This is a genomic window from Arthrobacter gandavensis, from assembly GCF_039528575.1.
GTDB lineage: Bacteria > Actinomycetota > Actinomycetes > Actinomycetales > Micrococcaceae > Arthrobacter_B > Arthrobacter_B citreus_B.
On record NZ_BAAALV010000005.1, the window covers coordinates 179,196 to 235,276 of the forward strand.

49 protein-coding genes, 2 tRNA genes and 1 riboswitch are annotated in these 56,081 nt (G+C 66.5%); of the genes, 26 read left to right on the forward strand and 25 right to left on the reverse strand.

Annotation, left to right across the window (positions count from 1 at the left end; all coding sequences use genetic code 11):
* Nucleotides 1-120 precede the first annotated feature (120 nt).
* On the forward strand, nucleotides 121-1,521 hold the full coding sequence (locus tag ABFX29_RS13020) for a hypothetical protein (RefSeq protein ID WP_152228915.1): 1,401 nt from the start codon (nucleotides 121-123) through the stop codon (nucleotides 1,519-1,521).
* 38 nt (nucleotides 1,522-1,559) lie between these two features.
* Here ABFX29_RS13020 and ABFX29_RS13025 read toward each other — a convergent pair whose 3' ends face one another.
* A complete protein-coding gene (locus tag ABFX29_RS13025) occupies nucleotides 1,560-2,231 on the reverse strand; it encodes a FadR/GntR family transcriptional regulator (RefSeq protein WP_152228914.1) in 672 nt (223 codons plus the stop codon).
* A 47-nt stretch (nucleotides 2,232-2,278) separates the two neighbouring features.
* Nucleotides 2,279-3,103: a crotonase/enoyl-CoA hydratase family protein gene (locus ABFX29_RS13030; protein ID WP_152228913.1), complete on the reverse strand. Its 825-nt coding sequence runs from the start codon at nucleotides 3,101-3,103 to the stop codon at nucleotides 2,279-2,281.
* 98 nt (nucleotides 3,104-3,201) lie between these two features.
* On the opposite strand from ABFX29_RS13030, the gene ABFX29_RS13035 reads away from it, so the two are divergent.
* Nucleotides 3,202-3,840, forward strand: coding sequence for a hypothetical protein (locus ABFX29_RS13035; RefSeq protein ID WP_152228912.1), 639 nt, complete (start codon nucleotides 3,202-3,204; stop codon nucleotides 3,838-3,840).
* Here ABFX29_RS13035 and ABFX29_RS13040 read toward each other — a convergent pair.
* The 6 genes from ABFX29_RS13040 to ABFX29_RS13065 form a co-directional block, all read right to left on the reverse strand.
* Nucleotides 3,837-4,859 carry an aldo/keto reductase gene (locus tag ABFX29_RS13040; protein WP_152228911.1) on the reverse strand — a complete coding sequence of 341 codons (1,023 nt, stop codon included), beginning with the start codon at nucleotides 4,857-4,859 and terminating at the stop codon, nucleotides 3,837-3,839. The two genes, ABFX29_RS13035 and ABFX29_RS13040, sit on opposite strands and share 4 nt — an antisense overlap.
* Nucleotides 4,860-4,962: 103 nt before the next feature.
* Entirely contained in the window at nucleotides 4,963-6,153 is a 1,191-nt protein-coding gene (gene lhgO / locus ABFX29_RS13045) for an L-2-hydroxyglutarate oxidase (RefSeq protein ID WP_246167646.1), read from the reverse strand.
* A 52-nt stretch (nucleotides 6,154-6,205) separates the two neighbouring features.
* The gene (gene mgtE / locus ABFX29_RS13050; protein WP_152228910.1) at nucleotides 6,206-7,564 is read right to left on the reverse strand and encodes a magnesium transporter; all 1,359 of its coding nucleotides are present in this window, start codon (nucleotides 7,562-7,564) and stop codon (nucleotides 6,206-6,208) included.
* A gap of 321 nt (nucleotides 7,565-7,885) precedes the next feature.
* A tRNA-Ser gene (locus tag ABFX29_RS13055) sits at nucleotides 7,886-7,976 on the reverse strand.
* A gap of 72 nt (nucleotides 7,977-8,048) precedes the next feature.
* Nucleotides 8,049-10,163 carry a prolyl oligopeptidase family serine peptidase gene (locus tag ABFX29_RS13060; RefSeq protein ID WP_152228909.1) on the reverse strand — a complete coding sequence of 705 codons (2,115 nt, stop codon included), beginning with the start codon at nucleotides 10,161-10,163 and terminating at the stop codon, nucleotides 8,049-8,051.
* Nucleotides 10,164-10,222: 59 nt separating this feature from the next.
* Nucleotides 10,223-11,245 carry an Lrp/AsnC family transcriptional regulator gene (locus ABFX29_RS13065; RefSeq protein ID WP_152228908.1) on the reverse strand — a complete coding sequence of 341 codons (1,023 nt, stop codon included), beginning with the start codon at nucleotides 11,243-11,245 and terminating at the stop codon, nucleotides 10,223-10,225.
* A 141-nt stretch (nucleotides 11,246-11,386) separates the two neighbouring features.
* On the opposite strand from ABFX29_RS13065, the gene ABFX29_RS13070 reads away from it, so the two are divergent.
* Genes ABFX29_RS13070 through ABFX29_RS13085 form a run of 4 tightly spaced genes read left to right on the forward strand, consistent with a single transcriptional unit; the run spans nucleotide 11,387 to nucleotide 14,810 of the window.
* The gene (locus ABFX29_RS13070; RefSeq protein ID WP_152228907.1) at nucleotides 11,387-12,139 is read left to right on the forward strand and encodes a DUF5058 family protein; all 753 of its coding nucleotides are present in this window, start codon (nucleotides 11,387-11,389) and stop codon (nucleotides 12,137-12,139) included.
* Between the two features lie 29 nt (nucleotides 12,140-12,168).
* Entirely contained in the window at nucleotides 12,169-12,909 is a 741-nt protein-coding gene (locus tag ABFX29_RS13075) for a hypothetical protein (RefSeq protein ID WP_152228906.1), read from the forward strand.
* A 13-nt stretch (nucleotides 12,910-12,922) separates the two neighbouring features.
* Complete coding sequence (locus tag ABFX29_RS13080; protein ID WP_152228905.1) at nucleotides 12,923-14,149, forward strand: amidohydrolase; 1,227 nt, start codon at nucleotides 12,923-12,925, stop codon at nucleotides 14,147-14,149.
* Nucleotides 14,150-14,171: 22 nt separating this feature from the next.
* On the forward strand, nucleotides 14,172-14,810 hold the full coding sequence (locus ABFX29_RS13085; protein WP_152228904.1) for a trimeric intracellular cation channel family protein: 639 nt from the start codon (nucleotides 14,172-14,174) through the stop codon (nucleotides 14,808-14,810).
* Here the strand turns inward: ABFX29_RS13085 and ABFX29_RS13090 are convergent.
* The 4 genes from ABFX29_RS13090 to ABFX29_RS13105 all read right to left on the reverse strand — a co-directional run bounded on the left by ABFX29_RS13090 (nucleotide 14,807) and on the right by ABFX29_RS13105 (nucleotide 18,459).
* On the reverse strand, nucleotides 14,807-16,366 hold the full coding sequence (locus ABFX29_RS13090; protein WP_152228903.1) for a bifunctional hydroxymethylpyrimidine kinase/phosphomethylpyrimidine kinase: 1,560 nt from the start codon (nucleotides 16,364-16,366) through the stop codon (nucleotides 14,807-14,809). The genes ABFX29_RS13085 and ABFX29_RS13090 overlap by 4 nt on opposite strands.
* Nucleotides 16,354-17,043, reverse strand: coding sequence for a thiamine phosphate synthase (gene thiE, locus ABFX29_RS13095; protein WP_152228902.1), 690 nt, complete (start codon nucleotides 17,041-17,043; stop codon nucleotides 16,354-16,356). Before thiE ends, ABFX29_RS13090 begins: the two co-directional genes overlap by 13 nt.
* Complete coding sequence (gene thiM, locus ABFX29_RS13100; protein ID WP_152228901.1) at nucleotides 17,040-17,849, reverse strand: hydroxyethylthiazole kinase; 810 nt, start codon at nucleotides 17,847-17,849, stop codon at nucleotides 17,040-17,042. The genes thiE and thiM overlap by 4 nt, the downstream gene beginning before the upstream one ends.
* A riboswitch (TPP riboswitch) is annotated at nucleotides 17,841-17,930 on the reverse strand. It overlaps the preceding gene by 9 nt.
* A 46-nt stretch (nucleotides 17,931-17,976) precedes the next feature.
* Nucleotides 17,977-18,459: a MarR family winged helix-turn-helix transcriptional regulator gene (locus ABFX29_RS13105; protein ID WP_152228900.1), complete on the reverse strand. Its 483-nt coding sequence runs from the start codon at nucleotides 18,457-18,459 to the stop codon at nucleotides 17,977-17,979.
* A gap of 189 nt (nucleotides 18,460-18,648) precedes the next feature.
* Here ABFX29_RS13105 and ABFX29_RS13110 point away from each other — a divergent pair, with 189 nt between their 5' ends.
* From ABFX29_RS13110 to ABFX29_RS13125, 4 genes are read left to right on the forward strand one after another with little or no spacing between them, the layout of a single operon-like run.
* Nucleotides 18,649-18,990, forward strand: a complete 342-nt coding sequence (locus ABFX29_RS13110; RefSeq protein ID WP_152228899.1) for a PadR family transcriptional regulator — start codon at nucleotides 18,649-18,651, stop codon at nucleotides 18,988-18,990.
* Complete coding sequence (locus tag ABFX29_RS13115) at nucleotides 18,980-19,360, forward strand: DUF1048 domain-containing protein (protein WP_152228898.1); 381 nt, start codon at nucleotides 18,980-18,982, stop codon at nucleotides 19,358-19,360. The genes ABFX29_RS13110 and ABFX29_RS13115 overlap by 11 nt, the downstream gene beginning before the upstream one ends.
* Nucleotides 19,357-20,151, forward strand: coding sequence for an ABC transporter ATP-binding protein (locus ABFX29_RS13120; protein WP_152228897.1), 795 nt, complete (start codon nucleotides 19,357-19,359; stop codon nucleotides 20,149-20,151). The genes ABFX29_RS13115 and ABFX29_RS13120 overlap by 4 nt, the downstream gene beginning before the upstream one ends.
* The gene (locus ABFX29_RS13125) at nucleotides 20,148-20,933 is read left to right on the forward strand and encodes an ABC transporter permease (protein WP_152228896.1); all 786 of its coding nucleotides are present in this window, start codon (nucleotides 20,148-20,150) and stop codon (nucleotides 20,931-20,933) included. Before ABFX29_RS13120 ends, ABFX29_RS13125 begins: the two co-directional genes overlap by 4 nt.
* A 17-nt stretch (nucleotides 20,934-20,950) precedes the next feature.
* On the opposite strand, the gene ABFX29_RS13130 is transcribed toward ABFX29_RS13125, so the two are convergent.
* From ABFX29_RS13130 to ABFX29_RS13155, 6 genes are read right to left on the reverse strand one after another with little or no spacing between them, the layout of a single operon-like run.
* The gene (locus ABFX29_RS13130; protein WP_275124645.1) at nucleotides 20,951-21,625 is read right to left on the reverse strand and encodes a response regulator; all 675 of its coding nucleotides are present in this window, start codon (nucleotides 21,623-21,625) and stop codon (nucleotides 20,951-20,953) included.
* Nucleotides 21,622-24,123, reverse strand: coding sequence for a DUF4118 domain-containing protein (locus ABFX29_RS13135; protein WP_152228894.1), 2,502 nt, complete (start codon nucleotides 24,121-24,123; stop codon nucleotides 21,622-21,624). Before ABFX29_RS13135 ends, ABFX29_RS13130 begins: the two co-directional genes overlap by 4 nt.
* A gap of 3 nt (nucleotides 24,124-24,126) precedes the next feature.
* Nucleotides 24,127-24,723, reverse strand: coding sequence for a potassium-transporting ATPase subunit KdpC (kdpC, locus tag ABFX29_RS13140; protein ID WP_152228893.1), 597 nt, complete (start codon nucleotides 24,721-24,723; stop codon nucleotides 24,127-24,129).
* A 16-nt stretch (nucleotides 24,724-24,739) separates the two neighbouring features.
* Nucleotides 24,740-26,899, reverse strand: a complete 2,160-nt coding sequence (gene kdpB / locus ABFX29_RS13145) for a potassium-transporting ATPase subunit KdpB (protein ID WP_152228892.1) — start codon at nucleotides 26,897-26,899, stop codon at nucleotides 24,740-24,742.
* Nucleotide 26,900: 1 nt separating this feature from the next.
* On the reverse strand, nucleotides 26,901-28,562 hold the full coding sequence (gene kdpA, locus ABFX29_RS13150) for a potassium-transporting ATPase subunit KdpA (RefSeq protein WP_152228891.1): 1,662 nt from the start codon (nucleotides 28,560-28,562) through the stop codon (nucleotides 26,901-26,903).
* Nucleotides 28,562-28,651: a potassium-transporting ATPase subunit F gene (locus ABFX29_RS13155; protein ID WP_152228890.1), complete on the reverse strand. Its 90-nt coding sequence runs from the start codon at nucleotides 28,649-28,651 to the stop codon at nucleotides 28,562-28,564. Before ABFX29_RS13155 ends, kdpA begins: the two co-directional genes overlap by 1 nt.
* Nucleotides 28,652-28,991: 340 nt before the next feature.
* On the opposite strand from ABFX29_RS13155, the gene ABFX29_RS13160 reads away from it, so the two are divergent.
* A complete protein-coding gene (locus tag ABFX29_RS13160; protein ID WP_055239846.1) occupies nucleotides 28,992-29,177 on the forward strand; it encodes a hypothetical protein in 186 nt (61 codons plus the stop codon).
* A 64-nt stretch (nucleotides 29,178-29,241) separates the two neighbouring features.
* Complete coding sequence (locus tag ABFX29_RS13165; protein WP_152228889.1) at nucleotides 29,242-31,242, forward strand: FAD/NAD(P)-binding protein; 2,001 nt, start codon at nucleotides 29,242-29,244, stop codon at nucleotides 31,240-31,242.
* Here ABFX29_RS13165 and ABFX29_RS13170 read toward each other — a convergent pair.
* Nucleotides 31,205-32,686, reverse strand: a complete 1,482-nt coding sequence (locus tag ABFX29_RS13170) for an aldehyde dehydrogenase family protein (protein WP_152228888.1) — start codon at nucleotides 32,684-32,686, stop codon at nucleotides 31,205-31,207. The two genes, ABFX29_RS13165 and ABFX29_RS13170, sit on opposite strands and share 38 nt — an antisense overlap.
* A gap of 609 nt (nucleotides 32,687-33,295) precedes the next feature.
* On the opposite strand from ABFX29_RS13170, the gene ABFX29_RS13175 reads away from it, so the two are divergent.
* Both ABFX29_RS13175 and ABFX29_RS13180 read left to right on the forward strand, forming a co-directional pair.
* Nucleotides 33,296-33,451, forward strand: coding sequence for a hypothetical protein (locus ABFX29_RS13175; RefSeq protein ID WP_170287787.1), 156 nt, complete (start codon nucleotides 33,296-33,298; stop codon nucleotides 33,449-33,451).
* A gap of 39 nt (nucleotides 33,452-33,490) precedes the next feature.
* The gene (locus ABFX29_RS13180; protein WP_152228887.1) at nucleotides 33,491-33,970 is read left to right on the forward strand and encodes a hypothetical protein; all 480 of its coding nucleotides are present in this window, start codon (nucleotides 33,491-33,493) and stop codon (nucleotides 33,968-33,970) included.
* Between the two features lie 74 nt (nucleotides 33,971-34,044).
* Here the strand turns inward: ABFX29_RS13180 and ABFX29_RS13185 are convergent, their stop codons facing one another.
* Nucleotides 34,045-34,689 carry an NADPH-dependent F420 reductase gene (locus ABFX29_RS13185; protein WP_152228886.1) on the reverse strand — a complete coding sequence of 215 codons (645 nt, stop codon included), beginning with the start codon at nucleotides 34,687-34,689 and terminating at the stop codon, nucleotides 34,045-34,047.
* A 201-nt stretch (nucleotides 34,690-34,890) separates the two neighbouring features.
* On the opposite strand from ABFX29_RS13185, the gene ABFX29_RS13190 reads away from it, so the two are divergent.
* From ABFX29_RS13190 to ctaD, 6 genes are all read left to right on the forward strand, one after another.
* On the forward strand, nucleotides 34,891-35,547 hold the full coding sequence (locus ABFX29_RS13190; protein WP_152228885.1) for an IclR family transcriptional regulator: 657 nt from the start codon (nucleotides 34,891-34,893) through the stop codon (nucleotides 35,545-35,547).
* Nucleotides 35,548-35,586: 39 nt separating this feature from the next.
* Nucleotides 35,587-37,260 (forward strand): urocanate hydratase, encoded by a 1,674-nt coding sequence (gene hutU, locus ABFX29_RS13195; RefSeq protein ID WP_152228884.1) that lies wholly within the window; start codon nucleotides 35,587-35,589, stop codon nucleotides 37,258-37,260.
* A gap of 67 nt (nucleotides 37,261-37,327) precedes the next feature.
* Nucleotides 37,328-38,527, forward strand: coding sequence for an allantoate amidohydrolase (locus ABFX29_RS13200; protein ID WP_152228883.1), 1,200 nt, complete (start codon nucleotides 37,328-37,330; stop codon nucleotides 38,525-38,527).
* Nucleotides 38,524-39,894 carry a formimidoylglutamate deiminase gene (locus ABFX29_RS13205; protein WP_246167644.1) on the forward strand — a complete coding sequence of 457 codons (1,371 nt, stop codon included), beginning with the start codon at nucleotides 38,524-38,526 and terminating at the stop codon, nucleotides 39,892-39,894. Before ABFX29_RS13200 ends, ABFX29_RS13205 begins: the two co-directional genes overlap by 4 nt.
* Before the next feature lie 38 nt (nucleotides 39,895-39,932).
* A complete protein-coding gene (locus ABFX29_RS13210; RefSeq protein ID WP_211372413.1) occupies nucleotides 39,933-41,132 on the forward strand; it encodes an amidohydrolase family protein in 1,200 nt (399 codons plus the stop codon).
* A gap of 139 nt (nucleotides 41,133-41,271) precedes the next feature.
* Nucleotides 41,272-43,023, forward strand: a complete 1,752-nt coding sequence (ctaD, locus tag ABFX29_RS13215) for an aa3-type cytochrome oxidase subunit I (RefSeq protein WP_055240704.1) — start codon at nucleotides 41,272-41,274, stop codon at nucleotides 43,021-43,023.
* 125 nt (nucleotides 43,024-43,148) lie between these two features.
* Here the strand turns inward: ctaD and ABFX29_RS13220 are convergent, their stop codons facing one another.
* The 5 genes from ABFX29_RS13220 to ABFX29_RS13240 form a co-directional block, all read right to left on the reverse strand.
* On the reverse strand, nucleotides 43,149-43,880 hold the full coding sequence (locus tag ABFX29_RS13220; RefSeq protein ID WP_346038496.1) for a chaplin family protein: 732 nt from the start codon (nucleotides 43,878-43,880) through the stop codon (nucleotides 43,149-43,151).
* An 84-nt stretch (nucleotides 43,881-43,964) separates the two neighbouring features.
* Nucleotides 43,965-44,996, reverse strand: coding sequence for a hypothetical protein (locus ABFX29_RS13225; RefSeq protein ID WP_346038497.1), 1,032 nt, complete (start codon nucleotides 44,994-44,996; stop codon nucleotides 43,965-43,967).
* 127 nt (nucleotides 44,997-45,123) lie between these two features.
* Entirely contained in the window at nucleotides 45,124-49,605 is a 4,482-nt protein-coding gene (locus tag ABFX29_RS13230) for an ExeM/NucH family extracellular endonuclease (RefSeq protein WP_152228879.1), read from the reverse strand.
* Nucleotides 49,606-49,824: 219 nt separating this feature from the next.
* Nucleotides 49,825-50,397 (reverse strand): septum formation family protein, encoded by a 573-nt coding sequence (locus ABFX29_RS13235; protein ID WP_152228878.1) that lies wholly within the window; start codon nucleotides 50,395-50,397, stop codon nucleotides 49,825-49,827.
* A 234-nt stretch (nucleotides 50,398-50,631) separates the two neighbouring features.
* A tRNA-Ser gene (locus ABFX29_RS13240) sits at nucleotides 50,632-50,719 on the reverse strand.
* Between the two features lie 66 nt (nucleotides 50,720-50,785).
* Between ABFX29_RS13240 and ABFX29_RS13245 the strand changes: the two genes are divergently transcribed.
* The 6 genes from ABFX29_RS13245 (at nucleotide 50,786) to ABFX29_RS13270 (ending at nucleotide 56,063) form a co-directional block, all read left to right on the forward strand.
* A complete protein-coding gene (locus ABFX29_RS13245) occupies nucleotides 50,786-51,763 on the forward strand; it encodes an NAD(P)H-quinone oxidoreductase (RefSeq protein WP_152228877.1) in 978 nt (325 codons plus the stop codon).
* A 180-nt stretch (nucleotides 51,764-51,943) separates the two neighbouring features.
* The gene (locus tag ABFX29_RS13250) at nucleotides 51,944-54,241 is read left to right on the forward strand and encodes a carbon starvation CstA family protein (RefSeq protein WP_152228876.1); all 2,298 of its coding nucleotides are present in this window, start codon (nucleotides 51,944-51,946) and stop codon (nucleotides 54,239-54,241) included.
* Nucleotides 54,241-54,432 (forward strand): YbdD/YjiX family protein, encoded by a 192-nt coding sequence (locus ABFX29_RS13255; RefSeq protein WP_152228936.1) that lies wholly within the window; start codon nucleotides 54,241-54,243, stop codon nucleotides 54,430-54,432. The genes ABFX29_RS13250 and ABFX29_RS13255 overlap by 1 nt, the downstream gene beginning before the upstream one ends.
* Before the next feature lie 132 nt (nucleotides 54,433-54,564).
* On the forward strand, nucleotides 54,565-54,816 hold the full coding sequence (locus ABFX29_RS13260; RefSeq protein WP_152228875.1) for a hypothetical protein: 252 nt from the start codon (nucleotides 54,565-54,567) through the stop codon (nucleotides 54,814-54,816).
* A 41-nt stretch (nucleotides 54,817-54,857) separates the two neighbouring features.
* Complete coding sequence (locus tag ABFX29_RS13265) at nucleotides 54,858-55,580, forward strand: bacterial proteasome activator family protein (RefSeq protein WP_152228874.1); 723 nt, start codon at nucleotides 54,858-54,860, stop codon at nucleotides 55,578-55,580.
* A 24-nt stretch (nucleotides 55,581-55,604) separates the two neighbouring features.
* Nucleotides 55,605-56,063 (forward strand): hypothetical protein, encoded by a 459-nt coding sequence (locus ABFX29_RS13270; RefSeq protein ID WP_152228873.1) that lies wholly within the window; start codon nucleotides 55,605-55,607, stop codon nucleotides 56,061-56,063.
* Nucleotides 56,064-56,081: the final 18 nt, after the last annotated feature.

The following is a 56,081-nucleotide window of genomic DNA, read 5'->3' on the forward strand; positions in this document are numbered from 1 at the left end:
CCGGCGGGGGTTCTTTATTGATCCCACGAAGCAGGAAACTTGGGGCGGATAATCTGGACGAATGCGTGAAATGTGTGAGTGTTCTCACTTGTCAGAGCGCTAACACGGTATAAATGGACTATGTCCAATTTTAAGTCTTCCACGGCTCGCATCCTTCGTCGCCTCGGCGCTGTTGCGATGGTCAGCGCCCTCTTTGCCGGAGGCACGGTGCTCACAGCACCTGCCGCCCAAGCTGCGCCTCTGTCCCAGCATGTATTCACTTTCAGCCAGCCCAAGGGCGAGGACTGGGTCGTGCCATACGGTGTCACCGAGGTCCTCGTCGGTCTGCGCGGCGGCGACGGAGGGTACATCAACACCTCGAGCCCTGGCGGCAGGGGCCAGACGTACCTGCTGCAGCTCGACGTGACGCCCGGAGACACCCTGACGCTCTACGCCGGGAAATCGGGCGAGGGGTTCGGCCGAGCGGCCGGCCTCGGATTCATCGACGGCGGCAAGGGCGGCGACAAGAGCAGGAGCGGAACTGTAGGAAACGGCGGCGGCGGCGCTTCCGCGCTTAAGCTCAACGGCGAGCTGCTCGCTGTGGCGGGCGGTGGTGGTGGTGCCGGCGGAGACGGCGGAGACCGTGATTTCCGGCTAGACGTCTACGATTTCGACCGCGGCGGCACGGGCGGCGACGCGGTCTCGGGTGAGCAACCGGGCTGGGGCCAGGGCAAGCACGCCGGCAACCCCGGCAAGAACGGCGTGGACGATCCCGCGTTCGCGCGCTACGGCAAGGCGGGCGAGGACGGCAAGAGCGCCGGCTTTCTGACCTCGGGCGGCGGCGGTGGAGCCGGCGGCGGAGGGTGGCCGGCCAGCGGCACCGCGGGCGGCGCAGGCAAGAAGCGCCTGGGCTTCGGCGCGGGCAGCGGCGGCGGCGCCGGTATGAGCTGGGTCGCAGACGTCCCGCAGCTCACTGTGCTGGAGCAGGGCACCCGGCCTTACTACGACTGGACTGGCCGCGGCCCGATGGCCGGCGAAGGCGCCGTGAAGGTGACCATCCCGCTGCAGGCTGACACTGAGCTGTATGGGCCAACCGAGGTTGCCCCCGGCGAGGCTTTTGATTTGCGGGCGGTGGGCAGGGACCTGGGCTTGGGCCAGACTCCTGTTGACGGCACCTACACTCTCGAGCGGGACGGTACGGTCATTGCCTCCGGGGACACCGACGGCGATATCACCATCCCTATTGAGGGGCTCAGTGAAGGCGAGCATACCTTCGCTTTTAACTTCACGGCCAAGCACCGCATGGGCGTGTACTGGGAGGAGCGCGCCCAGGCTCGTTCAGAGCTCACAGTAGTCGTCACGCCGGCGCCGTCTGGGGTCTCCGAGCGCGGCCACGATCATTTGCCCTACGACAAGCAGAATGACGATGACGGTGTAGCCGACGCGAAGGGCGCCGACTCGAAGGGTGCAGATAAGCGCAAGGCGGATGCGGATGAAGCAGATGCCGAGGCGCCGCTGGAGGATTCAATCGAGCGGCCGTAGGCTCGGTATCACCAGGTCGATGGCGTGCGCGGCTTAGGTCAGAGGGACTGTCGAAGCCAGTTCTCCACGCCGCTGACGTGGACGGTCATGAGCGCCCGCGCCAGGTCGGCGTCACCGCGGGAGAGTGCCGCTGCAATCGCGTTATGTTCGGCGAGGGTAGCCGTGACCGCCTTGTCCTGGGTCAGCCCCCGCCACACGCGGGCACGGACGGTACTGCTGGAAAGCCCGTGCAGGAGGCTCTCGAGATAGGAGTTGCCGGACGCCTTGGCGATCAGGCTGTGGAACGCCAGGTCATGGGCCACCAGGTCTTCGACGGACGCGTTTTCCTGCACCGTCTCGATTATTTCGTTCAGTTCTGCCAGCTGGGGTTCCGTGATCCGCTGGGCGGCGAGCGAGGCGGAGCCGGGTTCGAGGATGCGCCGGACCTCGAACAGTTCCAGCACGGACTTGTCCTGGTGGAGATCAACCACAAACGCCATGGCTTCGGTGAGCAGCTGCGGTTCGAGGCTGGTTACATACGTACCGTCACCACGGCGGACGTCGAGCACCCGGATCAGTTCAAGTGCCTTGACCGCTTCCCGCATTGAACTGCGTGAAAGGCCCAGACGCTCACTGAGGTCTTTCTCCGGAGGAAGCCGGTCACCTGCCTTGAGCTCACCTGAGATGAGCATGTCCTTGATCTTGGTGATCGCTTCGTCTGTAACAGCCATGCCTTCATCCTAATGGTCGGATGTTTGCACGTGGCTCCGGGCCGGGCTTAGTCGCCGGTGAAGACCGCGGGGCGGCGCTCGGCGAAGGCCCTGCCGGCTTCGGCGAAGTCACGGCTGGGCAGGAACGCCGTATTCCATACCTGCACGTAATCCAGCCCGGACTGCGCCGCCGCCTCGCTGCCCTGGTTTAGAACCTGCTTGACGCCCTGCACCACCAGCGGCGGGTTCGCCGCGATCTGGGCGGCCAGCTCACGCCCGCGCGCAACGACGTCGTCCGCCAGCTCAGTGACCAGGCCCAGTTCGAGTGCGCGGGCAGCGTCGAAATCCTCTCCGGTGAGCGCCAGGTGCCTGGTGGCGCCGGAGCCGATGATCCCCGGAAGCCGCTGCAGGGATCCGAGGTCCGCAACGATGCCCACACGGACCTCCCGGATGCTGAACCTGGCGCCCGGGGACGCAACCCGAATATCAGCCGCAGTGATCACGTCCACGCCGCCGCCGATGCACCATCCCTCCACAGCGGCCACGACTGGCTTGCTGCAGCGGGCCACGGAACTCACGGCGTCCTGCAGGGCCTTGATCCGCAGCCGGAAATCCGAGCGCAGCCGGGCATCCGTCCCGCGGGATTCTAGGAGCGGGCGGAACACGGGTTCCATCCCCGGCAAGTCCAAGCCATAGCTGAAGTTGTCCCCGGAGCCGTATAAGAGGACGGCGCGGACGTCCTCCTTCGCGTCCAGCTCCGCAAAGACTCGGGGAAGCTCAGCCCAGAAGTCCGGACCCATGGCATTTCCCTTCGAGGGGCCCAGCAGCTGCACCTCGGCCACCGGACCGCGGTGTGTGACGCGCAGTGACCGCAGATCAGATTCGGTTTTCATGGAGTCCTTACGTGGTTGAGCGGCGGGCGGGGTGTGTCCTGCGCGCCAATATACCGGCGGCGGCCCTTGGGGTGCCGGGAAAAAGCTAGGATCAAGGTATGGAGTTTGTGGTCATTGTCCTGTTCGTCGCTGCGATCGTGCTCGTGAACTTTCTGGTCGGACGCGCCCAGCGCACGCGTGCCGGCCGCCCGGCAGCGGAGAAACCGGCACAGTCCCGTACGGGGAGCTCTGCCAAGAGCCTCCGGACCCCGGCCGGAACGTCGCTGGAGGCAGCGCGAGAGGCCGCGGCGCAGCTGGATGAGAAGGGCCACCAGCAGGTCTACGCTGCGATTGCGCAGGGCCAGCCGATCCGCGCTATCCAGATCTACGCCCAGAACACCGGATGCGGCCTGCGTGCAGCCAGCGCGGCTGTAGCCTCCATGGCCTCACACCCGGTTCCCTTCACCCGTCCCCGGCCGGAGCAGCCTCCTGTCCCGGACGCGTCCGGCCCCGCGCCTGCCGATTCGACAGATCACCCAGAACCGGACGAAGCGCCGGAGGACCAGACTGGTGCCGGACGGGAAACTGCTGACCGCGACGCCGCTGCCCACAGTGCCGCCGCTTCCCCGGCGGCCTCCGAATCCGGGACGGCCGGAAAGGACAATCCGCAGGAAAAGGCGAAGGGCAAAGAGCCCGCAGCCCCCGACGACGCCGAAATCAGCAAATGGGCGCAGAACCTGCGTCCCGAGGACTTCTAGCCGAGCTTTCGCGCCCGCTGGTTCCGGCCGTCAAGGCCATAGGGATAGTTGCCCACGGCCGGGGCGCTGGCATCATTCAGCTGCCGGATCTCCGCCGGGGTTAGTTCCAGCTGTGCTGCCTGCAGGTTGCCTTCGAGCTGGTCCGGCGTCCGGGCCCCCAGGATCACTGACGTCACGCCGGGACGCCCCGCGAGCCAGGCGAGTGACACCTGCGCGGGAGTGGCATCGTGGGCCGCGGCGATGCGGTGGACGGCGTCCAGGACTTCCCACGTCTGGGGGTTGGAGCTGCGCAGGTCCCAGCCCTGGAACTGCCGCGCCGGGTTCTCACCCACCCGGGTGTTGCCGGAAGGAACGGTTTCCCGATGGTACTTGCCCGTGAGCCAGCCGCCCGCCAGGGGAGACCAGGGGAGCAGCCCGAGCCCGGCGTCGAGCGCAGCCGGCACAATCTCGGATTCGATTTCACGCTCCAGCAGGTTGTATTGCGGCTGCAGGGTGACAGGGCCGTTCCAGTTGCGGAGTCTCGCCGTCCAGACGGCTTTGGTGAGCTGCCAGCCGGTGAAGTTGGAGAAACCGTAGTAGCTGATCAGCCCGGAGGTGACGGCGTCCTGGAGGAAGCCGAGGCTCTCTTCCAGCGGCGTCAGAGGGTCCCAGGAGTGCAGCTGGTACAGGTCGATGTGGTCAACGCCGAGCCTGCGCAGCGAGGCTTCGAGCGCGCGGCGCAGATGACGGCGGGAGTTCCCGGCGTCGTTAGTGTCCTGCCCGGTGGGGAAGCGGGCCTTGGTGGCCAGCACCACGGTGTTGCGGGCGGTCTGGTTTGAATGCAGCCATTTGCCGACGATTTCTTCCGAGGCACCTTCGTTGTAGATGTCCGCGGTGTCGATGAAGTTGCCGCCGGCGCCCAGATAGTCGTCCAGCATCCGATGGGAGGTCTTTTCATCGGTCTCATTGCCGAACGTCATGGTGCCCAGCGCATAGTTGCTCACGGCGGTTCCGCTGTTGCCCAGCAGGCGCAACTCCATGGGTATTTCCTTCCGTCCGGCGTATGGGGTGCTGCGCCCTAGCCTATGCCCCTTACGGCGGGCTGGAACAGGGCGATGGGCGGGCAGCGGAAGAGCGGGCTGCCTAGGTCAGATAGTTGTCGATCAGATAGTCGGCGATTGCGAGGGACGATGTCGCCGCAGGTGAGGGGGCGTTGCGCAGCAGCGTCACCGGCCCGTTCTGGTCTACGGCGAAGTCATCCAGAAGTGATCCGTCGCGCCCCCACGCCTGGGCGCGGACCCCGGCGGCAGTCTTGGCAGTGAGGTCAGAGGGTTTCAGCTCCGGAATGAACCGGCGGGCGCGGGAGAAGTAGACGGGTTTGAGCAGTGATTCACCCACGGAGTCGAGGCCCATCTTCCAGTAGCGCTTCGCCAGCGGAAGCGCGCCGGGCCAGCGCAGCGACTCGAGGGTGTCGCGGACGGAGACTTTTCCCCAGCTGTAGCCCTCGCGGGCCAGGGCAGGAACGGCGTTGGGGCCCACATGCACGTCGTTATAGACCCCGCGGGTGAAGTGCACGCCCAGAAAGGGGAAGGCCGGATCAGGCACCGGATAGATCATGCCGTTGACAAGCTGGCTCCGCTCCGGAGCCAGCTCCCAGTATTCGCCGCGGAACGGCAGGATTTTGGGTGAAGGATCGGCGCCGGCCAGCCTCGCCACGACGTCGGACTGCAGGCCTGCGCAGGCGATCACCTGGTCGAAGACCTGCTCGGAGACCGCTGTCTGAACGCGGATCCGGGTGCCTTCCCTGTGGAGTCCGGTCACTTCCTGTCCCAACAGGATGGTGCCGCCGGAGGCACGCACGTCCTGCGCCATGGCTTCGGTGATTGCCGCGTAATCGACGACGGCGGTATGCGGGGAGTGCACGGCAGCAACGCCTGCCACATGGGGCTCGATTTCGCGTAGCTTCGCCGGGTCATCAATCCTGGCGAGCCCGGGAACGCCGGTGGCGAGGGACCGCTGCTCGATGACCGCCAGGGCCGGCAGGTCCGCCTCATCCACGGCCACCACGAGCTTGCCCACCTCACGGTAAGGCAGGGATTTCTCCAGGCAGTAGTCCCGGATGCGCTGCCTGCCCTCGGCGCAGAGCTGCGCCTTCAGCGAGCCGGGCCGGTAGTACAGGCCGGCGTGGACCACACCGGAGTTGTGGCCCGTCTGATGGGTGGCGAGCCGGGCTTCCTTCTCGAAGACGGTGACTTCCCCAAGCCCGCGCACGGCCAGTGCCCGGGCCAGGGCGATGCCCACGATGCCTCCGCCGATAACGGCGAACCGCTTCACGATCAAATGCCTGCCTCCCCGCTGCCTGTCCTGTGGAGAGTGTAGAGGGTACCTAAATGCCCAGCACAGCGGACGCGATGAGGAAGTAGATGATCAGCCCGGTGGCGTCGACGAAAGTGGATATGAACGGGTTGGAAAACACGGCTGGATCGACTTTCAGGGCCTTACCCAGAAGCGGCATGAGGCCTCCGGCTGCGGCCGCCATGGTGCACACGCCCAGCAGGGTCAGGCCCACCACGGTGCCCAGCGGCACGGTGAAGATAACGGACGTTATGGCGAACCCCAGCCCGCCGAGCAGCAAGCCAAGCACCGCGCCCACACGGACCTCGCGCGCAACGACCTTGGCAACGTCCCGCGGCCGCACGTCTCCCAGGGCGAGTGCCCTGGTGATGGTGGTGGCGGCCTGGTTTCCGGTATTGCCTCCGGTGCCAATCAGCAGCGGAATGAACAGTGACAACGCCACCTGCTCGGCCAGGGTGGCTTCAAAGGTATCCATTACCTGGACGGTGAGGGTGGCTCCGAGGGCCAGGACCAGCAACCACACGACACGGGCGCGCACAATGGCCCGGACTGGAGTCGCCAGGTAAGGCCGCCGAAGGGGCTCGGACCCGCCCGAACGTGCGGAGTCCTCGCTTTCGGCCGATTCGAGGATTCGGAGGGCGTCATCCACTGTGAGGATTCCGACCAGCCGGTTTTCGGAATCAACCACGGGCAGCACCAGCACTTTGGCATCAGCGCAGTACCGTGCAGCTTCTTCGGCGTTCAGGGTGGCGGGGACTGACAGCGGGGCCTTCATTAGGTCCGAGACCGGATCGGAGTCGGCGGCGCGGAGCAGGTCCCGGAGGGAAACCACACCCAGAAGGTGCCGCCTGCCGTCGGTCACGGGGATGGTGTAGACGCTTTCCGCGTCGTCGAGCTGTGCGCGGACCCGGGCCAGGGACTCGGCGGCCGTCCTGTCCGGGCTGGTGGTGACGAACTGGGGGCTCATGTAGCGGCCCACCGCGCCGCGCGGGTACCCCAGGACTGCGGTGGTAAGCGCCCGGTCCTTCTCGTTGAGCCCCAGAATCAGTCGGTTGGCAACACCCGCCGGCAATTCATCCAGCAGTGCCACCCGGTCATCCGGGCTGAGCGCGGTGAAGACCTCCGCCACCTGGGCATCCTGCAAACCGGCCAGGAGGTCTGCCTGGACCGGTGCATCGAAACGCTCGAAAACTTCCAGGGCCCTTCCCTTGGAAAGGGTCCGGTACGCCACCGCGCGGTCAAGGGTATTGAGGCGTTCGAGCTGTTCCAGGGTTTCGGAGACGTCCAGCGGCTGCAGAACCCGGGCAATCCCGGCCAGGCTGCCGTTGCTCAGGGCATGGGCCAGCAGTTCGGCAGTTGCATCGAATGAAAGATTGGGGGACTTGATCATGATCCGCTTCCCTACGGTGGGCGCACTGCAACGGCGCGGAAGAACCGCGGAGCAGTAATCGGGTGTGGTGTGGCCTTGGCAAATGCCGCAGGCGCGCGGACCGGCCGGGAAGGGAAGCAAGGGTTGGTTTCCCATCGAACAGGGAGGAACCGGTGGGCCCTTAGGGGCGGATGTGCAGGAGAGCTTCCCTGACACGCTGGCGAGGTTCGCGCGGTGCGGTAGATCGACTATTTCCGTCGTCCATGCGTGCGGTTCACCTCCTGCGGTCAGGAAAAGCTCGGATATGGAAACACCCCGGACCGAAGGCCGGGGTGTTCCGATTGGCGGAGACGGGGGGATTTGAACCCCCGGTGGGCTTTAGGCCCACACTTCATTAGCAGTGAAGCCCATTCGGCCGCTCTGGCACGTCTCCAATTGCCCTGGCAAACTCACGCTGCCAGCCTGTCAAGACTACCCATAACGGGGTGCTTTCAGCAAAACAGGTTCAGGACAGCCTGCCGGTCAGCGCTTCCCAGAGGAACTCGTAGGACATCGCGTGCATGCGGGCGGACTGGCGGTTGTCCGCAGCACCCGCGTGGCCGCCCTCGAGTGCCTCGTGGAACCAGACCCGGTCCACGCCCAGTGCCTTCATCCGGGCCGCCATTTTGCGGGCCTGGACCGGGCCCACCCGGTCATCGCTCGTAGCGGTCCAGATGAGCGCCGGCGGGTACTGCACGTCTTCACGCAGCAGGTGGTACGGAGAGAAGGTCTTGATGAACTCCCACTGCTGGGGATCATCCGGGTCGCCGTATTCGGCAATCCAGGACGCGCCCGCGGAGAGTTTGGTGTACCGGCGCATGTCCAGCAGCGGAACACCGCAGGACACGGCACCGAAGAGCTCCGGGTAAAGCGTGAGCATATTCCCGACCAGCAGGCCGCCGTTGCTGCGGCCCGTACAGCCCAGGTGCTCACGGGAGGTGACGCCCCGTTCCGTGAGATCCCGGGCAACCGCCGCGAAGTCTTCATACGCGCGGTGCCGGTTCTGCTGCAGTGCTGCCCGGTGCCAGTCCGGCCCGTATTCTCCGCCGCCGCGGATGTTGGCCAGCACGTAGACACCGCGGCGCAGGGTTCCGGAGTCGTCGGTGTAGCTGCGCTCGAGCCAGCCGCGTCCAACAACGCCTGAGTAGGCGGGGGTGAGGGCCTGTTCGAACCCGCCGTAACCCGAGAGGACTGTGGGGTTGCCGCCGTCGAGCACCATGTCCTTGTGTCCCACCTGGAAGTACGGCACCCGGGTGCCGTCCTCCGACACAGCGAAGTGCTGCTCAACCGTGCAGTCGGAGGCATCGAAGAACGACGGCGACGCCTTGACCGGGGAAGCCGGCGACCCCGGCTGGCCGAGGGTTCCGCGCGAGAGTGTGGACGGTGTGGTGAAACCGGTGCTGACCAGCCAGTAGTCGTTGCCGGCCTGCTCGTCCTCGTCGTCCACCGCGTAGGCATCTACAGAGTGCAACGGCGGGCAGGCGTCGAGTTCCGAGGCCTGCCAGTCAGCAGCCGGGTCCAGTACCTGGATCTCGGAGGAGACGTCACGCAGCAGGTTCAGCAGCAGGTAGTCCCGGGTCCAGCTCCAGGACTGCAGGGACACGGTGGGCTTGGGGGTGAAGAGCGTGCGAAGGTTCCGGCCGCCGGCCAGGAAATCCTCCAGATCCGCCGCGAGCAGTGAGCCTGCCTTGTGCAGGGTTTCGCCAACCAGCCAGTCGGTGCGCGGGCGCATCACCAGCCACTGCCGGTGCAGGTCCACGTTCACGTCCAGCGGCACATCGATCCGGGCCCAGTCCCCGTCCTGCCGCAGGTACGTGATGCTGTCGTAGAAGTCGATGATGTCCACGGCCAGGTCCCGCTCGAACCCCGGCGTCTGGTCATGGTGGACGTAGCCCATCATGTGGTCCTCGGGGACCTCGAAGTACAGCTGGGCGTCCACGGGTCCCTGTCCGCGGTGCAGGATGCGGACAGTGCGCGGATAGGAGGAGGCAGTCATGCTGCCGGGGCCGAAGTCGGTGGCCACGTAGAGGGTGTCCGGGCCGGCCCAGGAAACCTGGGTCTTCGCCACGGGCAGGTCGAAGCCGCCCGGCACGAAGGCGCGGTCGACGACGTCGTACTCCCGGTAGCGGGAGGCATCCCCGCCGTCCGGGGAGAGAATCACGAGTGCACGGCGGTAGGAGACACCGTCTTCCGGACGAAGGAAGCGTGCTCCGCCCCAGACCCACTCGGTATCCTCTTCGGCGCTCAGCGCATCGAGGTCCAGAAGGGTTTCCCACTCAGTTGCCGGAGCCGTGTAGCCCTCCCACGAGGTACGGCGCCAGATGCCCCGGGGGTGTTCGGCGTCCCGCCAGAAGTTGTAGTACCAGTCCCCGCGCTTCACGACCATGGGAATCCGGTCGGTAGAGTCAAGGACTTCCAGCAGGCGTTCTTCGGTCCGGGTGAATCCGGTGGCGGAGAGCAGGGCTTCCGTCTCGGAGTTCCTGGCCCGGACCCAGTCCAGCTGCCTGTCTCCGTAGATGTCCTCCAACCAGAGGAACTCGTCTTCGCTGTCCTGCGGGGTTTCTGCGCTCGCGGTACTCATGTGCCAATCCTAGGGGTGCCCGCTGACATTCACGTGTGGGCTGCAGCACAGGCGGGCGCTCAGGAGACTCCGTGTTTCCAAGCTTCGCCGGGAACGGTAAGGTTCCCTGCGGCCGTCCCGTTCCGGTTCAGGATCCACCCCACCCGTTTGGCCACGGTTGCCACGACCACGCTTTCGGTGACTTCGAGGGCCGGGAACCTTTCCCCGAGGGAGCGCTCGGTGTTCATGATGTCCGCAGCGCTGCGCAGCCACATCATGAAGGTGAAGTTCGTGGGTCCGGTAGTGGAGGCGCACAGCCTCAGCGTTCCGGATTCTGCGAGTGCCGACGCCGTCCGCGAGTGTTCTGCCGCAGGCAGACGGGCGAACCACTGGCAAATGATGGGGAACCCCGCCAGCCCGTGGGCAACTTCGCAGCGCAGGGCGAGCGATCCGCTGCCCAGCACTTTCTGCAGCTGCCGCCTGGCGGTGGCGGGATGCAGTCCGGTTTCGGCAGCGATGTCTGCGGCCGAGGCCCGCCCGTTCCGGGACAGGACCTGAAGGATTTCCCCGTATGCGGGCGGAAGCGGGCCCCGGTAGGCGGGTTGGTTCCCGGCCAGCTGGCTGAGCTTCTTACGTTGGGCGGCATTCAGCGCACCCAGTTGCCAGGAGTCGGCACCGTGGTGCAGCTGGGTGCAGAAGGACGTTTCGTAGCGGGTCAGCCCGGGGATCCGGTCGAAGAGCGGATACACCGACTCCGCCAGCCACGCAGGGGTGGGAGTGATGACTGTGAGCATCATGTCCCGGTTCCGGTGGCATTCGTCAATGCTGAAAACGTCCGGCATGTCCGCCAGTGCCTGTACCACTGACCGTCTTTGCGCCGGATCACACTGCACGTCGTGAAATGAGAGGGACATCTGTTCCGGGTCGCCCACGGGGTGGGAGGTGATCCAGGCGGCACCGGCGGCCGCCAGTTTCTCCCACCGCAGGGCCAGGGACGTTGGGTGCCGGTCGAGGACTGCGCCAATGGCCGTCCACGGCAGGCGCGGACCGATTTGCAGTGCGTTGATGAGCAGCAGGTCATCCTCGTCCAGTTGCCGATTCATGTGTCCGTTTTCTCATGTTTAGCCGCTGTTTGTGCAATATTTCAGAAGTTTTCACGGATATGGCGAAGTAAACCCAACAATTGCTCCTATCGCAGTACCGGGCACCGGCGGTTTCCGCCGGGCCGAGCGAAAGGAATTCCGATGCACAGCGTTCTTCCCCTGAACGGAAGCTCCACCGATGTCCTGGCCATAGCCAACACGCCTGTCCTGTGGGTCTGCGCGCTGGGTGTCTTCGGCGTCGTCGTGGTCCAGTCACTCATCTACATGCGTGCGGCGCGCAGGGTGGCGCCTGCGGTGGGAATGACGCCGGACGAGCTGCGGATCTCCTTCCGGTCCGGAGCCGTGGCAGCGATTGGGCCCTCGCTGGCTGTCGTCCTGGTGGCCATTGCCCTGCTGGCACTGTTCGGAACGCCCGCAGTCCTGGTGCGCATTGGCCTGATCGGTTCAGCAGCCTATGAAACCGGAGCCGCGAATGTCGCCGCAGCCACTGTCGGGGCAGAACTGGGCGGGGATACCTACACTCAGCAGGTCTTCGCCATCGCGTTCTTTGCCATGAGCCTGGGCGGGGCAATGTGGATGCTCGCCACCCTGGTCTTCACCCCGCTGCTCAAGCGCGGCGGACACCGCCTTGCCAAGGTGAACCCGCTGGCCATGACGATTGTGCCGGCGTCGGCCCTGCTTGCTGCGTTCATCTCCCTGGGGCTGGCCGAAGCGCCCAAGAGCACCGCGCACGCCCTGACCCTGCTGGCGGCAGCCGCCGCCATGGGTGCCTGCCTGCTGCTGGCAAGGATCCTGCACAGGCCATGGCTGCGTGAGTGGGGCCTGGGCATTGCCATCGTTGCCGGTCTGCTGGCGGCCTACGCCGCCCACACAGCCGGCCTCGGACCCGCCTAAGAAGCTCCTCAGACCTAAGGAGAACCATCATGCTAGAAACAGGTGCCGCCCAAACCGGGCCCTCTGCGGCCGCCGAACTCGACAGGTTTGACCGGACAACGTCACGGTGGGGCCGGCTCACCATGATCGCCGGCCTGCTCATCTCAGTGGGCGGGCCGGTGTACCTGGTCCTCTTCGGCAACCTCGGGGTAACTTCCGCCCAGCTCTGGACAGCGTTTGGCGCCGTTGCCGCGACGTTCTTCGTCATCTGGCTCGTGGAGCCGCTGACGTACTACCCCATCCTGGGACCTGCGGCGATGTACCAGGCCTTTATGATCGGCAACATCTCCAACAAGCTGCTTCCCTCGGCCCTGGTCGCCCAGACCAGCGTCGGCGCCCTCCCCGGCTCGAAGCGCGGAGACCTCGCCGCCGTGATGGCGATCTGCGGAGCGGCCGCAGTGCACCTGCTGTCCCTGCTGGTTTTTGTGGGCCTGCTCGGCACCTGGCTGGTCAGCGTCATTCCTGCGGAACTCACCGCCCTGGCCCGGGCCTATGTCCTGCCCGCGGTGATGGGGGCCGTCATTGTCCAGGCCATCGTGTCCATGAAGGCACTCCGTCCCACCCTTGCGGCGCTGGGCGTGGTCCTTGCCGTGCAGTACATACTTCTGCCCCTGGTTCCCGGTCTTGCCATGATCTCAACCGCCATCTCAGTAATCGGGACTATCCTGATCGCCTGGTTTACCCGCAAACGCGCACCCCGCAGTGCACCTGCCGCCCCCGGGCGGAGCTGAACGAGAGGAACCCATGCCGAACCCCACGCACCCCGCCCTCACCGCAGAGGACACCTCTCAGATGCATGAGCTTTACCGGACCCTGCATGCCGCTCCGGAGCTGTCCATGCAGGAGCACGGCACGGCAGCCCTCATCGAAGAGCGCCTCGCGGCCCTGGGCATTCGCAGCTTCCGCTGCGGCGGCACCGGGGTGGTCGGTGTGCTGGCCAACGGGGAGGGCCCGGTAGTCGCGTTCCGGGCCGACACCGACGCCCTGCCCATCCGGGAGGACACCGGCCTGCCGTATGCCAGTACTGCTACGGGGCGGCTGGAGGACGGGACCGAGGTTCCCGTGATGCACGGCTGCGGCCACGACACCCACGTCACTGCGCTGCTCACCACCGCAAAGCTCCTGGGGCGGAGCCGGGACGCCTGGGCAGGCACCGTGGTGCTCCTGTTCCAGCCCGGGGAGGAAACCGCAGCCGGCGCGGCGGCCATGGTGCAGGACGGGCTGTGGGACAAAGCCCCCAAGCCGGACGTGGTGCTCGGTCAGCACGTGATGCCCGGTCTCGCCGGAACCATCCAATACGCCTCGGGGAACGCCATGACCCAGGCAGACTCCTGGAAGGTCACGCTCCACGGACGCCAGTCCCACGGCTCACAGCCCCAGGACTCGGTGGACCCGATTGTGCTGGGGGCGCACATCATCACCCGCATCCAGACGATCGTCTCGCGGGAGCTGGACCCCCGGCGTGCCGCCGTCGTCACCGTGGGGACCTTCCACGCCGGCCTGAAAGAGAACATCATTCCGGACCGCGCGGAGTTCACCCTCAACATACGCACGTTCGACGACGGCGTCCGCACCCACGTCCTGGACGCCCTGCGCCGCATCATTTCCGCCGAGGCCGCGGCGTCCGCGGCACCGGAACCGGAGATCGAAGAGCTCTACACCTTTCCCCTGAACTACAACGACCCGCAGGAAACAGCCGGGGTCATGGAGGCCATGCGGGAAGCATTGGGAGAGGAGTGTGTGAACGAGGTGGCCCCGTTGATGGGATCAGAGGACTTTGGCCACCTAGCCCAGGCAATCGGTGTTCCCTCGGTCTACTGGTTCTTTGGCGGACACAGCGCCGAAACGCTGGAAGGGGAAAAGGTTCCCATGAACCACTCGCCCTTCTTCGCCCCCGTCCTGGAACCGACCCTTTCCACGGCCGTAGAAGCCGCGGTGGCCGCCACCCTGTCCCGGCTGGAACGGCGCTAGGCGCTGAACGGGGAGGGCAACCGTGACACTCCTGATTCTTGACCTGGCAGGAATCTTCTTCTTTGCCGTCTCCGGTTCCCTCCTGGCGGCCAGGCGGAACTTCGACATTGTGGGCTCACTGATGCTCGGTTCCTTCGTGGGGCTTGGAGGCGGGGTGATACGGGACCTGATCATCAACCAGGGCGTGCCGCTGGCTTTCTCGAAACCGGTCTACCTGCTGCCTCCGCTCCTTGCTGCCATCCTGGTGTTCACCCACGCCCTGGGGGTGCAGAGGTACCGGCGTACCCTGCTGGTGTTCGACGCCGCCGGGCTGGCCCTGTTCTGCGTCACCGGTACGCTGACCGCGCACCAGGCCGGGCTGAACCCGGTGTCTGCCGCGCTGCTGGGAGTCACCACCGCGGTGGGCGGCGGGCTGCTGCGAGACGTGGTGGCCAATGAAGTACCCCAGGTCTTCAACCCGCGCGGCGTCTACGCCATTCCGGCCCTGCTGGGCGCCGGGTTGGTTTCACTCTTCACGGCCCTCGGCGTGTTCGGTCCTGTCCTGGGCATTGCCGTCGCGGCGCTGGTGTTCACACTGCGCATCCTCTCCCTGCGCTACGGGTGGCGGATTCCGCTGGCGGGCCGGACAGCCGCGCCACCGGCGTCCGGCCGCGAGACCTAGCCGGCCGCGAAGAAGTCGTGCTCCCACTGCACTGACAGGGCGAACGCTTCCTCGGCCGCCCGCCGCTGGTCATCATTCCCGGCAAGCACACCCTCCAGGATCCCGACGGCACGGACAGTGGCCGCCGCAAAGGCCGGATCGGCATAGGTGTCCAGCCACTCCCGGTAGGGATGGGCCGGGTGGTTGCCGGCGGCGAGCTCCGCACCGGCATCGGCATAAACCCAGAAGCAGGGGAGCACCGCGCCCACCAGCCGGGCGTACTCAAACCGGTCATCCTGGTAACGGCCAGGTCCCAGCAGGTGGTCCAGGTAGCCGCGGGTTACCGGTCCGGCAGCAAGCCCCGCGGCGGGATCCGCCGGAACGTCCCGGGTGACGGGGACGCCGCCCGGACCGGCGTTGGCATGCAGCCAATTCCGGTGCAGGTCGAGTTCAGCTTCCAGGGCCCCGTTGGCACTCTCCGCCCAGAACAGCTGTTCCTGGAGCGTGGGTGCCAGTTCACTGGCGCGTGCCAGGGCGCGGGCATATCCCCGGAGGTAGATCGCATCCTGGGCGAGATACCTGCCAAAGACTGCCGAATCCAGGGTCCCGTCGCCGAGACCGCGGACGAAGTCCAGCCCTGCGATTTTCTCCCGAATGTCCGCGGTCCGGGACCAGAGCTCCGCAGTACGGTCCCCGGCGGGTGGAACATCGGATCCTGCTGGCGCAGGCAGCGGAGCGAGTCCCCTCTGCCAGAGCCCGGCGAAGTGGTTCACCGGTCCGTGCCCGGTCCCCACCTCCAGCAGGTCCGCGGATTCCAGGGCTTCCTGCAGCCAGGCCTTGGCGGCCCCCAGTGCGTGTGTCCAGTTACCGGTCCGGGCGAACAGGGTAGCCAGTGCAGCGGAGAGCGAGCAGCCGGTGCCGTGGGTGTTCTTGGTCTCCACCCGCGCGGAACTGAACACCGAGATCGTGAACCCGCGCCCGCCGTCGGGCATTACCAGCGCATCCGGTGCCGCAGTTCCGGCCAGGTGCCCGCCCTTCACGAGCACGGACGTGCCATACTCGCGGGCAAGACGGCGTCCCTGCTCCAATGCCTCGTCCCAGTCCTGCGCCGGCTCTGCCTCCAGCAGGGCAGCCAGCTCCGGCAGGTTCGGCGTCACCAGGTCCACCTGGTGCAACAGCCCGCGAAGGGCATCTTCGGCATCGGGGCTGAGCAGGCGGTCACCGCTGCTGGCCACCATCACCGGATCCAGCACCACGGCCGGCGGCCGGACGTCCGCCAGCCAGGAACCCACCGTCCGGGCAACCTCGGTGCTGCCCAGCATGCCGATTTTCACCGCATCGATAATCACGTCATCGCTCACCGCGTCCAGCTGTTCGCGAAGGAACCCCGCAGGCGGGGTATGCACGGAGCGGACCCCGTGAGTGTTCTGCGCAACCAGCGCCGTGACCACGGCCATGCCGTATCCGCCGTTGGCGGCGATCGACTTCAGATCGGCCTGGATTCCGGCTCCGCCCGTGGGATCAGTTCCGGCGATGCTCAGGATCCGCGGGACGTCCCGGACGCTCAGCTCTCCCATGCCGCCACCAGTTCCTCGGCGCTGCGGCGCGGATCGGCAGCGGTGCAGATAGCGGAAACGACGGCGGCGCCGGACGCTCCGGCGGCCTGCAGGCCCCGAATGTCGGACAGCCCGATCCCGCCGATTGCCACGCACGGGACCGGAGCCGCAGAAGCAAAGGACCGGAACCCGTCCACGCCCAGCGGGGCAGGATGGTCCGGTTTGGTGCTGGTGGGATGGATGACTCCGGCACCGAGATAGTCCACCGTTCCCGGCGCGAGTTCCCGCACGGCGTCGAGGTGGGCGGGCGTGTTGGCGGTGAGGCCTACGACGGCGCCGGGGCCCACCAGCGAGCGGACGGACGCGGCGGGCAGGTCGCTTTGGCCAACGTGGACTCCGTGCACCCGGGCGCCGGCTGCCCGGGCGGCGAGGTAAATGTCCACCCGGTCATCGACCAGCACCAGGGCGCGGTCACCGACGGCGTCGGCGACGGCCAGCACCTGGGCGTAGAACTCCGCGGCGGAGGCGTGCTTTTCCCGGACCTGCACGGTGCGCACCCCTCCGGCGACGGCGGCTGCGGCAACAGCGGCAACACCCCGGTCCCCGCACTGCGCCGCATCAGTGACCAGGTAAATGCCGGTGTTCCTGGCCAGGGCCCGGGGCCGCCGGAGCAGTTCGGACTGCACTCCGGCGCTCATGCCGTCACCAGCAGGTTGTGGATGTCTTCGGCGGAGAGGCCGGTCAGGGCGTCCAGGAATGCCGGGGCAAAGGACCCCGGTCCTGCCGACACGGCTGCAGCCTGCTGCGCGGCGATCGTGTAGGCGGCGGTGGCTGCCGCAGCGGCGGTGAGGTCACCGCCGTCGTCCGCGGCGGCGAGGAACGCGGCCGTCACGGCGCCGAGGGCGCAGCCCCCGCCGGTCACCTTGGTCAACAGGGCGCTGCCGTTGCTGATCCGCAGCGTTGATTCACCGTCGGTGATGACGTCCGTGGGTCCGGAGACCGCTACGACGCAGCCGTATTTCGCCGCCAGGAGCTCGGCCGCGGGAAGGGCATCCTCCGGATTGTCCGTGGCGTCCACGCCCCGTCCGCCCGCGCCCAGCCCGGCCAGGGCCATGACCTCGGACGCATTGGCCCGGACCACCGTGGGACGCATCGCCAGCAGCTCTGCAGCGAGGGCAGTACGGACCGGGAGGCTGCCCACTGCCACGGGGTCCAGGACCCAGGGTGTGCCGGCATCGTTTGCCGCTGCTGCGGCCTCCAGCATGGCCGTGCGCTGTTCGGCATGGGGGGTGCCCAGATTGATCAGCACCCCTGAGGCGATGCGGGCAAAAGGTCCGGCTTCACCCGGAATGTCCGTCATGGCCGGGGCTGCGCCGAGGGCGAGGAGGACGTTGGCGGTGAAGTTGGTGACCACTGTGTTGGTCAGGCACTGCACCAGCGGCGGTTCGCTGCGCACGCGGGAAAGGAGGGTGGATACAGAAAATGGTGTCAGGCCAATAGTCATCGGCGACATCCCTTCGCTAGTTCTAACTAGATCAGGTTCGACGGGTCTCATCTCAGCCTTGCGGCACCCCGTGTCACTACAGCTGACTCTACGAAGTCAGCGGGCAAATGGCCAGCCGGACGCGGAGTTAGACAGCGTCCATGGCTGCGCAGGGATTACTGCCCGACGCCGGCTGGTGGGCCTGGCCTGCCAGGCGGTGCAGGAGGGTGCGAAGCAGATTGGCGTCTGCGGGTTCCAGTCCGGCGAGCATGCCGGACTCGGCAGCGGCGACCCGCTCCTCGCAGGCGGCCAGGCGTTGGCGGCCGGCCTTGGTGGCAACGACTTTGCGGGCCCGGCGGTCCGCGGGATCAGGAACCCGTTCCACGTCCCCGGCCTCGGCCAGCTCGTCAATCAGGTAGGTCAGCACAGTCCGGTCGATTCCCAGATGCGCCCCGAGTGCCTGCTGGTTCGGCGGGTCAAAATGGACCACCGTTGAGAGCACCTGGAATCCGCGCAGCCCTCCCGGTGTCCCCTCCAGCGCTGACTGCAGGCGGGCCTGATAACAGCCCGCCACCACGGCCAAATCCCATCCGAGGCCTCCGGGTATTGCTGTGGTGCTGGCTGTAGTCATGGGGAACATCCTAGCCCTGCAATGCGGGCCGGTAGATGTTCTACGCGGCCACTGTTCTGTCATGTCACCTAATGTGCTGGCAGGGACTGCGCGTGCTGCAGAAAAAAATCCCCGGAACAGCTTGCATTCCGGTCAGTACTCATTCTTACTAGGTACTGGTAGTCAACATTACTAAGTAGCGAGGGTTTGATGGGCAGGCAGGCGACGGAGATGCTGAAGGGAGTCCTGGAGGGCATTGTTCTGGCATTCCTCTCCGGCCACTCCGCCTACGGGTATGAGATCACCGCAAGGCTGCGTGACGAGGGCTTCACCGACATCGCCGAAGGCACGGTTTATGCGCTGCTCATCAGGATCGAGCAGCGCGGACTTGTGGACGTGGTGAAGGTCCCCTCCGAAAAGGGGCCGCCGCGGAAGATGTACTCGCTCACCGGCCCGGGGCAGGACTGCCTCAACGAGTTCTGGAGGACCTGGAGCTTCCTCTCAGAACGGCTGGAACGGATCCGCGAGGAGGGAAACGAACATGTGGGTTGAGAAGATTCTTGGCGACTTCGGCGACAAGCGCCGCTGGCATGAATACAAGAACCGGGTGAAGGCACTGCCGCCCGGATACCGCACAGCCGCGGAGGCGGTGGAACGGTACCTGATGTATGCCGGGGCCCTGACCAGGGGTGACGTCATGGTTTCAATGTATGAGGACCTGGCTGACCTGTTCGAGCAGGGCGCAGCAGACAACACACCGGTCCGCGCAATCGTGGGTGAAGACCCCGTGGAGTTTGCCGAGGTCTTCCTGCGCAACTACTCCGACGCCCAGTGGATCAGCAAGGAGCGGCAGCGGCTTACCCAGGCCATTGATCAGGCGGAACAGGAAAGCGGGGGGCCGGGCGGGAGGGAAGGCTCATGAGCGTCCAGCCAGCGGCGCGCGCCGTTCGCGTTCAGGACCTGCGGAAATCCTTCAAAGAGGTGCAGGTTCTGCGCGGGGTCGAGTTTGAGGTGGCTCCCGGAAGCGTCTTCGCCCTGCTCGGCTCCAACGGGGCCGGAAAAACGACGCTGATCCGAATCCTTTCCACCCTGCTGCGGCCGGATTCCGGCACGGCCGCGGTGGCCGGATTCGACGTCGTCGACGAGGCAGCGGAAGTCCGCGGAGCCATCAGCCTCACCGGACAGTTCGCCGCTGTGGACGACGTACTTACCGGCCGGGAGAACCTGGTGCTGGTTGCTCGGCTGCTGCGGGTTCCTGCCCCGGGAGCCCTGGCGGATGAGCTCCTGAAGAAGTTTTCCCTTACTGACGCCGGGGACCGGAAAGCCTCCACGTACTCCGGCGGCATGCGCCGGCGGCTGGATATTGCCATGAGCCTGGTCGGCAGCCCGGACGTGGTCTTCCTGGACGAACCAACAACCGGGCTGGATCCGGAAGGACGCCTTCAGGTGTGGGAAACGGTCCGGGAGCTCGCCCGGCAGGGCACCACGGTGCTGCTCACCACGCAGCACCTGGAAGAAGCGGAACAGTTGGCAGACCGCATTGCCGTCCTGCACAACGGAGAGATCATTGCCAACGGCACGCTCGCCCAACTCCGGCAGCTGATCCCTGCGCCCCGGGCTGAGTATGTGGAGAAACAGCCGACACTCGAGGAAGTTTTCCTGGCCCTCACCGGATTCGCGGGTGCTGCAGGGATTGAGAGGGAAAAACAATGACAGCGGCAACAGCCCACTTCTCCAGCAACACCACTGTGCTGACGGGGCGCTCGCTGCGCCACATCCTGCGCAGCCCGGACACCATCATTACGACGGCGGTCATGCCGGTGGCCATCATGGTGCTGTTTGTCTACGTTTTTGGCGGCGCGATCAACACCGGCTCCCTGGAGTACATCGATTACATGCTGCCGGGCATCCTGCTGATCACCGTGGCTTCCGGGGTGGCCTACACCGCGTTCCGGCTGTTCACTGATGTGCAGAGCGGCGTCTTTGAACGCTTCCAATCGATGCCGATTGCCCGGTCCAGCGCACTCTGGGCCCACGTGCTGACCTCGCTGGCGGCCAATCTGCTGTCCCTGGCAGTGGTAATCGCCGTGGCCCTGGTGATGGGTTTCCGCACCGGGGCGAGTGTGGCCGGCTGGCTGGCCGTGGCCGGCATGCTGACCCTGGTTACACTGGCGCTCACGTGGGTTGCAGTGGTTGCGGGCCTGAGCGCCAAATCAGTGGAGGGTGCCAGCGCCTTCTCCTATCCGCTGATCTTCCTGCCCTTTGTCAGCTCAGCTTTTGTTCCGACGGACACGATGCCCGGTCCGGTGCGCTGGTTCGCTGAGAACCAGCCGGTGACCGCGATCGTCAACACGCTTCGGGACATCTTTGCCGGGTACCCGGTTGGACCGGAGATTTGGACTGCGCTGGCCTGGTGCCTGGGCATCCTCCTTGCCGCATGCGGCGTCTCGGCGGCGATGTACCGGAGGCGGATCAGCCGGGGAACGGCCGCCTAGGAGCCGAAGCGGCCGCGCTAGGGCTGGAACCGGTAGCCCATGCCGTGCTCGGTCAGGAAGTGGACCGGATGGGAGGGATCCGGTTCCAGCTTCCGCCGCAGCTGGGCCATGTAGAGGCGCAGATACCCCGAATCCGAGGTGCCCGGTCCCCAAATGTCGTTCAGGAGCTGTGCCTGGGTCAGCAGGTGGCCCGGGCGCCGAAGCAGCGCCGCCAGCAAATGCCATTCGGTGGGCGTGAGCCGGATCCCGGTACCGTCGCTGAGCCGGGAGACGCGGCGCGCGGCCAGATCCACTGAGACGTCGCCGAAAAGAACCGCAGGGCTGTCCGGCGCGGGCCCAGTCCGCCGGTTCAAGGCACGGATCCGTGCCAGCAGTTCCTCTGCAGAGAAGGGCTTGGTCACGTAGTCATCGGCACCGAGGTCCAGCGCCCGGACCTTCTCCGCGGAGTCGGACCGGCCGGAGATGACGAGGATCGGCATGGTGCTCCAGCCGCGCACGGCTTCAATGACTTCCATGCCGCTAAGCCCAGGCATGCCAAGGTCCAGGACCATGAGGTCGGGGTGGCAATCCACCGCCCGCCGCACGGCCGCCGCGCCGTCCGAGGCAGCCACCACTTCATAGCCGTACGCTGCCAGGGTGATCTTCAGGGCGCGGAGGATCTGGACGTCGTCGTCCGCCAGCAGGATCTTCACAGCGCCGGGGCCGCATCCGCCGGCCGGTCCGCCTGCGCAGCCGGCAGGCCCAGGACCATAGTGAGTCCGCCGCCGGGTGTCTTCTCCGTTTCCAGGGTCCCGCCCATGCCTTCCATGAATCCCTTCGCGACAGCCAGGCCCAGCCCCAGCCCGGTCTGGTTGTCGGTGTCTCCCAGCCGCTGGAAGGGAACGAACATTTCGTCACCACGTTCCGGGGAAATCCCAGGTCCGCAGTCTATGACGCGGATTTCAACTTTCCCGCCGAACTCGCTCGCGGCCAGCACCACCTTCTCCTGCGGCGGGGAGAACCGCATGGCGTTGGCCAGCACGTTCACCAGTACCCGCTGCAGCAGCACGGAGTCGCCCAGGAGTGCAGGAAGGCCCGCCGGGAGGTCCAGCTGCACCTGCCCCGGACCCAGCCGCAGTTCCTCCAGTGCCGGCAGGACGGCATCCGCGGCTTCCAGGGGCGCAAGCGAAACTGCCAGCACTCCGGCCTGGAGCCTGCTGACGTCCAGCAGGCTGGTGACCAGGGTAGAGAGGGTCTGCAGCGATTCCTCGGCGGTGGCCAGCAGCTCTTCCCTGTCCTTTTCGCTCCAGGCCACATCCTGGGCCCGCAGGCTGGTGACGGCCGCGGTTGCGGCGGTCAGGGGACGGCGCAGGTCATGCCCGACGGCGGCAAGCAGCGCGGTGCGCACCCGGTCCGCTGCTGCCAGCGGGAGAAGGCCTTCGGCCCGGGCAGAGAGGTCCCGGTAGTCCAGTGCCGCACCGAGCTGGGCCGCGATGACTTCGAGCAGCCGCCGGTCCGCGGCTCCCGGAACACTGCCGTACAGCTCCAGCACGGCAGCGCCCACGGGTACCTTGTGCGCGGGCTCTCCGATCACGCTGCCGGCCACCGCCAGGTCCGTTTCCCCCGACCGCAGCCGGGCGGCGTCGAGATTGAAGGCCTCCTGCACCCGGCCCACCAGGGCTTCCACGGCGTCTTCGCCGCGCAGGACATTGCCGGCCACGGAAGCCAGCAGGTCCGATTCCGACGCCGCGCGCCTGGCTGCCCGGGACCGGCGGGCGGCACGGTCCACCACAAAGGAGACCAGCATGGCGTTGGCAGCGTAGAGCACCAGGGCGAACAGGTGAAGCGGTTCTGACACTGTCACGGTGTGCAGCGGCTGGATGAAGAAGTAGTCCAGGGTTACCCCGGAGAGCAGTGCGGCGAACAGTGCCGGCCAGATCCCTCCGGCCAGTGCCACCAGGATCACCAGCAGCTGGTAGGCCAGCACGTCGCTGGTGATCGATTCCGGGGTGCTGACCCCTACCAGCAGCCAGGTGAGCAGCGGCCCTCCGGCCAGGGCAAGGGCAAACCCGGCCGCACGCCGTCGGGCGCTCAGGGCGCCGCCCAGGCGCGGCAGCCCGCGGTGCCCGCCCGCGGCACCGTGGTTCACAATGTGCACGTCGATGTCTCCGGACAGGCGGATCACGGTTGCACCGATGCCGGGCCCGCCGAACAGTGCCTTCAGCCTGTCCCGGCGGCTGACGCCGATGACCAGCTGCGTCGCGTTGGCAGAGCGGGCGAAATCCACCAGCGCGCCCGGGATGTCGGCGCCAACCACCTGGTGGAAGCTGCCGCCGAGTTTCTCCACCAGTGCCCTCTGCACGGCCAGTTCCCCCGGGTGGCTTTCGCGCAGCCCGTCCGGGTTGGTCACATGCACGGCCAGCAGCTCCCCGCCTGCGGAGCGGGCAGCGATCCGGGCACCGCGCCGCAGCAGGGTCTGCCCCTCCGGTCCGCCGGTGAGCGCCACGACCACGCGCTCGCGGGCCTCCCATTTGCTGCGGATGCCCTTCTGCGTCCGGTACCGGTTCAGGGCACTGTCCACCTCGTCAGCCAGCCACAGCAGGGCCAGCTCGCGCAGTGCGGTCAGGTTTCCCACGCGGAAGTAGTTGGACAGGGCTGCATCCACCCGTGCGGCCGGGTAGACGATTCCCTCAGCCAGGCGGCCGCGCAGCAGTTCCGGGGCAATGTCCACCAGTTCAATCTGGTCGGCTGCCCGCAGCACGCTGTCCGGCACCGTTTCGCGCTGAACAGTGCCGGTGATGCCTTCCACTACGTCGTTGAGCGACTCGATGTGCTGGATGTTCACCGTGGAGAGCACATTGATCCCGGCGGACAGCAGTGCCTGGACGTCCTGCCAGCGCTTGGCGTTTTCCAGCCCTGGAGCGTTGGTATGCGCCAGTTCATCCACCAGCGCGTACTCCGGCTGCCGGGCCAGCACGGCGGACAGGTCCAGTTCCTCCAGCACCAGGCCCCGGTGCTCCACGTTGCGCCGGGGCACCTGTTCCAGGCCCCGGACGACGGCGGCGGTGCCGGCGCGGCCATGGGTTTCCACCACGGCCACCACCACGTCCCGGCCCTCGCCTGCCAGGCGGTGGCCTTCCTCGGCCATGGTGTAGGTCTTGCCCACACCAGGGGCTGCGCCCAGGAACACCCGGAGCTCTCCTCGTGTCATCCGTTAAGTGTCCAGCTCCTGCAGGGCGATGTTCAGTTCCAACACGTTTACGGTTGGCTCGCCCAGGATTCCAGCGGCGCGGCCGGCGACGGCGGCATCCACGAGGGCGCGGACGGCGTGCTCGGGCAGCTCCCGTGTTTCCGCCACCCGCGCCACCTGGAGGTAGGCATAGTCCGGGCTGATGTGCGGGTCCAGACCGGACGCGGATGCTGTGAGCGCATCTGCGGGGACATCCCCTTCCGGCACCGATTCCAGTGAGGCAACGGCCTCCCGGCGTGCCTGGACCGTCTCGGCCAGCTGGGGGCTGGACGGGCCCAGGTTGCTGCCGCCGGAGGCAGCGCCGTCGTACGTCCCGGGCCTGGACTGGAACCATTCGGGCAGGGCCGCGCCGGAGCTGTCCGTAAAGGACTGCCCGAGCAGGGCGGAGCCGGTGACATTTCCCCCGGCGCTGACGGGGGAACCGTTGGCCAGGTGTCCGGCGGCGGTCTGGGCCGCTGCGGTGGCGAGCAGCGGGTAGGCGATGCCCAGCAGCAGGGTGAAGAGTGCCAGGGCCTTGGCGGCAACGGCGAACTGCCGGCCTGTGGAACGAAGCATGGTCATAACGGGTCCTTTGGTTCTAGAAGCCGGGAAGCAGGGAAACGGCAAGGTCAATCAGCTTGATGCCGAGGAACGGGGCCACCACTCCGCCAACGCCGAAGACCAGCAGGTTGCGGCTGAGGATGCCCGAAGCTCCGGCGGCGCGGTACTTCACACCGCGCAGGGCCAGCGGGATCAGGGCCAGGATCACGACGGCGTTGAAGATCACCGCGGAAAGGATCGCCGAGGCGGGGGAGTGCAGGCCCATAATGTTCAGGACCGCCAGCCCGGGGAATAGCCCCATGAACATGGCCGGAATGATCGCGAAGTACTTGGCGACGTCGTTGGCGATGGAGAACGTGGTCAGCGCGCCGCGGGTGATGAGCAGCTGCTTGCCGATTCGCACAATGTCGATCAGCTTGGTGGGATCCGAATCCAGGTCCACCATGTTGCCGGCTTCCTTGGCCGCAGACGTGCCGGTATTCATGGCGACGCCTACATCGGCCTGGGCCAGTGCGGGTGCATCGTTTGTGCCGTCGCCGGTCATAGCCACCAGCCGGCCGCCTTCCTGCTCCCTGCGGATCAGGGCAATTTTGTCCTCCGGTGTGGCTTCGGCCAGGTAGTCGTCCACCCCGGCTTCGGCAGCAATGGCCTTGGCGGTGCGGGGATTGTCGCCGGTCACCATCACCGTTCGGATGCCCATCCGGCGCAGCTCGGCAAAACGTTCCTTCAGGCCCTGTTTCACCACGTCCTTGAGGTAGACCACGCCGAGGATCCGGGCCACGCCCGCTGCGTCCCGCTCTGCGACCACCAGCGGGGTGCCGCCTGCGGCGGAGACCGTGTCCACCCGGTACGTGAGGTCGGCGAGGACGTCGACGGCGATGCCTCCGGACTCGGCCGCCCAGTCCAGAACCGCAGACCCGGCTCCCTTGCGCACGCTGGAGCCGTCCTGGAAATCCAGTCCGCTCATTCGGGTCTGGGCCGTGAACGGGATCCCCGCCGCGCCGGGGGCCGGTTCTGCCGCCACGCCGCGGGAGGCAGCCAGCTCCACGATGGACCTTCCCTCCGGAGTGGGATCCAGTGCCGAGGACAGTGCGGCAGCCCGGATCAGTTCCTCCTGCGGCGCTCCGGCCACCGGGTAGAACTCGGCGGCCTGGCGGTTGCCGTACGTGATGGTGCCGGTCTTATCCAGCAGCAGGGTGGTTACGTCTCCGGCAGCCTCGACCGCACGGCCGGACATTGCCAGCACATTGTGCTGCACCAGGCGGTCCATGCCGGCGATGCCGATGGCCGAGAGCAGGGCACCGATGGTGGTGGGGATCAGGCAGACCAGCAGGGCGGTGAGCACGGGAACACTGATCACGGCTCCGGCGTATCCGGCCATCGGATTCAGGGTCAGCACCACCAGCAGGAAGACCAGGGTGAGGGTGGAGAGCAGGATGTCCAGTGCCACCTCGTTGGGGGTTTTCCGGCGCGCGGCTCCTTCCACCAGGGAGATCATCCGGTCCACGAAAGTCTCACCCGGGCGGCTGGTGATCCGGACGACGATCCGGTCCGAAAGCACCCGTGTACCGCCGGTTACCGCCGACCGGTCGCCGCCTGATTCCCTCACCACCGGCGCGGATTCGCCGGTAATGGCCGACTCATCGACGGAGGCGATGCCTTCGATGATGTCTCCATCACCGGGAATGACTTCACCGGCGGTGACTACAACGACGTCGCCCAGCACCAGGTCTGCCGACGCCACGTCTTCCACAGCGGCGTTCAGCGCGGCCGGGTCTGAGGCCGGATCGTACCCGCTGACCCGCCGGGCAGCCGTGGTGCTGCGGGTGGCCCGCAGCGAGGCCGCCTGTGCCTTGCCGCGGCCTTCGGCCACAGCTTCCGCGAGGTTCGCGAACAGCACGGTCAGCCAGAGCCAGATAGCAATCAGCCAGGTGAATCCGGCGGGCACCGGGGAGCCTCCGGATTCCGGGGACCCGCCGGTGAAGGATTCAGCAATGGCGATCACGGTGATGAGGGCTGCGCCGGCTTCCACGATGAACATGACCGGGGTGCGCCACATCCTCCGGGGGTCCAGTTTGCGCAGCGCCTCCGGGACGGCAGCGGCGGCCTGCTTCAGGCCCAGGGATGCCGGCGGGGCCGGTACGGGTGCCGGGGTGCTGCCCGGCTGCGGACGATGCTGTTTGGTGAGGATGGACATGTCAGATCAGTCCTTCTGCCAGGGGACCCAGCGCGAGTACGGGAAAGAAGGTGAGGGCGGTGACGAGCACGGTAACGCCGCTGAGCATCAGCACGGACTGGGGCCGGTGCGTGGGCAGCGTTCCGGCCGTGGCCGGCACCTTACCCTGCGCGGCCAGGGTTCCGGCGAGCGCCAGGACGAAGATGATGGGCAGGAACCGGCCGAGCAGCATGGCCAGGCCCAGCGCCGTGTTCAGCCACGGCGTGTTGGCAGTCAGCCCGGCGAAGGCCGAACCGTTGTTGTTGGCCGCGGAGGTGAACGCGTAGAGCACCTCGCTGAAGCCATGCGGGCCGCTGTTCAGCATGGAGGTGTCTTCAATTTCCGTGCGGATGCCAGGCAGGGCGAAGCTCAGGGAGGTGCCGGCGAGGACCAGCGCGGGCATGGTCAGCACGTACAGGCAGGCCAGCTTGATCTCCCGCGGGCCGATCTTCTTGCCCAGGTACTCGGGGGTTCGGCCAACCAGCAGCCCGGAAATGAAGGCCGCGACGACGGCCAGCACCAGCATGCCGTAGAGCCCGGAACCCACCCCGCCCGGGGCAATCTCGCCGAGCATCATGTTCAGCATGGCCATCATGCCGCCGAGAGCTCCGAAGCTGTCATGCATGGAGTTCACGGCACCGGTGGAGGTCAGGGTGCTGGTGCTGCCGAACAGGGTGGAGCCGGCGACGCCAAAGCGGGTTTCCTTGCCCTCCATGGCACCGGCGGTCCCGTTGGCTGCAGCGAACTCAAACGCCGTCATGGCAGCCAGGGACAGGACGAAGATGCCCGCCATGGCGGCGAGGATGGCGTACCCCTGCCTGCGGTCACCGATCATGGCGCCAAACGTGCGCGGCAGCGAGAACGGAATGATGAGCATCAGCAGCACGGAGACCAGGTTGGTAAACGCGGTTGGGTTCTCGAACGGGTGGGCGGAGTTCGCGTTGAAGAACCCGCCGCCGTTGGTGCCCAGCAGCTTGATGGCTTCCTGCGTGGCCACCGGGCCGCCCGGGATGCTCTGGGTGCCTCCGGCCAGGGTTGAAACCTCGGTGAAGCCGGTGAAGTTCTGGATGACCCCGCCCAGCAGCAGAAACACGGCTCCCACTGCCGCACCCGGCAGCAGGATGCGGGTGAGGGACCGGGTCAGGTCCACCCAGAAATTGCCGATGGTCACGGCCCCGCGGCCAGCGAAGCCCCGCACCAGGGCAATGGCCACGCAGAGCCCGACGGCGGCGGACAGGAAATTCTGGACCGCCAGGCCCGTGGCCTGGACGGCGTAGCCCATGGTGGCTTCGGGCGAGTAGGACTGCCAGTTGGTATTGGTTACGAAGGACACCGCGGTGTTGAAGGACAGGCCCTCCGGAACAGCGGGCAGTCCCAGGGAAGCTGGAAGCAGCGGCTGGAGCCGCTGCACCAGATACAGTGCCAGCACGCCCAGCGCCGAGAACACCAGGACCGACCGAAGATAGGACTGCCAGGGCTGCCCCGAGCGCGGGGCGACGCCCAGCACCCGGTACACGCCGCGTTCGGCAGCCAGGTCCTTCTGCGAGGTATAGGCGTGAGCCATGTAGTCGCCCAGCGGACGGTGCACCAGTGCAAGGAACAGGGCGACGGCGAGGAACTGGCCGAGCGCCAGCCAGCCCGCCATCAGAATTTCTCCGGCCGCAGGAGTGCAGCCAGCGCGTAGACCGCCGAGGCGGCAGCCAGGATCAGCGCAGCGTAGTCGAAGACGTTCACAGCTTCTCCACCGCCCGCGCCAGCAGTGCCAGTCCGGCGAAGAACGCCGCCGTTCCCGCGACTATCAGTACATCCAGCAAGGGGTGCCCCCAACAAACTCGTTCGTGCTCCCACCGGTCCGGAAGGAGGGCGCCGTGAAGCGCCGAAACGAGTAGAAACCCCGTACCGGGGTGTTTGGGGAATCCTCACGGATTCCTAACGCCAGGCAGGCAGACCATAACGAATTCCCTGCGGTTCGGGCCCTGGGAGGTCGGCTGGCCGGTGTTGCCGTTCCGCGGGGCATGGCGCAGCCCGTAGTGTTTTCCGCACCCGGAGCCGCTAGTTTCCCCTTGGAGTCATCGTGTCGATCCTCACCCTGCTGCTCCCGCTGGCCGGGATCATCGCCGCCGTGATCCTGATAGTGCTCATCTTCCGCGGCTCACGTATCCCGGTGGAGGATGTCCAGGGCCGCAAACGGGTCAACCGCTGGTTCTGGATCCTGGGAGTGTTCGTGGCGGCAGTGTTTGTTTTCCTGACCTTCGCATGAGCCGGACCTGGTCCGGGACAAAGGTCCGCGCAGGTCAGCGCTGGCCGGCGGATACCCTAGAAGGATGGACAAAGGCCAAACCCTCCGCGTTGCCGTGATCGGTGCCGGTCCGCGCGGTGTCTCGGTCCTTGACCGGCTGCTTGCCCGCTACCTGGAACTGCCGGCTGCGGACCGGCCTGTGCTGCAGGTCAGCATGGTTGATCCGTTCAACCCGGGGCCCGGGCATGTGTGGCGGACCAGCCAGTCCCGGCAGTTCCTGATGAACACCCCCTGCCTTTTCCCTACGGTGGTCCCCGCTGGGCGGACAGCCGAAGAACTCGCTCCCTCAGCCACAGGGCTCTCGCTGGGACAGTGGGTGCGCCTGATGGCCCAGGACCCGGCACCTGCGCTGAGCGCCGGGGACCGGGAGGAAATCGCCTGCCTTGGCCCTGCCGATTTCCCCAGCCGCGCCCTGTACGGCAGGTATCTGGAATGGACCTACGCGCATCTGGCGGATGCTGCCGCCCAGGCGGGCGCCGTCGTCGTCCATCACCGGGCCGAAGCCCTGTCGCTGCAGCGTCTGGGCACCGGGTTTGTCATTGATCTGGCGGGGGAGGACCCGCTGGCTGCGGACGCCGTGGTCCTCGCCCTGGGCCATCTGCCGGCAGCCCTCACGCCCGAGCAGAACCGGCTTAGCGATGCCGCCTCCCGGCTGGGGCTGCAGTACCTGCCCCCGGCCGTGCCCTCGGACGCGGACTTCTCCGTGCTGCCCGCCGGGGAACCTGTGCTGGTCCGCGGCCTGGGACTGAACTTCTTTGACATCATGGCGCATGTGACCCTGGGCCGCGGCGGAGTGTTTGTGCCAACCGGGGAGCCCGCGGGCCGTGCCCTGCGCTACGAGCCTTCCGGCCGGGAACCGGTGCTGGTGGCCGCCTCGCGCCGCGGCACCCCGTACCGTGCCAAGGCAAAACTCGAGAGTTATGTGCCGCGCAGCGTGACCCTGCGCTGGTTTACCCAGGAAACTGCCGGGAGGTTTGCCGCGGAAGGCATCCAGCCCGGGTTCGACCACGACCTCTGGCCGCTGCTGCACCGCGATGCCGTGTGGGCTTACTACTCAACCCTGGCGCGGACCACCCCGGACTGCCTCACAATCCCGGCTGACGACTTCCTCGCTGAGCTGGAAGCCGCGCTCAATGTGGCCGGCCCGGACTGGGATGCCGCAAAGGAAGAAGTCCTGGCGCGCTGCGTGCCGTCGGACCAGCGGGCCAGCCTGGAAGCTTTGGCCCAGCCGCTGGGCCGGCGTCCGTTCGCCGGTCCCGAGGACCTGGACGCAGAAATCCTGCGCTATCTGGAGGACGACGCTGCCGGCTCCGCGAAGGGCGAGGACGACCCGCTGAAGATGGCCATCGGTGCGCTGAACGCCGGCCGTTCCCTGCTGAAGGCAGTAGTGGCCGACGGCGGACTGGCGGAGGAATCCTGGCTCACTGAACTGCGCGGCTGGTTTGAACCCCTGGTGGAGGGGCTGGCCTCCGGGCCGCCGCCGGAACGGATCGAACAGCTCGCCGCCCTGGTGCGCGCAGGGCTGGTCCACTTTGTGGGTCCGGACCCGCGTTTCGACGTCGATGAAGCCCGCGCCGTCTTCACCGCGTCTTCTCCCTGGGTAGCAGGTGAGTACGCGGCCACCACTCTCGTGGAGGCGATGATGCCGCCCAACCGGGTCAACGCAACGCTCTCACCACTGCTGGCGGATCTGCTGCACCGCGGAGAAGCCCGGCCCAAGGTGATGATGGCGCCCAACGGCACGCCCGTCCTTACGCCGGGGCTGGATGTTTCACTGCCGCCGTACCGTCCGCTGGACGTCAAGGGCAAACCCCAGGAGAACCTCTACGTCCTGGGCCTGCAGCTCTCCTCGGTGCAATGGGGCACCGCGATCGCCGCGGAATCCGGAGCCCCGGCCTCAGCCGGTTCCCGGACCCTGCGCGACGCCGATGACATTGCTGCGGCGCTCCTGGCCGGCCCCGGACTGCCCCGGGACCGGCAGGAGCCCGCTAGAACGGGTACTGACGCGGTTCGTGCTGGAGCGTGACTGTCTGGTCCTGAGTGAACTCCTCGACGGCCCACTCGCCGTTGAACCGGCCCAGGCCGGAGTTCTTCACCCCGCCGAAGGCTACGTGCACTTCATCATGGACAGGCATGTCATTCACGTGGGCCATGCCCACCTGCAGCTTCCGGGCGAACTGCAGCCCGCCCTCGGCTGAGGCGGTGAAGACTGCGCCGGAGAGGCCCTGCGGGGTGGCGTTGGCCAGTTCCAGTGCATGAGCGGCGTCGCGTGCGCGCTGGATGCCTGCGATCGGGCCGAAGATCTCCTCGCGTGCCAGCTCCATGTCCTGGGTGACGCCGGTGAAGATCCACGGGCTGAGGACCTGCCCGTTGGTGCTGCCTTCCAGGACGGTTTCAGCACCTTCTTCCTTGGCCTGGTTGATCTTGGTTTCCAGGCCTTCGATCTGCTTGGCGTTGATGATCGGGCCGATCACGGTCTTCGGATCCGAGGGATCGCCCACGGGCAATGACCGTACGTGCTGGGTGAACTTCTCCACGAACTCGTCATGGATGGAGTCCTCAAGGATGATCCGGTTGATTGCCATGCAGATCTGTCCCTGGTGCAGGAACTTGCCCATTACCGCGGCACGGACGGCCTGGTCCACATCGGCATCAGCCAGGACCACGAACGGGCCGTTGCCGCCGAGTTCAAGCGCCGTGTACTTGAGGTGGTCACCGCTCGCGGCGAGGGCGCCCACGTTCTTGCCCACCGCCGTCGAGCCCGTAAACGAAATCAGGGACGGGACGGGGTGCTCCACGAAGGCATCGCCGATTTCGGAGCCGGCGCCGGCCACTACGCTCAGCACGCCGGCCGGCAGCCCTGCTTCCTCAAAGACCTTGGCAATCAGCAGGCCGCCGGTGACCGGTGTGTCGCTTGCCGGCTTAAGAACGACGGCGTTGCCGAGTGCAAGGGCGGGTGCCACGGAACGCTGGGAGAGGTGGAGCGGGAAGTTCCAGGGACTGATGACGCCGACGACGCCGAGCGGGCCGCGGTAGACGCGGTCTTCCTTGCCGGGGATATCGGAATCAAGGATCTGGCCGTGGACGCGGTGGGGAAAGGACGCAGATTCTCGGGTGATGGCAGTTGCCGAGTCGATCTCGATCGCGGCCTTTACCGCTGTGCTGCCGGATTCAGCTGCGAGCCAGGCGGCGATTTCATCGCGCCGTTCTTCCAGGATGTCGGCGGCACGCTCCAAGATGCGGCGGCGTTCGGCCGGGGGAGTGGCGGCCCAGTCCGGCTGGGCTTCCTGCGCGCTGCGGTATGCATCGTCGAGGTCTTCGCTGGAGGCCAGCTGCAGGGTCAGGAGTTCTTCGCCGGTGTAGGGGTTCGTGTCCGGGGATGCTTTGTGTGAACGGCCTTCGCGCCATTCTCCGGCGATGAACTGCTTGGCCGGGATCCAGCCGGATGCTGCGGGGTTGGCGGCGGTCATGGGCGTTCTCCTTTGTGAGGGTACGTTTCTGACGATGCCGGGTATAACCAAGCATACTTACTTCTTGTTCCCTGTTTGGTCCGGGAATCTTGGCCTGGTTGGTCCGTTCCAGCCGGTGCATGACCGCGGTGCGGAACCTGGCTCGGTGCAGGGGCCTTCAAGCTTCGGGGAGATAAGCGTTTTGGGCCTGGCTGCCGAAACCTTCGGGGAGTAAACGTCGATTTGGGCCTGGCTGCCGAAACCTTCGGGGAGTAAACGTCGTTTTGGGCCTGGCTGCCGAAACCTTCGGGGAGTAAACGTCGCTTTGGGCCCACTTTAGCGACGTCAAGTCACCGAGGGTTTGCGTAAATGGAGGCTAAACGACGTTATGTCACCGAGGGTTTGGCGGGCTGGGCCACAGGTCGCGCGGGTGGCCAATCCGCAGCAGCCGGCCAACGAGTAGGAATTCAGGTACTGGCTACAGCAGACAGCCAGAGGTTTGCGGGCTAGATTCGGTCCGCCGGGGCGCCCGTTCCGGCACAGTCTCGTATCCCGGGGGATTCTGGTGGAGGTAACGACTCAGGTGAGCCTGCCTGCAAGGACCGGGGTGCCGCCAGTGCGGGTCGGGCCATGAGCTGGAAGCGGTTCTGGGCCATCATGGCCGTCTGCCTGGCGCTCATGGTGCTGGCGATAATGCTTGTGCTGGATGGCGGCGACATCAATGACCCGGACTTCATGTGCAGGTTCGGCATGGGCCGCAGTTCGTGGGTATGCGACCAGTCTTGACTGTCCATCGCGCAGCCATCCAACAACGAGGAGTGATGAGTGGACATTTCCTGGCCCGGACTGATCATCGGAACGCTGATGACCGCCGCCTGTATTTTCGCTTTTCGCAAGAGGGACGCCATCAGCGGTTTCGCCAGCTCCCAGCCTGAGTTCTTTCTGGGGAAGAAGATCGCGACGAAGGTGGACACGGCCCCGGAGCGTATGAAGGCAGCTCTCCTGTTGCCGATCCTCGGCGGAATCGTGATGGGAGCAGTGTTGGTCATTCTGTCCCTGACCGGGGTTATGGCACGTTCTGCCCACGACGGGCCTGATCCTTTGAGTCAGGGATTCGACCCGCTGGTGCTCGTTTTTATTGTGCTGGTGCTGATAGCCCTGGGCTTCGGCGCACTCGGGCTTATCCAGACTGTCGTCCGCAAGACAAACCCGCCAACCCCCGCACAATTGAGGGGCCTGGGGCTGGCCGGCATGGGATTTATGGTGGCAGCGGGTGTGGTCTTCTACTTCATAACCAGCAGCTAGCCACCCAAAAAACCACGACGGGCCCGCGCCCCGGATAGGAGCGCGGGCCGGAGAGGTAAAACCGGCGAGAAGAGCTACGCGGCCGGAACAACCTTCAGCGCAGAATTCCACTGGTAGGCGGGAAGCTCTTCGTTGGCGGAAAGCAGGATGTGCAGGAAGCCCATGTGCTCGAGCTGGCGGGCACGGCGCTGCGGGCCGACGACGACGGGATTCAGCCCTGCAGCGGAAGCGAACTCGACCACGGCCTGGGTTGCAGCGGCGTCGTCCCCTGCGATGAGTACATCCAGCGGGTGTCCGGCAACGGTTCCGTCCGAGAGGGTGGCGGCGAAGGTTGTGTTGAAGGCCTTGACCACCTTTGCCCCGGTTGCCTTCTGCAGTTCCTCGGCCGCGGAGCTGTCAGCGGGAACGGACAGCGAATCGAAGGTTGCGAAATCCACGGGGTTGGTGATGTCCACGTACACCTTGCCGGTCAGTGCATCGCCGTACTGCTCCACGATGGCCCGGGAGGCGTCGAAGTAGACCGCCGGAATTACCAGGGCGCCGGTGAGCTGCTCACCCAGGACTCCGGTGGTGATCTTCCCGTCCAGTTCTGCCGCGAGGGAGTCGGCCTTCGCCTTGTCCTCGTGGGCCAGGAGCTGGACCGAACGTCCCGCTGCCACTGCTCGGGCAGCCAGCCCGCGCGCCATGTTGCCGGTACCGATGATGGTGAGATCAGTCATTGTCTTCTTCTTTCGAAAGAGGGGGAAACGGAAAGCCACTGGATTCTTTTCGGATAGGGGCGGCAGCGAAAACCGCCAAAAACTTGAAGCTTCAACTACTATTGCACAACTTTATTGAAGCTTCAACTAGTGTGGGAGTCTAGTCACCTAGTGAAATTGCTGTTTTACTAGGTGGCAACATCTGGTGAGGAAAGCAGCACTATGGCCGAGACAGCTAAGGCAGACAGCACCACCCGGACAGTGGAGCGCGCGCTGTCCCTGCTCAGCGTGGTGTGCCGCCAGGGCGCAGTGACGCAGTCCGAAGCCGCGAAAGCCGCCGGCCTCTCCACCAGTACCGCGCTCCGTCTGCTCCGCACCCTGGAAGGAACCGACTTCCTGCGGCGGGAAGAGAGCGGGACCTACCGCCCGGGGCCCGCGATCGTGCAGCTCGGAGTCCTCGCCCTAAGCTCGGAATCCCTGGTCGCCACCTACCGCGACGCGATGGACCGGATCGTGGATCAGACCGGCGAATCCACCTACCTCAGCATTCCGGCAGCGGGCGGCCACGGCCTGTACATTGCGATCTCCGAAGGCACGCAGTCCGTCCGGCACGCCAACTGGGTGGGCCGCCGTTTCGATCTGGAAACCAGTGCAGCCGGAAAGGCAATGCGCGGCGAGGTCGACGGGACCGCCTGCGCCGTGGTGAGCGACGGCGTCGAACCCGACATCACAGCGATCGCTGTGCCGCTGACCGCAGGCGGAAAAGCCGTGGCCGCCATGAGCGTGGTGGTGCCCAGCTACCGCATCACGCCAGGCCGGCTCAAAGACATCAGCCAGATACTGGCCACCGAGACAGCCGCAGTCCACGCCTTCGGCTAAAAACAACCCGGCTAACCGACAACGACGACGGAGAACCCCATGAACGAAAACACCCCGCGCACCGTCCGTGCCCCGCGCGGTACCGGCCTGAACGCCCGCAGCTGGCAGACCGAAGCGCCCCTGCGGATGCTGATGAACAACCTGGACCCCGAGGTTGCCGAACGGCCCGAGGACCTGGTGGTTTACGGCGGCACCGGCAAGGCTGCCCGGAACTGGGAGTCCTTCGACGCGATTGTCCGCACCCTGAAGACTCTCGACGACGACGAGACCCTCCTGGTGCAGTCCGGTAAACCCGTGGGAGTGTTCCGCACCAATGAGTGGGCGCCGCGGGTACTGATCGCCAACTCGAACCTGGTGGGGGACTGGTCCACCTGGCCCGAGTTCCGCCGGCTGGAAGCCGAAGGCCTGACCATGTACGGGCAGATGACCGCCGGGTCGTGGATCTATATCGGCACGCAGGGCATCCTGCAGGGCACGTACGAGACCTTCGCTGCCATCGCGAACAAGCGGTTCGGCGGCACCCTGGCCGGCACCGCCACCCTTACCGGCGGCTGCGGCGGCATGGGCGGCGCCCAGCCGCTCGCCGTCACCCTCAACGGCGGAGCGGTACTGATTGTCGACGTCGACGAGTCCCGGCTGCGCCGCCGTGCCGGCAAACGCTACCTCGACGACGTCGAAACCGACCTCGACGCCGCCCTCGCCAAGGTCATGGCCGCCAAGGCCGACGGCCGGGCCCTGTCCGTGGGACTGGTCGGCAACGCCGCGGAAGTCTTCCCCGAACTGCTCCGCCGCCGGAACGCCGGCGATGGTGCGGAGTTCGACATCGTCACGGACCAGACCTCCGCGCACGATCCGCTCAGCTATCTCCCGGAAGGCATCAGCGTCCAGGACTGGCACCGCGAAGCCGACGCCGATCCGGTGGGTTTCACGAAGAAGGCCCAGGCTTCCATGGCCCGCCACGTTGAAGCCATGGTCGGGTTCCAGGACGCCGGCGCCGAAGTGTTCGACTACGGCAACTCGATCCGCGACGAAGCCCGGCAGGGCGGCTATGACCGGGCCTTCGACTTCCCCGGCTTCGTCCCCGCGTACATCCGGCCGCTGTTCTGCGAGGGTATGGGGCCGTTCCGCTGGGTGGCGCTCTCCGGCGACCCGGCGGACATCGCCGTCACGGACGCCGCACTGAAGGACCTCTTTCCGGAAAAGCAGCACCTCCACCGCTGGCTGGACGCCGCCGCGGAACATGTCGAGTTCGAAGGCCTGCCGGCCCGGATTTGCTGGCTGGGCTACGGAGAACGCGCCAAGGCCGGGCTGCTGTTCAACCGGCTGGTCGCCGAAGGCAAGGTGTCCGCGCCGATCGTGATTGGCCGCGACCACCTGGACTCCGGTTCCGTTGCATCCCCCTACCGGGAAACGGAGGCCATGAAGGACGGTTCCGACGCGATCGCTGACTGGCCGCTGCTCAACGCCCTGCTGAACACGTCCTCGGGTGCCACGTGGGTGTCCATCCACCACGGCGGCGGCGTCGGCATTGGCCGGTCCCTGCACGCCGGCCAGGTTTCCGTGGCGGACGGCACCGAACTGGCCGCCCGCAAGCTCGAACGGCTGCTCACCAATGACCCGGGCACCGGGGTCATGCGGCACGTCGACGCCGGCTACGGCGAGGCGGCGCAGGTCGCCAAAGAGCGCGGCGTCCGCATCCCCATGGCCGAATAGGCCCGCACCTCCGGCCGTACCAAGCTTGAACCAGCACCACCGATCCAACCCCAGCAAGGACACCAGCATGGCAGCAGTCACCACCCTCCTCGAAGCAATCTCCGGCACCGGCCGCGATCCCGTCCGCGGCGGCTATACCCGTCCGGTGTTCTCGACAGCGGAGACGGACCTGCGTTCCTGGTTCACCGCAGAAGCCGTAGCCCGCGGTCTCGGCGTCGAGACTGACCGCAACGGCATCCTCTGGGCCTGGTGGGGCGAGCCGGAGAAAGGTGCGCTGGTCACCGGCAGCCACCTGGACTCAGTTCCCGGCGGCGGCGCGTTCGACGGGCCGCTGGGGATCGCCGCAGCCCTGGCCGCCGTCGACGTCCTGAAGGAACGCGGTGTGCAGCGCAACCGGTCCCTCGCCATCACGGTCTTCCCCGAGGAAGAAGGCTCCCGCTTCGGCGTCGCCTGCCTGGGCTCGAGGCTGCTCACCGGAGCGATCGACCCGGACAAGGCCCGGAACCTGCGCGACGACGGCGGAACCACCTTCGCGGACGCCGCCCGGGCCGCCGGGCTGGACCCGGAACATATCGGCCGGGACGAGGACGCGCTCGCACGAATCGGCGATTTCGTGGAACTTCACGTGGAACAGGGCCGCGGACTCGGTGAGGACGGCCCGGCCGTCGCCGTCGGCAGTTCGATCCTGGGCCACGGCCGCTGGAAGCTCACCGTGCAGGGCCAGGGCAACCACGCCGGCACCACGCTGATGGAGGACCGGGAGGACCCCATGGTGGCAGCGGCGCAGATCATCACCGCCGTGCAGCAGGCCGCGGCAGCCCTCCCCGGAGCGCGCGCCACGGTGGGCCGGATCCAGGCCGTCCCGGGCGGCACGAATGTGATCGCTTCCCGGGTGGAACTCTGGCTCGATGCCCGGCATGAGGAGGACGCGCTCACGGCCCAGTTGGTGGAAACCATCCACGGCAAAGCCCAGAAGATCGCCGCCTTCGAAGGCTGCTCCGTGACGCTGGCACAGGAATCCTTCAGCCCGACCGCCACCTTTGATCCGGGACTGCAGCGCCAGCTCCAGCTAGCCCTGCCGCAGGCACCGGTGCTGGCCACCGGTGCCGGGCACGACGCGGGGATCCTGGCTGGGCATGTGCCCGCGGGCATGGTCTTTGTCCGCAACCCCAGCGGAATTTCGCATTCCCCCCAGGAATATGTGGAAGACGCCGACGCCGACTACTCGGCGCAGGCACTGGCCGACGTCCTGGAGGGGCTGCTGTGAGGTCAGGAGTGTGGTGCGAACGGGCCGTGCGGGACGGGCAGGTTGAATCCGGTGTCCGGCTGAGCGTCGATTCCGCGGGCATCGTTGCGGCCGTGGAAACCGGCACCCAGCCCCGTCCGGGTGACCTGGTGCTGAACGGCGTCATTTTCCCCGCCGCGTCCAACGCCCATTCACACGCGTTCCACCGGGCACTGCGTGGACGCACCCACACCGGCGGCGCAGACAGCTTTTGGTCCTGGCGCCAGGGGATGTACCGGGCCGCGGGTGCCCTGACCCCGGAGCTGTATGAGGAGCTGGCCACCGCGGTCTACGCCGAAATGGCCGCGGCCGGTTACACCTCCGTCGCGGAATTCCACTACGTTCACCACCGCCCGGACGGCTCGCCGTACCCGGGGCATGCTATGGAACTGGCCCTGGGCCGCGCCGCCCAGGCTGCCGGAATCCGGCTCACCCTGCTGGATACCTGCTACCTCGCCGGCGGGTTCGGGGAGCCGCTGACGGAGAGCCAGCTCCGCTTCAGTGACGGTTCCGCAGGCGCGTGGCTGGACCGCCTCAAGGGCCTGCGGCACACCTTCGAGGCTGAGTTCGACCCGGCGTACGTGACAGTTGGTGCAGCGCTGCACTCGGTCCGGGCAGTCCCCGAGGACGCCCTGCAGGCCATTGCCGCCGGGCTGGACCCCGACCTGCCCCTGCATATCCACCTCTCCGAGCAGCCCGCCGAAAACCAGGACTGCCTGGCAGCCACCGGATTGACACCGGTCCAGCTGCTTCACCGATACGGGCTGCTGGGTCCCCGGCTGACCGCCGTGCACGCCACGCACCTGACCCCGGAGGACGTCGCGCTGCTCGGGAATGCCGGTGCAACCGTGGCCATGTGCCCCAGCACCGAAGCGGACCTCGCCGACGGAATCGGCCCGGCTGCGGCGCTCGCGGACGCGGGAGCGCGAATTGCGCTTGGCTCGGACCAGCACGCCGTGGTGGATCCGTGGCTGGAGATGCGCGCGCTGGAACACGGCGAACGCCTGGCCTCCGGTGTACGGGGACGGTTCACCCCCGCTGCCCTGCACCAGGCGGTGTCCGACGCCGGCGCTGCCGCCCAGGGACGCCGGGCACCCGGCTTCGCGCCCGGAAGCTCCTGCGACCTGATGGCCGTGGACCCGCACACAACCCGCACGGCTGGAGCTGACCCGGCCCAGCTGGCACTGGCCGCGACCGCCCAGGACGTCACCGCCGTCGTCGTCGGAGGTAAACTCACGGCCGAACGGGGCAGGCACCTGCGGCTGGGGGCGCCGGGTGCGCTGCTGACGGCAGCGATCGCCAGGCTGGACGCCGCCGCGGTGCCGGATCCGGCGGAGGTCCGGCAGTGACCAGCACACTCATCACCAACATCGGCGAGCTCTCCACCATGGACCCCGCCCGCGGAACAGAGTCCGTGCTCAAGCAGGCCGCCGTCGTGCTCGAAGGCGAGCGCATCGCCTGGCTTGGGCCGGCCACACAGGCTCCCGCGGCAGACGCAGTGCACGACGCCGGCGGGCGGGCTGCGCTGCCCGGCTGGGTGGATTCACACACCCACCTGGTGTTCGCCGGAGACCGCAGCGCCGAGTTCGCCGCCCGGCTGGCCGGGGAGGAATACAGTGCCGGCGGCATTGCCGTGACGACGGAAGCCACCCGCAATGCCGGGGATTACGATCTCACCCGCCTGCTGCTGGCCCGCCGCGCCGAGGCAGCGGCCGGGGGAACCACCTGGGTCGAAACCAAGACCGGCTACGGGCTGGACGTTGAGCAGGAAACCCGCAGCGCCCGGATCGCCTCCAGCGTCGTGGACGATGTGACTTTCCTGGGCGCCCATCTGGTTCCGGACGGCATGGACGCCGAGGAGTACACGGACCTGGTCTGCGGCCCGATGCTGGCCGCCGTGCGGCCCTACGTACAGTGGGCGGACGTGTTCTGCGAGCGCGGCGCCTTCACCGAAGACCAGTCCCGCCGGGTGCTCGCCGCATGCCGGGCGGCCGGACTTGGGCTGCGGGTGCACGGCAACCAGCTGGGGCCGGGTGCGGGGGTACGGCTGGCGGTGGAATTCGGCGCTGCGAGCGTGGACCATGTGAACTACCTGTCCGACGGCGACGTGCAGGCGCTCGCGGGCAGCTGGGCCGGCTGGGACAGCGCTGCGGGCAGCGGGACACCGGGAACCGTTGCCACCTGCCTGCCGGCCTGCGACCTGTCCACCCGGCAGCCGCTGGCTCCGGGACGCGAACTGCTGGATGCCGGCGTCGAAATCGCCCTGGCAACGAACTGCAATCCCGGCACGTCCTACACCTCATCCATGGCGTTCTGTGTGGCGACGGCCGTGCTGCAGATGGAACTCAGCGTTCCCGAAGCCATCCGTGCCGCGACCTACGGCGGGGCGCTCGCACTGCGGCGGCACACGGGGAACGACGCCGACGGGCAGCGGGCGGTGGGCTCGATCGCCGTCGGGCACCGGGCAGATATCCACCTGCTGAACGCGCCGTCTGCCGCTTACCTCGCCTACCGCCCCGGGATGCCCCTCACAGCTGCGGTCTGGCGGGCCGGGAAGCGGGTTCCCGGGACAAGGGCAGGCAGCTAAGCCGGGGCGGACACGGCAAAAACCCTGTGCTGCCTATGGACCTGCCCCGTAGGGGGTCCTACGATACAAGGCACACTGGCCTGCGAGCGGCGGGGCCCGTGTACGGACTGAACCTCCTGCGGACCCCTAGGCGGCGCTGATGTCTACGTTGAAGTATTCGGCAGATGAAGGAACAACCGTACCGCCGCGCGTCGTGCCGGTCTCCCGCGGCCGCATCGTCGTCGACTGGCTGACCACCACCGACCACAAGAAGATCGGCTACCTGTACCTGATCACGTCCTTCATTTTCTTCTGCCTGGCCGGGGTCATGGCCCTGATCATCCGGGCCGAGCTCTTCCAGCCGGGACTTGAAATCGTCTCTTCCCGCGAGCAGTACAACCAGCTGTTCACCATGCACGGCACACTGATGCTGCTGATGTTCGCCACCCCGCTCTTCGCCGGCTTTGCGAACGTGATGATGCCGCTGCAGATCGGGGCGCCGGACGTCGCGTTCCCGCGCCTGAACGCCCTGGCCTACTGGTTCTTCCTCTTCGGCTCCCTGATTGCGATCTCAGGGTTCCTGACCCCGCAGGGAGCGGCATCCTTCGGCTGGACGGCGTACGCACCGTTGTCCAACACCACGTTCTCGCCCGGTATCGGCGGGGACCTGTGGGTCTTTGGCCTGGCGCTGTCCGGATTCGGAACCATCCTCGGCTCGGTCAACTTCGTCACCACCATCATCTGCATGCGCGCTCCCGGCATGACCATGTGGCGCATGCCGATCTTCACCTGGAACACGCTGGTCACCGCCATCCTGGTACTGATGGCGTTCCCGCCGCTGGCAGCCGCGCTGTTCGCCCTGGGAGCGGACCGCAGGTTCGACGCCCACATCTTCGATCCGGAGAACGGCGGGGCCATCCTCTGGCAGCACCTGTTCTGGTTCTTCGGCCATCCGGAGGTCTACATCATCGCGCTGCCGTTCTTCGGGATCATCTCGGAAATCCTGCCGGTGTTCAGCCGCAAACCGATCTTCGGCTACAAGGGCCTGATCTTTGCGACGATCGCGATCGCGGGCCTGTCCATGACCGTCTGGGCACACCACATGTACGTCACCGGGCAGGTGTTCCTGCCGTTCTTCGCGATCATGACCATGCTCATCGCCGTGCCCACCGGCGTGAAGTTCTTCAACTGGATCGGCACCATGTGGCGCGGTTCCATTACCTTCGAGACGCCCATGATGTGGGCCCTCGGATTCCTCATCACGTTCCTGTTCGGCGGGCTGACCGGCATCATCCTGTCCTCACCGCCGCTGGACTTCCACGTTTCAGACACCTACTTTGTGGTGGCCCATTTCCATTACGTGGTCTTCGGAACGGTGGTGTTCGCGATGTTCGGCGGGTTCTACTTCTGGTGGCCAAAGTGGACCGGCAAGATGCTCAACGAGCGGCTGGGAAAGATCCACTTCTGGCTGCTGTTCCTGGGCTTCCACCTGACCTTTATGATCCAGCACTGGCTCGGTGTGCTGGGCATGCCGCGGCGCTATGCGGACTACCTGGTGGAGGACAACTTCACGGCGATGAACCAGCTCTCCACCATCGGTTCCCTGATTCTCGGGTTCTCCATGATTCCGTTCTTCTGGAACGTCTACGTGACCTGGCGGCGCGGGAAGAAAGTGGAAGTGGACGATCCGTGGGGTTTTGGGTGCTCACTCGAATGGGCCACGTCCTGCCCGCCGCCGCGGCACAACTTCACGTCGCTGCCCAGGATCCGGTCCGAGCGGCCGGCACTGGACCTGCACCACCCGGAGCTCAAGCCGCGGGCCAATGAGAAGACCGACAACCCCGTGGCCAGTGTGCTCGGCGCAGCCGACATGGGATCCGAGGATCCGAAGAACCCCGACCCCCGGCAGTAGGGCGGGGCCTCAGTGCGGGGTGTCCGCGTGACCGGTCCGGACCACCTGGTGTCTGGCAGCCGTTGCGAAAAACGGCGGGAAGGCCGAGGTCCCGGCGGCACCGGAACCTCGGCTCATCCACCGGTTTACAGGTTGGCTGTCTGCTGGCCTGCACGACCGACGAGTACCAGCCCGGCTCCAATCAGCGGAAGTGCCAGCCACAGCAAGACCGTGCCTGACGCTCCGGTGTCAGCCAGGACGCTCGCTGAACCGGCAGCTGTGGCCGCGGATGTCCACTGCGGTGTTTCGGCAGCGGACATCCGGGTGAGCCCGGTCGTTTCCTCCGCAGCTGAGGAGGCAAGAGCCGGCTCAGTTCCTGTAGAGCCGTTCGGCTGAGGCCCTGCGGGAATCACGAAGGGATCCGTGTCTCCGGGACGGGGGTCGGTGTCGCCGGGACGGGGACCAACTGGAGGCACGGTGCCCAGCGTGGTGGTCTCGGTGATGGCTTCGCCGAGGATTGCCAGGGAGTTGGTGCCGAGGTCGATGGGGATGGTGATGGGTGCGGTGATTTGGGTTCCGGAGAGGAGCCCGTCGGATCCGGAGGTTACCGGTCCGGTGCCGGCCGGTGTTCCGGTGGCAGTGTTCGTCCCGGGTGTCCCGGCTTCGCTGGTGGTCTCGGTGTTGGCTTCGCCGAGGATTGCCAGGGAGTTGGTGCCGAGGTCGATGGGGATGGTGATGGGTGCGGTGATTTGGGTTCCGGAGAGGAGCCCGTCGGATCCGGAGGTTACCGGTTCCGCGTTGGCCGCGGTTGTTCCAAGGGCCAGCAATCCTCCGGCAAAGAGGGTGCCAAGCAGCCCACGTCGAATAATGCAACGCATAGCGAATCTCCTGAGAAGTTATTGGTATGGGGCCGCATGGGGCCCAAATGGCATTCGTCCATCTGGAGACGGACAGAGGCCTAACTAATCAGGGAATCCCTCGTGGTCCAGTGAGACTGGAGAGGGGGCTTTCATGAGCTCCGTGGAAGCGGGCAGGGCAGCCAGCGCCGGAATCCTGAGATGCTGGCCGGAAAGGCAGCCGGGCAGCAGCGGACCTGCCCCCGAAGGACTCACAACGGAGGATCCGGTGCCCAGCGGCAGAAGGCCGCTTTGCGGTGATCCTCCTGGTGTCCCGGCATCCGGGGCGGAAGACACGGGCAGGGCGGACTCCGGGAAGACTTCAGCGCAGGACGCTGCCGTAACCGCAGCCGATTCCCCGTGACTGGCCACGGCGTCGAGTGCCGAGGGGGCCGCGGCATCTTCCTCCGGGTGCGGCTCAGAGGCCGGTGCGGCGAAACGAGCGCTGTCGGCTTCACGCTCTGCTGCCGGGCCGATATCCGGAATCGCTGGCGTTATTGGGGTTTCGCTGCATCCGGATGCGGCGGAAGCCGCGGGGTCACCCAGGCCATCGGGACAAACCAAGCCAGTACCGGCGTCGGAGGCTGGAGGGAGAACGGGAGGCAGGCTCTCAAGGAGGCCGTCTGCGGTCGGGCGAATCGTCTCTACCGCAAAGCCGGTGATGTCGTCGACCGCAGTCAGGATGGGATCAGTGGCAGCAGGCAGCGTCTGCGCCGGGACCAGTGTTCCCACAACCGGAACTGTCTGTACCAGCTCGTCCGCGGCAGTTACTACGCCATGTAAAGCTGGCTGCAGCCGAGGCGCCTCCGGCAGGGAAATACCCGGAGCGGGGGCCTGGGCCGGTGCCTGCGGGGCGGGCAGCAGGCCATCCGTAACCTGATCGACGGTATTAACGGCGGCATCAAGGAGACCCGTAGCCGAGGAACTCACGCTTGCCAGAAGGGAATCCGGTTCAGTCACTGGTTCGGCCGAAGCAGCGGTGGCCGAGAGAGTCAGCCATGAAGCGGCTGCGGCGGCTCCAAGGAGCACAGGACGGACAACCCGCCAAGCTCCTCGTGACGCCTTCATTCCGATGCCCCCCAGTCCAGCAATAAGCACTTCCTTCACTATAGGCACACAAAAAATGGGGTGTCTACCGTTTGATGCCGGGGCTGAACGAGAAACGGCGCCGCCCGGACTCGAAGGTCCGGACGGCGCCGCTCCGTTATTGCCTAGCCGGTGCGGGCTAGCCGCGGCTGATCGTGCAGATCAGGTACCGGGCGTAGTCCACCGCGTACTTGAGCCAGCCCCGGACATCCCACCAGTTCTTCGGCGGGACGGGACGGACACAGGTGGGCTGCTGCGGTGCTTCATCCACGGTGACCGGGATGCTCACTGTGGTGCCGGAGGGATCCGCGGTCAGCACCAGGGCACCGGGGCCGGACGCCGACGCCGGAATGGCGGCGGTGACGCTGGCGGCACCGGCCGTTACCGGAACGGATCCCAGCGCGACGGCGGTTCCACCGGCCGGGACCCAGCTGACGGCCAGCGTGGTGTTAGCCGGGCTGCCCAGCGAGGTCAGGTCCAGCTTGTCTACCGTGAAGGTGACACTGGAACCGGCCTGCGCGGTGGCGGGAGCACCCTTGACGATGACACCTTGGCGGGCGAAATCGGGGGAGACCGGGCTGCTCGCCTGCAGGTAGCTGATCCACGCATCGCGGTCGATCAGTCCGGAGTCACGGGTGTCCGTTCCCTGCGCAAAGGTGGAGAAGTTATCTCCGCCCTGGGCCAGGAAGCTGAACGTACCTACCCGGTAGGCCCGGTTGGGATCGAGCGCTTCACCGTTGACGGTGACCGACTGGATGCGGGAGCCGCGCGGCTGGTCCGGATCGTAGGTGTAGGTCACGTTGTCGGAAAGTCCCAGTGCCAGGAAGGTCCGGGAACTTCCGTCCGGCTGCCACTGTTCCTCCAGCACCGACTTCAGCTGCGCGCCGGTGAGGGTGGTGGTCCACAGGTTGTTCACGAACGGCAATACTGCGTTGGCTTCGGCGTAGGTGATCACGCCGTCCTCACCGTAGTACAGCTCAGCCCGCAGCCCGCCGGGATTGACGACGCCGATTTCGGCCCCGCCGCGCTCGGGTGAGCCAAGGGAGGAGAGCAGCGAATCTGCCACCAGGTTGCCCAGGGTGGATTCGTTGCCGCGGTCATCGCGGGATGTGCCGGCGAAGGCCGTGGTGATGTCCGCCGTGACCAAGCCGATCGGCTGGTTGCCGACCTCGGCAGCGAACGCCAGTGCGGCGTCGACAATCCGCTTGACCTCGGCAACCGCGGGGTACGCTGCCACCAGATCCGCCGCGGGCGTGGTGGTACGGGCCACGTTGCCTGCGGTGTAGGAGAGCACCTCGTCAGTCTCGGCGTTGTACGCCAGCTCGATCTGGCCGATGAACTCGCCGTAGGAACCGGTCTGGACTATGGGACGGGTCTTGCCCTCAACGCCCGGAACCGGAGCGTCCCACGCATACTGCTTGTGGGTGTGTCCGGTGTAGATGGCATCCACCAGTGCGCTGGTTTCCGTCACGATCTCCGCAAAGGCACCGCCGCCGGCGATCTCCTCCTCCAAGGTGGCGCCGTCGGGTGTTCCCGAGCCAGCACCCTCGTGGTATTCGGCGATGATGACGTCCGCGAGGCCCTCGGCTTCAAGACGCTCAGCGACGCGGTTCACTGCTTCCACCGGGTCGCCGAACTCAAGGGTGGCGATGCCGCCGGGGGAAACCAGGGTTCCGGTTTCCTCGGTGACGGCGCCGATCACGGCCACCTTGACGCCGTTCACGTCCAGGATGGTGTACTCCGGCAGCGCCGGGGTGGTGGTGCCCTTGAGGTAGACGTTGGCGCCCAGGTACTCGAAGTCCGAGGCGGGAACCACACGGTCGGTGAGGTCCGCGAATCCGCCGTCGAACTCGTGGTTGCCCACTGCCGAGGCCCGCAGGCCCAGCGCGTTCAGGACGTCGATGGTGGGCTGGTCCTGCTGTACCGAGGAGGCGAACAGGGATGCACCGATGTTGTCGCCGGCGGAGAGGAACAGCGAGCTGCCCTCGGGTGCGGCGGCCTTGAGCTGCTCGACGGTTCCGGCGAAGTTGACGGTGTTGGCGTCAATCCGGCCGTGGAAATCGTTAATGTTGAGCAGGTTCAGGTCGGTGACCTCGGCCTCGGCCGGGGTCAGGTCCATCCCAACGATGATCGGATCGTGGTCCGAGGAACGGTAGGGATCCGCTGCGTAGTAGTCGGTGGCGTTGTAGTTGTACCGGCTGTACTCGAAGGCAATCGATTCAACCGAGTTGATGTTCCAGATGTCGGTGCCTGTGACGTCCTCCGCAGCAGCGGGCGAGGCCAGGATGTGGTCCAGGGATCCAACCAGGCCGCTGAAGGCGTATGAGTGCTTGCCGGTGGCCTTGCCGAGGTTCAGGTAGCCGGCGTCGGCGAAGACCTGCATGGGGTCTTCTGCGGCGTAGGAGTTGAAGTCGCCCAGCAGGAAGACCCGCTCGGTTCCGGCGTCCTGCGCCACCGTGTCAGCGAACGCGGTCACGGCCTGTGCCTGGCGGACGCGGTCGGCATTCCAGCCGCCCTGTCCGTTGTCTGCATTCTCTCCGCTGGACGGTGCAGATCCCTTGGACTTGAAGTGGTTCGCGACCGCCACGAAACTTTCGCTGTCTTCCCCGCCGGCCGGCTTGAAGGCCTGGGCCAGCGGTTCACGCGCATTGGAGAACACGGTCTCATCGTTCAGGATCACCGAATCTCCCACCGGTTCGGCGGTGGCGGTCCGGTAGATGAACGCCGTGCGGATTACGTCTTCGTCGTCCGGCAGGGCTGCGGGGGAGCGGACGTAGTCCCAGGTTCCCGGTGCAGCTGCGTTCAGCGCCTCGGTGAGGTGGGCCAGGGCAGTGTCCCGGTCCTGTCCCAGTTCGGCGGAGTTTTCAATCTCCATAAGGCCGACGACGTCGGCGCCCAGGGCGTTGATCGCTGCCACGATTTTCGCCTGCTGGCGTTCAAGGTTCGCCTCGTTGGCTGCGCCGCGGGCATCGCAGCCGCCGCGGACGGTGACCGGAGCGCCGGAGCGGTCGTTGTAGTAGGTGCAGCCGGAGAGGTCATCACCGGTGGTGCTGAAGTAGTTCAGCACGTTGAAGGCGGCGAGCTTCAGGTTGCCGCCCACACTCTGCGGTGCCGGTGTGCGGGTGTTTTCGAACGACGCCGGCTGGACGGTCTCCGCGTTGGCGGGAGTCAGTTCGGCCAGCGGCTGGAACCGCCAGGCGCTGTTGCGGAAGTCCAGGATCACGTTGGTGGTGAAGGACACCGGCGCCCCGATCCGCACCGGATCGGTGGAGGTCAGGTACGGCAGCGGCTTGGACTGGTTGGCGGCCGAGAGGAAATTGGTGGTGGCGCCGTCGTCGAGCTTTACCGCCCTGGCGGCATTATTGGCGACTACAGCAGCGTGCTCCGGCGTTCCAACCGGTGCGACGGCGGTGGGCTGCACCAGCGTCTCGCTGCCGGCAGCGAGGCCGATTTCCGCGTACTGGTTCAGGGTGTAGTTGTCCGTGACGGTGAACTCGCCCTGCGGTGCCAGCAGCATGCCTTCAAGGGTTTCCCGCTCAGCGTCCGTTGCGGGCCAGGCAACCGTGGCCGGCTTGACCTCTTCGGCTGCTTCGCTGAGCTTGGTCATACTGCCTGCAGGAACGGTGAGCTGGGTCAGGCCGAAGTATTCGCCGACGGTTCCGGTGACCTCGACATAGTCCCCGACTGCGACCTGGCCGACTGTGGCTGCGGAGAAGACAAAGATGCCGTCCGAGGCTGTGTGGGTGGCCGGATCCAGTTCGCCGCCGGAGCCCGGGGTCTGGATGTAATAGCCGCTGAATCCGCCGGTCGGGTACGCGGCGGTGACCTTGCCGCGCGTGGTGACATTCTGGCCAACCAGTGCGCTGGCCTCGCCGGTGCCCTGGATCTCCGCGATGGCAATCGTGCCGGCCGGAGGGTCCGTGGGCTCCGGATCAGTCGGTTCGGGATCGGTGGGCTCAGGGTCGGGTACGGTTCCCGTTCCCGCGGTGTTCGTCGGTGTGACGGAGGTGCTGAGCTTGAAGTCTGCAGCGTTGTTGTTGGTGTCCGCGACTCCGGTGCGGTTCAGGGACTTCGGATCGGAGTTCCCGGCCGGGGCGGCCGCCGGAGCTGTCTCGAAGGTGTTGGAGCTGCCGTAGCCGAGCAGATCCACGACGCCGGGCTGGTCCGTCACGGAACCAGCCGGCAGCGGGTTCACCGCGGCGGCCTGGTTCGCGAGCACCAGGGTGCCTGAGGCTCCGGAGAAACTCGCACCAATCGTTGCGTCGGCTGCCGGCAGGGCAACACCGTTGGTGCCGTTGCTGGCGCCCTGGACCAGGTAGTAACCGCCTGCCGGGATGCTCCCGGAGAGCCGGCCGATTCCGGTGGGTGCTCCGGTGCTGCCTGCGGCACGGTACTGCAGCGACCACCCGTCCAGGCTGACCGCAGCACTGGTGGGGTTGTACAGCTCCACGAACTTGTTGGTGAACGGGGCGTTGGCGCTTCCCCCGCTCAGATAGGCCTCGTTGATGACGACGCCGGAAGGTAATTCCTCCGCGTGGGCGGGCAGTGCCGCCAGCGGTGCGGCCAGCAGGCCGGCAGACAGTGCTGTGCCCAGCGCTGCCCTCCATCGGGTAAATCTCATGCCTCATTGCTCCTTTGGGGAACGGATGCCGGTGTGGGGGCTCGCGGTAGTGGCCCTGGTAGATCGGCAAGGGGTGCGGTGAACTCCTTCTGGATACCACCCCGGGGTGACAGGCATATGAATTCCACCCCTTTGGTGGCCTAACGGCAGGGAACTATTGACAAATACGAGAAAGGGGACCTAACCGCTTGGTTAGGTCCCCTTTGTGGGCGAATGGAACTAGACGTTCGAGTTCTTCACCGTGGTGCTCAGCTTCTCGCCGTCCACGCGGTAGACGGTGCAGAGGATCTCGCGGTCATTCCCCAGCGTCCAGGACGACGGGGTAGGAGACAGGTAACCAATGTCCAAGGCGGAAACGGAGTAGTCCGTGCCGATGTAGGGCTCGAACTCAGCGAGGCAGAAGTCCTGGGCAGCCGTATCCACGGCTTCCTCGCCCGGGTACGCTCCCGCTTCCATCTTCATGGCCGCGTAGACCTCAGTGTCATGCGGCTGGGTGCAGGGAAGCACGTCTACGGCTTCGACCTCCTCAGCGTCCGGGTCCTCGACCAGGCAGTCTCCGACCTTCAGGTCGACGGCGTCGACGCTTTCCGCAGACACCTCTTCCTCTGCTGCCTCATCGGCTACGGTCTCGGCTTTTGGCGAGGCCGACGCCGCGGCGGGCGACTCACTGGACTTCGGGTCGTCCTTTTCCGTGGAGCCTGAGGCTCCGCAGCCTGCGAGCACGAGTGCAAAGGCGGCAGCCGTGATGGCTTTTCCGGCGCGGGCCAGTTGTACCTGGCGGGCGGAATTCATGCGAATAACTCCTTCTGCGGTGATTGGTTTTGGTTCTCCATCCCCCAATGGGCCGGAAACCACCAGAAGAGACTATGTGCGCCGCAAGCATGCTTATAAATCGGCAAAGTAACATCCGGGAGCAATATGCATTGGCATCGAGGAAGGCATGAAAAAACGCCCCGGTCTGCAGGCCGGGGCGTTTTTTGACGGAGTGCTGCATCCCTGAGGGGACTCGCTGTTTCACCGCATGAGCGGAAGGTAAGGGATTCGAACCCTTGGTACGGGGTTACCGCACACTGGTTTTCAAGACCAGCTCCATCGGCCGCTCGGACAACCTTCCTCCGCTTAGTAGTCTGGCAGATGAGCGCAAATCACCAAAATCTTCCCCACTTCCGCAGGAGGCATCATGAAAGCGATCGTCATTACCGAGCCAGGAGGCCCCGAGGTCCTCGCCGCCCGCGACGTGCCCGCACCCGTCCCCGGTCCCGGTGAAGTCCTCATCGACGTTGCCGCAGCGGGACTCAACCGGGCCGACGTACTGCAGCGGCAGGGCAACTATCCAGTCCCCCCGGGGGCACCTGAATATCCGGGCCTGGAAGTCTCCGGGCGGGTTGCCGCGGTGGGCACCGGCGTCGAAGGGCTGGAAGTGGGAGCCGACGTCGTTGCCCTGCTCTCCGGCGGCGGTTACGCAGAGCAGGTGGCAGTCCCGGCAGGCCAGGTGCTTCCGGTCCCGCCGGAAATGGACCTGGTGACTGCCGCCGCGCTGCCCGAAGTTGCTGCAACTGTTTTCTCCAACCTGTTTATGGCCGCCGGAGTGCGTGAAGGCGAGTATGTGCTGATCCACGGCGGCGCCGGCGGTATCGGCACCATGGCCATCCAGCTTGTCGCTGCGTTCGGAGCAGTACCCATGGTGACGGCCTCGAGCCCCGCAAAGCTGGAGCTCGCCCGCAGCCTCGGCGCCAAGGTGCTGATCAACTACAAGGAACAGGACTTCGTAGAAGAGGTCCGCGCCGCCACCAACGGGCACGGGGCGGACGTCATCCTGGACGTTATGGGCGCCAAGTACCTGCAGCGCAACGTGGACGCGCTCGCCGTCGCGGGCCGCCTGGTGATCATCGGACTGCAGGGCGGCACCCGGGCGGAACTGGACCTCAACGCGCTGATGCGCAAGCGCTGTGCGGTCATGGGAACGACGCTGCGTGCACGGCCCGTGGAGGAAAAGAGCGCCATCATGGCGGCCGTCGGGGAGTATGTCTGGCCGCTCATCAAGGACGGAAGCGTCAAACCGCTGGTGGACCGCACGTTCCCGCTGGCCGAGGCAGCAGCCGCCCACGAGTACTTCGACTCCGGCCAGCACACCGGCAAGGTCCTGCTTACCGTTTAGCCGCCGCAGCACTTCCCGGCTTGCCGTGTCCGCCCGCCGGCCGCCAAACCAGGACCGTTCGGCGGCCGGTGCCGCACACTCCGGCGTGTATGTGATCCACACCGCATCGCCGGTGCTACCCTCAGGCGCACATCACGCCCTGCTGCTGCAGGGCCGCACTGCTGACAAAGGGGTAGCACCATGAGTGAAGAGAATCGGCGACGGAGGGATCCGGACCGTCCGGACCCCGCAGCCGGGGACGCAGACATCCTCGTCCAGGATCCGGACCTCCCGCCGGTAGCCGTCGATGACGACGAAGCAGGCCGCAGCACCTGGACCCCGCTGAAAATCGCGGTTTGGGTAGGCATCGCCCTGCTCGGCGGCGTCAGCTGGAGCATGCTGGCGATCGTCCGCGGCGAAACGGTCAATGCCATCTGGTTCGTTTTCGCAGCGGTCTGTACGTACCTGATCGGGTACCGGTTCTACTCGAAGTACATCGAGCGGCACCTGCTCAAGCCCAATGACCGCAGGGCCACGCCCGCGGAGTACAAGGCAGACGGCAAAGACTATGCCGCCACCGACCGGCGCGTGCTCTATGGACACCACTTTGCCGCGATCGCCGGAGCCGGCCCGCTGGTAGGCCCCGTCCTGGCCGCCCAGATGGGCTATCTGCCCGGTACTGTCTGGATCATCGTGGGCGTCATCCTCGCCGGCGCCGTCCAGGACTACCTGGTTATGTTCTTCTCCATGCGCCGCGGCGGCCGTTCCCTGGGCCAGATGGCCCGCGAGGAACTCGGCCTGATCGGCGGCACTGCTGCGCTGATCGCCACGCTGACCATCATGATCATCATCGTTGCCATCCTGGCGCTGGTGGTCGTCAATGCCCTCGGGGAGAGCCCCTGGGGTGTCTTCTCCGTGGCCATGACCATCCCGATCGCCCTGTTCATGGGCGTGTACCTGCGTTACCTGCGCCCCGGAAAGGTCAGCGAAGTCTCCATCATCGGCTTTGTCCTGCTGATGCTCGCGATCGTAGGCGGCGGCTGGATCGCCGACACCGAATGGGGCGTCGCGATTTTCTCCCTGGACCGGGTGACCATTGCCTGGGGCATCATCATCTACGGCTTCATCGCCGCCGTCCTGCCGGTCTGGCTGCTCCTGGCACCGCGTGACTACCTCTCCACGTTCATGAAGATCGGCACGATCGTCATGCTCGCGGTCGCCATCATCATCGTCCGCCCGGAGATCAGTGTTCCCGCGTTCAGCGAGTTTGCCTCGCGTGATGACGGTCCCGTGGTCGCCGGGCCGCTCTTCCCGTTCCTGTTCGTCACCATTGCGTGCGGAGCGCTCTCCGGGTTCCACGCCCTGATCTCCTCCGGGACCACCCCGAAGATGATCATGAAGGAACGCCAGACCCGCTTCATTGGGTACGGAGGCATGCTGATGGAGTCCTTCGTGGCCATCATGGCCCTGGTCGCAGCGATCTCCCTGGACCGCGGGATCTACTTCGCCATGAACTCCTCCGCAGCCGCCACCGGCGGAACCGTGGAGGGCGCCGTTGCATTCGTGAACTCACTGGGTCTGGTGGGCGTGAACCTCACCCCGGACATGCTCACCTCCCTGGCATCCGACGTCGGTGAAGAGTCGATTGTTTCGCGCACCGGCGGTGCGCCCACGCTGGCAGTCGGACTGGCGATGATCATGCAGAGTTTCATCGGCGGACCGGCAATGATGGCCTTCTGGTACCACTTCGCCATCATGTTCGAGGCGCTGTTCATCCTCACCGCCGTGGACGCCGGCACCCGCGTTGCCCGCTTTATGCTGCAGGACTCGATCGGGAACTTCGTGCCGAAGTTCCGGGATACGGGGTGGCGCACCGGCGCCTGGATCTGTACGGCCATCATGGTGGCGGGGTGGGGATCCATCCTGATCATGGGAGTGACGGACCCGCTGGGCGGCATCAACACGCTCTTCCCGCTGTTCGGCATTGCCAACCAGCTGCTGGCGGCCATAGCACTGGCCATCTGCCTGGCGATCCTGGCCAAGAAGAACGTCTTCAAGTACATCTGGGTGGTGGTGCTGCCGCTGGCCTTCGCCTCCGTCGTTACGATCACGGCCTCGATGTACAAGATCTTCTCCCCGGTCCCGGCCGTGGGTTACTGGGCGCAGCACAACGCGTTCCGCAACGCCCTGGACGCCGGAGAGACCAGCTTCGGCACGGCCAAGACCGTTGAGGCCATGGAAGCGGTGGTCCGGAACACCTTCGTGCAGGGTGTCCTGTCCATCCTGTTCGTGACCCTGGCGATCATCGTGATCATCACCGCCGTCATTGCCTCGGTTCGCTCCTACCGTTCCGGGGGTGCGCCGAGCGCCGAGGATCCTGCCGTGCCGTCGCGGACCTTCGCCCCGGCAGGCTTCCTGGCCACGCCGCAGGAGAAGGAACTCCAGGCGCAGTGGGACGCGTTGCCGGAGGACAAAAAACCGGCACCGGCGGGGCACTGATGACCGCCGTCGTCGGGCAGCTGCGCGGATTCATCCGCTTCTTCCGTGACGTGATGGGGGAGGACGCTTACCGTAAATACCAAGCCCACCACGCGGCGTCGGGCTGTTCCTCCCCGCCGCTGACCGAGCGGGAATTCTGGCGGGACAAGATGGACCGGCAGGACGCCAACCCCGGCGGACGCTGCTGCTGATGCGGTAGCAGCCTCCCCCCTCATAGAGAGGCCAGTTACGGCTCGTTTCAGCCCTGAAAAGAGCCGCAACTGGCCTCTCGGTGGTTGGGAGAGAGGGTTGAGACGGTTCGGGGATACTGCTTTGCTGGGGGAATGGCAGAGAACAAGGACCTTCCCGAAGACCCCCACCTGCGCGAAGACATCAGCCTCCCGCTGCCCGAACCGGACAACGAGGACGAACACCTGGCCGAGGACGCCGGACTTCCCCAGGATGCCGAGGCAGGCCCGGAGTTCGACGAGCACCACTACACGGCAGGGCAGTTGAACGCCGGCCAGTACGCGGCCGGGCTCAGCCCGGACGGTGAGTATGCACAAATGCGCGAGGAAGAGCTGGAAAGCGACTAGCACCCCGGACCAACCGGGACCGGGCGTGAGAGCATTAATTCATGACTGAACAGAGCGGATCAGCGGGCGCAGCCGGGCCGGGGAATTCCGGCGGACCCGACGCCAGGCCGCCGGAATCCCCTGACCGGGACGGGACGGACCAGCAGGCCCACGCCCCGGGCCAGGTCAGTGCCGGCCAGTCCGGAACCGGTACCGGCGAACAGTCCCCCGATTCCGCAGTTGCCCATCCGTCTGACGAGGGCAGATCAGGGCCGGCCAAACTCAATGAGCTCGTCGATGAGCCAGCCAAGGTCATGCGGATAGGGACCATGATCAAGCAGCTGCTGGAGGAGGTCCGCAACGCCCCGCTGGACGACGCGGCACGGAACCGGCTCGCTGAAATCCATGAGCGCTCCCTTAAGGAGCTCTACGACGGACTGGCCCCGGAGCTGGTGACCGAACTCGAGCGGATCAACCTGCCGTTCCCGGATGACACCACCCCCACGGATGCCGAGCTGCGCATTGCGCAGGCCCAGCTGGTTGGGTGGCTCGAAGGCCTCTTCCGCGGCATCCAGACGGCGATCGCAGCCCAGCAGACCGCCAACCAGCAGCTTCAGAGCAGGCTTCAGCTGCGCCAACTGCCTCCGGGCACAGTGCTGGCCCCCGGCATAGTGGTTGGCGAGAACGGCGAACCGAGGCGAACAGGTACCGCCGCTCAGCCCGGACAGCAGCCGGGTGCGGGTGCGCGCGTGGAACCCCACGCCGGCCCGGGGCAGTATTTGTAGAGTATCTGTAGAATTTCCCGCAGGATGGCACTTTTCGCAGCAGCCCGCCAGGGGCGCAAGGACGACACCGAACTCGGCAAGGGTGTGTGGCGCCGCGCCCACGACCGCTTCACCCGGGGCTTGGACCGGTACCACCAGATGCTGGAAGGGGTCGAGGACGACGCCCTGTACAACGAGCTGGCCCTGGTCGCCAACAACCTGGCTGGCCTGCTCCCACGGGTCCGGGCGGTCTGTGCCGGAGCCCAGAAACAGCTTCCCAGCTCCGGCCAGGACATTCCCGGCGGGCTGATCGCCGTGCACCGGGCACTTTCCCGTTCCGGCAATTCACTGGCAGCCGCCGCAGAAGCCGCGGCCATGTCCCGCCTGGAGGGTGAGCGGTGGGGCATTGCCTCCGCCGGAGTGGAAAATGTTCGTCGCCGCGCGGCTCTGGTGGAGGAAGACGTTGCAGAGGCGGAACGGGTCCTGGCTGCCTCCCGAACCTAGGCATTCCCGCTGCGAGAG

Bases quoted from the DNA above. Each gene is read 5' to 3' on its own strand.
- ABFX29_RS13020 (WP_152228915.1), top strand. From the start codon at position 121: ATGTCCAATTTTAAGTCTTCCACGGCTCGCATCCTTCGTCGCCTCGGC.
- ABFX29_RS13025 (WP_152228914.1), bottom strand. From the start codon at position 2,231: ATGGCTGTTACAGACGAAGCGATCACCAAGATCAAGGACATGCTCATC.
- ABFX29_RS13030 (WP_152228913.1), bottom strand. From the start codon at position 3,103: ATGAAAACCGAATCTGATCTGCGGTCACTGCGCGTCACACACCGCGGT.
- ABFX29_RS13035 (WP_152228912.1), top strand. From the start codon at position 3,202: ATGGAGTTTGTGGTCATTGTCCTGTTCGTCGCTGCGATCGTGCTCGTG.
- ABFX29_RS13040 (WP_152228911.1), bottom strand. From the start codon at position 4,859: ATGGAGTTGCGCCTGCTGGGCAACAGCGGAACCGCCGTGAGCAACTAT.
- mgtE (WP_152228910.1), bottom strand. From the start codon at position 7,564: ATGATCAAGTCCCCCAATCTTTCATTCGATGCAACTGCCGAACTGCTG.
- ABFX29_RS13060 (WP_152228909.1), bottom strand. From the start codon at position 10,163: ATGAGTACCGCGAGCGCAGAAACCCCGCAGGACAGCGAAGACGAGTTC.
- ABFX29_RS13065 (WP_152228908.1), bottom strand. From the start codon at position 11,245: ATGAATCGGCAACTGGACGAGGATGACCTGCTGCTCATCAACGCACTG.
- ABFX29_RS13070 (WP_152228907.1), top strand. From the start codon at position 11,387: ATGCACAGCGTTCTTCCCCTGAACGGAAGCTCCACCGATGTCCTGGCC.
- ABFX29_RS13075 (WP_152228906.1), top strand. From the start codon at position 12,169: ATGCTAGAAACAGGTGCCGCCCAAACCGGGCCCTCTGCGGCCGCCGAA.
- ABFX29_RS13080 (WP_152228905.1), top strand. From the start codon at position 12,923: ATGCCGAACCCCACGCACCCCGCCCTCACCGCAGAGGACACCTCTCAG.
- ABFX29_RS13090 (WP_152228903.1), bottom strand. From the start codon at position 16,366: ATGGGAGAGCTGAGCGTCCGGGACGTCCCGCGGATCCTGAGCATCGCC.
- thiE (WP_152228902.1), bottom strand. From the start codon at position 17,043: ATGAGCGCCGGAGTGCAGTCCGAACTGCTCCGGCGGCCCCGGGCCCTG.
- thiM (WP_152228901.1), bottom strand. From the start codon at position 17,849: ATGACTATTGGCCTGACACCATTTTCTGTATCCACCCTCCTTTCCCGC.
- ABFX29_RS13105 (WP_152228900.1), bottom strand. From the start codon at position 18,459: ATGACTACAGCCAGCACCACAGCAATACCCGGAGGCCTCGGATGGGAT.
- ABFX29_RS13110 (WP_152228899.1), top strand. From the start codon at position 18,649: ATGGGCAGGCAGGCGACGGAGATGCTGAAGGGAGTCCTGGAGGGCATT.
- ABFX29_RS13115 (WP_152228898.1), top strand. From the start codon at position 18,980: ATGTGGGTTGAGAAGATTCTTGGCGACTTCGGCGACAAGCGCCGCTGG.
- ABFX29_RS13120 (WP_152228897.1), top strand. From the start codon at position 19,357: ATGAGCGTCCAGCCAGCGGCGCGCGCCGTTCGCGTTCAGGACCTGCGG.
- ABFX29_RS13125 (WP_152228896.1), top strand. From the start codon at position 20,148: ATGACAGCGGCAACAGCCCACTTCTCCAGCAACACCACTGTGCTGACG.
- ABFX29_RS13135 (WP_152228894.1), bottom strand. From the start codon at position 24,123: ATGACACGAGGAGAGCTCCGGGTGTTCCTGGGCGCAGCCCCTGGTGTG.
- kdpC (WP_152228893.1), bottom strand. From the start codon at position 24,723: ATGACCATGCTTCGTTCCACAGGCCGGCAGTTCGCCGTTGCCGCCAAG.
- kdpB (WP_152228892.1), bottom strand. From the start codon at position 26,899: ATGTCCATCCTCACCAAACAGCATCGTCCGCAGCCGGGCAGCACCCCG.
- kdpA (WP_152228891.1), bottom strand. From the start codon at position 28,562: ATGGCGGGCTGGCTGGCGCTCGGCCAGTTCCTCGCCGTCGCCCTGTTC.
- ABFX29_RS13165 (WP_152228889.1), top strand. From the start codon at position 29,242: ATGGACAAAGGCCAAACCCTCCGCGTTGCCGTGATCGGTGCCGGTCCG.
- ABFX29_RS13170 (WP_152228888.1), bottom strand. From the start codon at position 32,686: ATGACCGCCGCCAACCCCGCAGCATCCGGCTGGATCCCGGCCAAGCAG.
- ABFX29_RS13175 (WP_170287787.1), top strand. From the start codon at position 33,296: ATGAGCTGGAAGCGGTTCTGGGCCATCATGGCCGTCTGCCTGGCGCTC.
- ABFX29_RS13185 (WP_152228886.1), bottom strand. From the start codon at position 34,689: ATGACTGATCTCACCATCATCGGTACCGGCAACATGGCGCGCGGGCTG.
- ABFX29_RS13190 (WP_152228885.1), top strand. From the start codon at position 34,891: ATGGCCGAGACAGCTAAGGCAGACAGCACCACCCGGACAGTGGAGCGC.
- hutU (WP_152228884.1), top strand. From the start codon at position 35,587: ATGAACGAAAACACCCCGCGCACCGTCCGTGCCCCGCGCGGTACCGGC.
- ABFX29_RS13200 (WP_152228883.1), top strand. From the start codon at position 37,328: ATGGCAGCAGTCACCACCCTCCTCGAAGCAATCTCCGGCACCGGCCGC.
- ABFX29_RS13210 (WP_211372413.1), top strand. From the start codon at position 39,933: ATGGACCCCGCCCGCGGAACAGAGTCCGTGCTCAAGCAGGCCGCCGTC.
- ctaD (WP_055240704.1), top strand. From the start codon at position 41,272: ATGTCTACGTTGAAGTATTCGGCAGATGAAGGAACAACCGTACCGCCG.
- ABFX29_RS13220 (WP_346038496.1), bottom strand. From the start codon at position 43,880: ATGCGTTGCATTATTCGACGTGGGCTGCTTGGCACCCTCTTTGCCGGA.
- ABFX29_RS13230 (WP_152228879.1), bottom strand. From the start codon at position 49,605: ATGAGATTTACCCGATGGAGGGCAGCGCTGGGCACAGCACTGTCTGCC.
- ABFX29_RS13235 (WP_152228878.1), bottom strand. From the start codon at position 50,397: ATGAATTCCGCCCGCCAGGTACAACTGGCCCGCGCCGGAAAAGCCATC.
- ABFX29_RS13245 (WP_152228877.1), top strand. From the start codon at position 50,786: ATGAAAGCGATCGTCATTACCGAGCCAGGAGGCCCCGAGGTCCTCGCC.
- ABFX29_RS13250 (WP_152228876.1), top strand. From the start codon at position 51,944: ATGAGTGAAGAGAATCGGCGACGGAGGGATCCGGACCGTCCGGACCCC.
- ABFX29_RS13255 (WP_152228936.1), top strand. From the start codon at position 54,241: ATGACCGCCGTCGTCGGGCAGCTGCGCGGATTCATCCGCTTCTTCCGT.
- ABFX29_RS13260 (WP_152228875.1), top strand. From the start codon at position 54,565: ATGGCAGAGAACAAGGACCTTCCCGAAGACCCCCACCTGCGCGAAGAC.
- ABFX29_RS13265 (WP_152228874.1), top strand. From the start codon at position 54,858: ATGACTGAACAGAGCGGATCAGCGGGCGCAGCCGGGCCGGGGAATTCC.
- ABFX29_RS13270 (WP_152228873.1), top strand. From the start codon at position 55,605: ATGGCACTTTTCGCAGCAGCCCGCCAGGGGCGCAAGGACGACACCGAA.